This is a genomic window from Streptomyces sp. NPDC002446 (genome assembly GCF_053595675.1).
In genome coordinates, this window is sequence record NZ_JBSFYC010000005.1 from 1 (window position 1) to 57,671 (window position 57,671).

The 57,671-nt window shown below is 72.9% G+C and carries 47 protein-coding genes and 1 pseudogene; 12 read left to right on the forward strand and 36 right to left on the reverse strand.

Annotated features, from left to right (window positions below; translation table 11 throughout):
* Positions 1-113: 113 nt before the first annotated feature.
* The gene (locus ACWD6P_RS04675; protein WP_451442554.1) at positions 114-1,040 is read right to left on the reverse strand and encodes a LysR family transcriptional regulator; all 927 of its coding nucleotides are present in this window, start codon (positions 1,038-1,040) and stop codon (positions 114-116) included.
* 224 nt (positions 1,041-1,264) lie between these two features.
* On the opposite strand from ACWD6P_RS04675, the gene ACWD6P_RS04680 reads away from it, so the two are divergent.
* The 3 genes from ACWD6P_RS04680 to amaB are packed head-to-tail and all read left to right on the forward strand — an operon-like array spanning position 1,265 to position 5,541.
* On the forward strand, positions 1,265-2,461 hold the full coding sequence (locus tag ACWD6P_RS04680) for an NAD(P)/FAD-dependent oxidoreductase (RefSeq protein WP_451442555.1): 1,197 nt from the start codon (positions 1,265-1,267) through the stop codon (positions 2,459-2,461).
* Between the two features lie 36 nt (positions 2,462-2,497).
* A complete protein-coding gene (gene hglS, locus ACWD6P_RS04685; RefSeq protein ID WP_451442556.1) occupies positions 2,498-3,943 on the forward strand; it encodes a 2-oxoadipate dioxygenase/decarboxylase in 1,446 nt (481 codons plus the stop codon).
* A gap of 38 nt (positions 3,944-3,981) precedes the next feature.
* On the forward strand, positions 3,982-5,541 hold the full coding sequence (gene amaB / locus ACWD6P_RS04690) for an L-piperidine-6-carboxylate dehydrogenase (RefSeq protein ID WP_451442557.1): 1,560 nt from the start codon (positions 3,982-3,984) through the stop codon (positions 5,539-5,541).
* Between the two features lie 42 nt (positions 5,542-5,583).
* Here the strand turns inward: amaB and ACWD6P_RS04695 are convergent, their stop codons facing one another.
* Positions 5,584-6,336, reverse strand: a complete 753-nt coding sequence (locus ACWD6P_RS04695; protein WP_451442558.1) for a hypothetical protein — start codon at positions 6,334-6,336, stop codon at positions 5,584-5,586.
* 2 nt (positions 6,337-6,338) lie between these two features.
* Positions 6,339-6,983 carry an RNA polymerase sigma factor gene (locus tag ACWD6P_RS04700; RefSeq protein ID WP_451442559.1) on the reverse strand — a complete coding sequence of 215 codons (645 nt, stop codon included), beginning with the start codon at positions 6,981-6,983 and terminating at the stop codon, positions 6,339-6,341.
* Positions 6,984-7,371: 388 nt separating this feature from the next.
* On the opposite strand from ACWD6P_RS04700, the gene ACWD6P_RS04705 reads away from it, so the two are divergent.
* Positions 7,372-8,190, forward strand: coding sequence for an SAM-dependent methyltransferase (locus ACWD6P_RS04705; RefSeq protein ID WP_451442560.1), 819 nt, complete (start codon positions 7,372-7,374; stop codon positions 8,188-8,190).
* A gap of 65 nt (positions 8,191-8,255) precedes the next feature.
* On the opposite strand, the gene ACWD6P_RS04710 is transcribed toward ACWD6P_RS04705, so the two are convergent.
* From ACWD6P_RS04710 to ACWD6P_RS04750, 9 genes are all read right to left on the reverse strand, one after another.
* Entirely contained in the window at positions 8,256-8,690 is a 435-nt protein-coding gene (locus ACWD6P_RS04710; protein WP_451442561.1) for a PTS-dependent dihydroxyacetone kinase phosphotransferase subunit DhaM, read from the reverse strand.
* Complete coding sequence (dhaL, locus tag ACWD6P_RS04715; protein WP_451442562.1) at positions 8,687-9,298, reverse strand: dihydroxyacetone kinase subunit DhaL; 612 nt, start codon at positions 9,296-9,298, stop codon at positions 8,687-8,689. Before dhaL ends, ACWD6P_RS04710 begins: the two co-directional genes overlap by 4 nt.
* Positions 9,299-9,431: 133 nt before the next feature.
* The gene (gene dhaK / locus ACWD6P_RS04720) at positions 9,432-10,424 is read right to left on the reverse strand and encodes a dihydroxyacetone kinase subunit DhaK (protein WP_451442563.1); all 993 of its coding nucleotides are present in this window, start codon (positions 10,422-10,424) and stop codon (positions 9,432-9,434) included.
* A 641-nt stretch (positions 10,425-11,065) separates the two neighbouring features.
* A complete protein-coding gene (locus tag ACWD6P_RS04725; protein WP_451442564.1) occupies positions 11,066-11,623 on the reverse strand; it encodes a DUF3291 domain-containing protein in 558 nt (185 codons plus the stop codon).
* Between the two features lie 340 nt (positions 11,624-11,963).
* Positions 11,964-12,200 carry a hypothetical protein gene (locus ACWD6P_RS04730; protein WP_451442565.1) on the reverse strand — a complete coding sequence of 79 codons (237 nt, stop codon included), beginning with the start codon at positions 12,198-12,200 and terminating at the stop codon, positions 11,964-11,966.
* A gap of 182 nt (positions 12,201-12,382) precedes the next feature.
* Complete coding sequence (locus ACWD6P_RS04735) at positions 12,383-14,269, reverse strand: NACHT domain-containing protein (RefSeq protein WP_451442566.1); 1,887 nt, start codon at positions 14,267-14,269, stop codon at positions 12,383-12,385.
* Positions 14,256-14,594 (reverse strand): NACHT N-terminal Helical domain 1-containing protein, encoded by a 339-nt coding sequence (locus tag ACWD6P_RS04740; protein ID WP_451442567.1) that lies wholly within the window; start codon positions 14,592-14,594, stop codon positions 14,256-14,258. Before ACWD6P_RS04740 ends, ACWD6P_RS04735 begins: the two co-directional genes overlap by 14 nt.
* Entirely contained in the window at positions 14,591-14,785 is a 195-nt protein-coding gene (locus ACWD6P_RS04745) for an NACHT N-terminal Helical domain 1-containing protein (RefSeq protein WP_451442568.1), read from the reverse strand. Before ACWD6P_RS04745 ends, ACWD6P_RS04740 begins: the two co-directional genes overlap by 4 nt.
* A 491-nt stretch (positions 14,786-15,276) precedes the next feature.
* The gene (locus ACWD6P_RS04750; protein ID WP_451442569.1) at positions 15,277-17,241 is read right to left on the reverse strand and encodes a BTAD domain-containing putative transcriptional regulator; all 1,965 of its coding nucleotides are present in this window, start codon (positions 17,239-17,241) and stop codon (positions 15,277-15,279) included.
* A gap of 338 nt (positions 17,242-17,579) precedes the next feature.
* Between ACWD6P_RS04750 and ACWD6P_RS04755 the strand changes: the two genes are divergently transcribed.
* The 3 genes from ACWD6P_RS04755 to ACWD6P_RS04765 all read left to right on the forward strand — a co-directional run bounded on the left by ACWD6P_RS04755 (position 17,580) and on the right by ACWD6P_RS04765 (position 21,092).
* Positions 17,580-18,089 (forward strand): stress protein, encoded by a 510-nt coding sequence (locus ACWD6P_RS04755; protein ID WP_451442570.1) that lies wholly within the window; start codon positions 17,580-17,582, stop codon positions 18,087-18,089.
* Positions 18,090-18,379: 290 nt separating this feature from the next.
* Entirely contained in the window at positions 18,380-18,535 is a 156-nt protein-coding gene (locus ACWD6P_RS04760; RefSeq protein WP_451442571.1) for a hypothetical protein, read from the forward strand.
* Between the two features lie 100 nt (positions 18,536-18,635).
* Positions 18,636-21,092: a hypothetical protein gene (locus ACWD6P_RS04765; RefSeq protein ID WP_451442572.1), complete on the forward strand. Its 2,457-nt coding sequence runs from the start codon at positions 18,636-18,638 to the stop codon at positions 21,090-21,092.
* A gap of 382 nt (positions 21,093-21,474) precedes the next feature.
* On the opposite strand, the gene ACWD6P_RS04770 is transcribed toward ACWD6P_RS04765, so the two are convergent.
* Entirely contained in the window at positions 21,475-22,107 is a 633-nt protein-coding gene (locus ACWD6P_RS04770) for a GNAT family N-acetyltransferase (RefSeq protein ID WP_451442573.1), read from the reverse strand.
* A 201-nt stretch (positions 22,108-22,308) separates the two neighbouring features.
* On the opposite strand from ACWD6P_RS04770, the gene ACWD6P_RS04775 reads away from it, so the two are divergent.
* Together ACWD6P_RS04775 and ACWD6P_RS04780 are read left to right on the forward strand one after the other, a co-directional pair.
* Positions 22,309-23,415 carry a PP2C family protein-serine/threonine phosphatase gene (locus tag ACWD6P_RS04775; protein ID WP_451442574.1) on the forward strand — a complete coding sequence of 369 codons (1,107 nt, stop codon included), beginning with the start codon at positions 22,309-22,311 and terminating at the stop codon, positions 23,413-23,415.
* A 140-nt stretch (positions 23,416-23,555) separates the two neighbouring features.
* Positions 23,556-23,984, forward strand: coding sequence for an SRPBCC family protein (locus ACWD6P_RS04780; protein ID WP_451442575.1), 429 nt, complete (start codon positions 23,556-23,558; stop codon positions 23,982-23,984).
* A 50-nt stretch (positions 23,985-24,034) separates the two neighbouring features.
* On the opposite strand, the gene ACWD6P_RS04785 is transcribed toward ACWD6P_RS04780, so the two are convergent.
* On the reverse strand, positions 24,035-26,170 hold the full coding sequence (locus ACWD6P_RS04785; protein WP_451442576.1) for a SpoIIE family protein phosphatase: 2,136 nt from the start codon (positions 26,168-26,170) through the stop codon (positions 24,035-24,037).
* Between the two features lie 615 nt (positions 26,171-26,785).
* Here ACWD6P_RS04785 and ACWD6P_RS04790 point away from each other — a divergent pair.
* A complete protein-coding gene (locus ACWD6P_RS04790; protein ID WP_451442577.1) occupies positions 26,786-28,420 on the forward strand; it encodes an alpha/beta hydrolase in 1,635 nt (544 codons plus the stop codon).
* A gap of 14 nt (positions 28,421-28,434) precedes the next feature.
* Here the strand turns inward: ACWD6P_RS04790 and ku are convergent, their stop codons facing one another.
* From ku to ACWD6P_RS04900, 22 genes and pseudogenes are all read right to left on the reverse strand, one after another.
* Positions 28,435-29,430: a non-homologous end joining protein Ku gene (gene ku, locus ACWD6P_RS04795; RefSeq protein ID WP_451442578.1), complete on the reverse strand. Its 996-nt coding sequence runs from the start codon at positions 29,428-29,430 to the stop codon at positions 28,435-28,437.
* Between the two features lie 228 nt (positions 29,431-29,658).
* Entirely contained in the window at positions 29,659-30,054 is a 396-nt protein-coding gene (locus tag ACWD6P_RS04800) for a DUF7144 family membrane protein (RefSeq protein WP_451442579.1), read from the reverse strand.
* Between the two features lie 624 nt (positions 30,055-30,678).
* Positions 30,679-31,790 (reverse strand): annotated as a pseudogene (locus ACWD6P_RS04805) (cation diffusion facilitator family transporter).
* Positions 31,787-33,592, reverse strand: coding sequence for a complex I subunit 5 family protein (locus ACWD6P_RS04810; RefSeq protein ID WP_451442580.1), 1,806 nt, complete (start codon positions 33,590-33,592; stop codon positions 31,787-31,789). The pseudogene ACWD6P_RS04805 and the gene ACWD6P_RS04810 overlap by 4 nt, the downstream one beginning before the upstream one ends.
* Positions 33,589-33,936 (reverse strand): sodium:proton antiporter, encoded by a 348-nt coding sequence (locus tag ACWD6P_RS04815; protein ID WP_451442581.1) that lies wholly within the window; start codon positions 33,934-33,936, stop codon positions 33,589-33,591. Before ACWD6P_RS04815 ends, ACWD6P_RS04810 begins: the two co-directional genes overlap by 4 nt.
* Positions 33,933-34,691, reverse strand: a complete 759-nt coding sequence (locus ACWD6P_RS04820) for an MnhB domain-containing protein (RefSeq protein ID WP_451442582.1) — start codon at positions 34,689-34,691, stop codon at positions 33,933-33,935. The genes ACWD6P_RS04815 and ACWD6P_RS04820 overlap by 4 nt, the downstream gene beginning before the upstream one ends.
* The gene (locus ACWD6P_RS04825; RefSeq protein WP_451442583.1) at positions 34,688-34,957 is read right to left on the reverse strand and encodes a Na(+)/H(+) antiporter subunit B; all 270 of its coding nucleotides are present in this window, start codon (positions 34,955-34,957) and stop codon (positions 34,688-34,690) included. Before ACWD6P_RS04825 ends, ACWD6P_RS04820 begins: the two co-directional genes overlap by 4 nt.
* The gene (locus tag ACWD6P_RS04830) at positions 34,950-35,441 is read right to left on the reverse strand and encodes a monovalent cation/H+ antiporter complex subunit F (RefSeq protein WP_451442584.1); all 492 of its coding nucleotides are present in this window, start codon (positions 35,439-35,441) and stop codon (positions 34,950-34,952) included. The genes ACWD6P_RS04825 and ACWD6P_RS04830 overlap by 8 nt, the downstream gene beginning before the upstream one ends.
* Positions 35,438-35,614, reverse strand: coding sequence for a hypothetical protein (locus ACWD6P_RS04835; protein ID WP_451442585.1), 177 nt, complete (start codon positions 35,612-35,614; stop codon positions 35,438-35,440). Before ACWD6P_RS04835 ends, ACWD6P_RS04830 begins: the two co-directional genes overlap by 4 nt.
* Positions 35,615-35,736: 122 nt before the next feature.
* Positions 35,737-38,142 carry a phosphoketolase family protein gene (locus ACWD6P_RS04840; RefSeq protein ID WP_451442586.1) on the reverse strand — a complete coding sequence of 802 codons (2,406 nt, stop codon included), beginning with the start codon at positions 38,140-38,142 and terminating at the stop codon, positions 35,737-35,739.
* Positions 38,143-38,178: 36 nt separating this feature from the next.
* Positions 38,179-39,144, reverse strand: a complete 966-nt coding sequence (locus ACWD6P_RS04845; RefSeq protein ID WP_451442587.1) for an LLM class F420-dependent oxidoreductase — start codon at positions 39,142-39,144, stop codon at positions 38,179-38,181.
* 51 nt (positions 39,145-39,195) lie between these two features.
* Entirely contained in the window at positions 39,196-39,375 is a 180-nt protein-coding gene (locus ACWD6P_RS04850; RefSeq protein WP_451442588.1) for a hypothetical protein, read from the reverse strand.
* Positions 39,376-39,438: 63 nt separating this feature from the next.
* A complete protein-coding gene (locus ACWD6P_RS04855; RefSeq protein WP_451442589.1) occupies positions 39,439-43,680 on the reverse strand; it encodes a molybdopterin-dependent oxidoreductase in 4,242 nt (1,413 codons plus the stop codon).
* A 145-nt stretch (positions 43,681-43,825) separates the two neighbouring features.
* A complete protein-coding gene (locus tag ACWD6P_RS04860) occupies positions 43,826-45,046 on the reverse strand; it encodes a type III PLP-dependent enzyme (RefSeq protein WP_451442590.1) in 1,221 nt (406 codons plus the stop codon).
* A complete protein-coding gene (locus ACWD6P_RS04865; RefSeq protein ID WP_451442591.1) occupies positions 45,043-46,869 on the reverse strand; it encodes an IucA/IucC family protein in 1,827 nt (608 codons plus the stop codon). The genes ACWD6P_RS04860 and ACWD6P_RS04865 overlap by 4 nt, the downstream gene beginning before the upstream one ends.
* Positions 46,857-48,182, reverse strand: coding sequence for an MFS transporter (locus ACWD6P_RS04870; RefSeq protein WP_451442592.1), 1,326 nt, complete (start codon positions 48,180-48,182; stop codon positions 46,857-46,859). The genes ACWD6P_RS04865 and ACWD6P_RS04870 overlap by 13 nt, the downstream gene beginning before the upstream one ends.
* 2 nt (positions 48,183-48,184) lie before the next feature.
* Complete coding sequence (locus ACWD6P_RS04875; protein WP_451442593.1) at positions 48,185-50,002, reverse strand: IucA/IucC family protein; 1,818 nt, start codon at positions 50,000-50,002, stop codon at positions 48,185-48,187.
* Complete coding sequence (locus ACWD6P_RS04880; protein WP_451442594.1) at positions 49,999-51,189, reverse strand: ATP-grasp domain-containing protein; 1,191 nt, start codon at positions 51,187-51,189, stop codon at positions 49,999-50,001. The genes ACWD6P_RS04875 and ACWD6P_RS04880 overlap by 4 nt, the downstream gene beginning before the upstream one ends.
* 80 nt (positions 51,190-51,269) lie before the next feature.
* Positions 51,270-52,280, reverse strand: a complete 1,011-nt coding sequence (locus ACWD6P_RS04885) for an ABC transporter substrate-binding protein (protein WP_451442595.1) — start codon at positions 52,278-52,280, stop codon at positions 51,270-51,272.
* A 63-nt stretch (positions 52,281-52,343) separates the two neighbouring features.
* Positions 52,344-53,156, reverse strand: coding sequence for an ABC transporter ATP-binding protein (locus ACWD6P_RS04890; RefSeq protein WP_451442596.1), 813 nt, complete (start codon positions 53,154-53,156; stop codon positions 52,344-52,346).
* The gene (locus tag ACWD6P_RS04895) at positions 53,153-54,211 is read right to left on the reverse strand and encodes a FecCD family ABC transporter permease (protein ID WP_451442597.1); all 1,059 of its coding nucleotides are present in this window, start codon (positions 54,209-54,211) and stop codon (positions 53,153-53,155) included. The genes ACWD6P_RS04890 and ACWD6P_RS04895 overlap by 4 nt, the downstream gene beginning before the upstream one ends.
* Entirely contained in the window at positions 54,208-55,218 is a 1,011-nt protein-coding gene (locus ACWD6P_RS04900; RefSeq protein ID WP_451442695.1) for a FecCD family ABC transporter permease, read from the reverse strand. Before ACWD6P_RS04900 ends, ACWD6P_RS04895 begins: the two co-directional genes overlap by 4 nt.
* A 270-nt stretch (positions 55,219-55,488) precedes the next feature.
* Between ACWD6P_RS04900 and ACWD6P_RS04905 the strand changes: the two genes are divergently transcribed.
* Positions 55,489-56,688, forward strand: coding sequence for an FAD-dependent oxidoreductase (locus ACWD6P_RS04905; RefSeq protein ID WP_451442598.1), 1,200 nt, complete (start codon positions 55,489-55,491; stop codon positions 56,686-56,688).
* Positions 56,689-56,805: 117 nt separating this feature from the next.
* Complete coding sequence (locus tag ACWD6P_RS04910; protein WP_451442599.1) at positions 56,806-57,570, forward strand: VOC family protein; 765 nt, start codon at positions 56,806-56,808, stop codon at positions 57,568-57,570.
* Positions 57,571-57,671: the final 101 nt, after the last annotated feature.

Below are 57,671 nucleotides of genomic sequence, written 5' to 3' on the forward strand. Positions count from 1 at the left end.
CACCGCCATCTGGCACAACTGGACCGCAGGCACACCAGCCAAACGCTCACTGATCGCGTACGACCACTGAAGACATCGGACTCAATCATCTAGGGGATGTGTTCGCCCACCCCCTACGGCGCAGCCCCCTCCCGCAGCGCGTCGATCAGCGCCGCCACCGACGGCCGCCGTCGCGTCGTGGCGCCGACCGCGACCACGATGTGGCGGACGACCGTGTCCCGCAGCGGCACCGGCGTGATGTCCTGGGAGCGCAGCCGCAGCATCAGTTCCGTCAGCGGTGCGACGCCCAGCCCCGCGCCGACCATCGCCAGTGACGTGGCGGTGTCGGTCACCTCGTGCGCCACCCGCGGCTCGAAGCCCGCCCGGCGGCACGCGGCGCGGACCGCCCGGCCGTAGTACGAGCCGGTCGCCGGCAGGATCCAGTCGCAGTCGGCGGTCTCCGCGAGCCACCGCGGCGCGGCGCGCTCGCCCGGGTCCTTGCCGGGCGCGTCCCACGGCGGGCGTCCGCTCGGTACGGCGAGCGAGAACCGTTCGGAGCGCAGCCGTACGAGCTCCACCGCGCCGTCCCGGACGATCGGCGCGTCCGGATAGTCCAGCCCGAGCGCCAGCTCCACCCGCCCGGCGCACACCTCCGCGTACGCCTGGTCCACCTCCACCTCGCGGCTCTCCACCCGCACACCGGGATGCCGGGCACCCAGACGGCGCAGCGCCGGCGGCAGCAGCACTGCGGCCGCCGTACCGAACACCCCCAGCCGCAGCCGTGCCCGCAGCTCGCCGTCACCGCGCTCCAGCGCCGCTACCGCCTCCGCCTGCGCGGCCAGGATCCGTTCGGCGTGGGCGGCCAGGGTGTGCCCGGCGGCCGTCAGCTCCACCCGGCGCCCGGTGCGCCGGACCAGCTCCCGGCCCGTGGCCCGTTCCAGCGCCGCGATGTGCTGGGAGACCGCGCCCGGCGTATAGCCGAGGGCCGCGGCCGCCGCGGTCATCGTGCCGCTCCGGGTCAGCTCCAGCAGCGTCCTGAGCTGGGCCCCTGGCAAATCCATGGCGGCACCCTACCCAGCGGCCCCGCTCCGCCCGTCCGTGTGCCGCCTTGCCAAACCCCCTGGCGCCCAGAACTCTTAACAGATCGCCTCCAGCGACCGTCGATGGACGCGGCACGGCCCGCCCGTCACCATCTGAACCACCGGTGGAGCGCACGCCACCGGCACCGGCGAACCCGACATCCCCATCCCCCTGTCCGGCACCAGCAGACGGGAAGGCGGCCCGGATGGCTCCCACCCCGGCCTCGGCGAAGGCCCAGGTCCCCCTCCCCGAGCAGACCGACGTCGTGATCATCGGCGGCGGTGTCATCGGGGCGAGCGTCGCATTCCACCTGGCCGAGGCGGGCGTCACCGACGTGCTCCTGCTGGAGCGCGACCGGCCCGCGTCCGGCTCGTCCGGCAAACCCATCGGCGGCGTCCGCGCCCAGTTCTCCGACCCGCTCAACATCCGGCTCGGCCTGCGCAGCCTCGACGCCTGGCGGGAGTTCGCCCGGCGGCCCGGCGCCGAGATCGGACTGGACCGCGTCGGCTATCTCTTCCTCCTCGGCGACCAACGCGAACTGGACCTCTTCACCGAGGGCGTGGCGACCCAGAACGCCCACGGCGTCCCCAGCCGCATCATCACCCCGGGCGGCGCCCGGGAACTGTGCCCGTACATCGACCCCGGCAGCATCGTCGCCGCCGCCTTCTCACCCACCGACGGCCACGCCCTGCCCCGGTCCGCGGTCACCGGCTACCTGCGCGCCGCCCGCCGGCTCGGCGTGACCGTCCGCACCCACTGCCCGGCCACCGCCCTCGACACCGCCGACGGCGCCCTCCAGGCGGTCCGCACCCCGCACGGCACCGTCCGCACCCCCACCGTCATCTGCTGCGCGGGCGCCTGGTCCGGCGCCATCGGCGCGATGGCGGGCGTCGACCTCCCCGTCACCCCGCTGCGCCGGCAGATCGCCTTCACTGGACCGCTGCGCCCCGCACCGCCCCGCATCCCCTTCACCCTCGACTTCGACTCCACCCTCTACTTCCACAACGACGGCGCCGGCGGTCTGCTCATGGGCCTGTCCGACCCCGGCCAACAGCCCGGATTCCCCTGCGAGTTCAGCCGCGAATGGCTCGCCCCGTTCCGTACCGCGGCGGCCCGCCGGGCACCGGAACTCGCCCGCCTCCCGGTCGTCGACGGCTGGGCCGGCCTCTACGAGATGACCCCGGACCGCAACGCGCTGATCGGCGAGGCCCGCAGCCCCGGCCGCTTCCTGTACGCCACCGGCTTCTCCGGCCACGGCTTCCTGCAGGCCCCCGCCGTCGGGGAGCTCCTGCGCGACCTCTACCTGGGCCGGGAGCCGTTCCTCGACATCGGCCCGCTCTCCGCCAGCCGCTTCCACGACGGCACGCGCCCACAAGCCCGCCCCGAGGCCCACATCATCTGACCCCGCCCGCCACCTCACCCCGCCACGGAGCCGCATATGGTCCCCACCTGGAAACTGCGCGCCGCGTTCGCCCGCCGGCTGTCCGCCATGTACGGCACCGAAGTCCCCGCGTACACCACGCTGCTGGAGGTCACCGGGCAGGTCAACGAGGAGGTCGCGGCCCGGGATCCGGACGCGGGCCGGCTCGGCGGCATCAGCCGGGTCACCGCGGAACGCCACGGCGCGATCCGCGTCGGCACCGCCCGCGAGCTCCGCCAGGTCGCCCGGATCTTCGCCGCGTTCGGTATGCATCCGGTGGGCTTCTACGACCTGCGGGACGGCGACGAGGGCGCCGTACCCGTCGTCTCCACCGCCTTTAGGCCCCTCGCCGCCGAGGAGCTGGAACGCAACCCGTTCCGGGTCTTCACCTCGCTGCTGACCACCGCCGACCGCCGCTTCTTCGACCCCGGCCTGGCATCCCGGCTCGACACCTTCCTCGCCCGCCGGCAGCTCTTCCCGCCGGAGCTGCTCGCCCTCGCCGAGCGTGCCGAAGCCGACGCCGGACTCCCCAAGGACCAGGCCGAACGCTTCCTGGCCCATGCCGTCGCCGCGTTCGAGCTCTCCCCGGAGCCCGTCGACCGCGCCTGGTACGCCGAGCTGGAGCGGGTCTCCGCCGTCGCCGCCGACATCGGCGGGGTGACGGCCACCCACATCAACCACCTCACCCCGCGCGTCCTGGACATCGACGCCCTCTACCGGCGGATGGGGGAGCGCGGCATCACCATGATCGACCGGATCCAGGGACCCCCGCGCTGGGAGGGCCCCGACGTCCTGCTGCGCCAGACCTCCTTCCGGGCGCTGGCCGAACCCCGCACGTTCCGCGAGGCCGACGGCTCCCTCACCGACGGTTCGCTGCGGGTCCGCTTCGGCGAGGTCGAGGCCCGCGGCATCGCCCTGACCCGCGCCGGCCGGGCCCGCTACGACCACCTCATGGCGGAGACGGACCGTCGCACGGCGCACAGCCCGGGCGCCGACCGCCAGGAGGTGGCCCGCGCCCTGTGGCGCCAGGGCTTCCCCACCACCGAACACCAACTCGCCGTCACACACCAGGCGTTCTTCACCTACCGCCCGGCGCCCGGCCGGCCCCTCGACGGCCGGCGCCCGCCCGCCGACCTCGCCGGCCTGCTCGCCCACGGCTGGCTCACCGCCCACCCCCTCGTCTACGAGGACTTCCTGCCCCGCTCCGCCGCCGGCATCTTCCGCTCCAACCTGACCGAGGAGGGCACCCGCGACGCGGAGCTGGCCGGGGATCCCTTCGATGCACACCGCCTCGCCGAAGCGATCGGCCGGCCGGTGCACGACCCGTTCGCGCTCTGCGCCGAGCAGCAGGACCACTCCCTGCGGCAGGCGCTGTTCACCCTCCAGGCGAGCGCGGCGCTGCGGGCACTGGACGACGGGGAACTCATCGACACCGACCCTGCAGGCACCGCACCGGCCCGCTGACCACCGTCCACCTCACCCACCCTCCCCAGGAGTCCCGCATGCCCGCCACTCCCTCCGCCGGCCACCGCCTCCCCGACATCGCCGCCCTGCGGACCCGCGCGGCAGCCGCGCTGCGCCGCTGCGGCGTGGACCTCGACACGTACGCGGCCCGGGCGGCCGACACCGTCCTCGCCCGTACGCCGCTGACCGGCCACACCCTCGCCCACCTCCCCGCCACCACCCCCGAGCAGACCGACGAGGCGATCGGCGAGGCGCACCGTACGTTCCAGGACTGGCGCACCGTGCCCGCCCCGCGGCGCGGCGCGCTCGTCAAGCGGCTCGGCGAACTCCTCACCGCACACCGCGAAGACCTCGCCGACCTGGTCACCCTCGAAGCCGGCAAGATCCGCTCCGAGGCGCTCGGCGAAGTGCAGGAGATGATCGACATCTGCGACTTCGCCGTGGGCCTGTCCCGGCAGCTCTACGGCCGGACCATCGCCGGCGAACGGCCCGGCCACCGGCTGTCCGAGAGCTGGCACCCGCTCGGCGTGGTGGGTGTCATCTCGGCCTTCAACTTCCCCGTCGCCGTCTGGTCCTGGAACACCGCCGTCGCCCTGGTCTGCGGCGACACCGTCGTCTGGAAGCCGTCGGAGCTGACCCCGCTCACCGCGCTCGCCTGCGACGGGCTGCTCGCCCGCGCGGCCGCCGACACCGGCGCGCCGGCCGGGGTGCACCGGCTGCTGCTCGGCGCGCGGGCCTGCGGCGAGCAGCTGGTCGACGACCCGCGGGTGGCGCTGGTCAGCGCGACCGGCTCGGTGCGGATGGGACGGCAGGTCGCGCCCCGGGTGGCCGCCCGCTTCGGCCGCTGTCTGCTCGAACTCGGCGGCAACAACGCCGCCGTGGTCACCCCGTCTGCGGACCTCGACCTCACGGTCCGCGGCGTCGTCTTCTCCGCCGCGGGCACCGCGGGCCAGCGCTGTACGACGCTGCGCCGGCTGATCGTCCACGAGGACGTCGCCGACCGCCTCGTCGAGCGGATCGTGCACGCCTACGGACAGCTGCCGCTGGGCGACCCGTTCGACCCGGCCACCCTCGTCGGCCCGCTCATCACCACCACCGCCCACACGGCGATGGCCGAGGCGCTGGCCGAGGCGCAGCGCTGCGGCGGCAAGCTGCTGGCCGGCGGCGAGCGGTGCTTCCAGGCCGAGGCGCCGGACGCCGCCTATGTCCGGCCGGCGCTCGTCCGGATGCCCGAGCAGACCGAGATCGTCCGCACCGAGACCTTCGCGCCCATCCTGTACGTACTGACCTACCGCACCCTCGACGAGGCGATCGCGCTGCACAACGGCGTCCCGCAGGGGCTGTCCTCCAGCATCTTCACCCGCGACCAGCGCGAGGCCGAACGCTTCCTCGCCGCGGACGGGTCCGACTGCGGTATCGCCAACGTCAACATCGGCACGTCCGGGGCGGAGATCGGCGGCGCGTTCGGCGGCGAGAAGGAGACCGGCGGCGGCCGCGAATCGGGCTCCGACGCCTGGCGTGCCTATATGCGGCGCGCCACCAACACCGTCAACTACTCCGCCGATCTGCCGCTCGCACAGGGCGTCAGCTTCCTGTGAGCGCCGCACCGGACGGCCCGGCCCTGACCCGTCGGGCTGGTCCTAGGTGGCCCGGCCGAGGTCCCGGACGAGGGTGGGGGACGGACGGGGGATCTCGCCGAAGTCCTCGTCGTCGCTGTCGACGACGAGCCGGTTGATCACGTTCTCCAGGGCCGTCGGCAGGGCGGGGGCGAGCCCGCTGTGCCACTGGACCAGGAGGTTGTGCCGGGCCGCGTCCGGCAGCAGTTGCTTCTCGTCGAATGCGGCCACGGGCGGGCGCTCCTCGTCGGGGGTGTGCGCGGCCTGCTCGCGCCAGTACGCGGCGTCGCGGTACTCGCCGTTGCGGCGGTGGGAGAGGTACAGACAGTAGGCCGCGGTCCGGCTGCCGGCGCCGGCGCCGAAGTGCCACCAGAAGTGCGCCGCGTCGCAGCGTCCGGTGATGTGCAGCAGACAGGCGAAGACCAGCGCGCCTTCGGGGTCGATGTGGTGGTCGTTGACCAGCCGCTCCAGGCTGGACGCCGCGGCCGCGGCGTTGACCACCAGGGCGCAGGCCAGCTGGAGTTCGTGTGTGGCCTCGTCGCGGGCGCTGGGGTAGCCGCTGGGCGCGCCCCGGTCGGTGCGCACCGGCAGCACCGTCGCCCGTGGCCCGTCCGCCCCCGCGCGCAGGGCGACGGTCCGCGGGCCGGGGCCGCGGGGCGGGCCCGCGTCCGCGAGGTCACAGAAGCCGGCCAGGCCGTCGATTCCGGACACCGCGGCGGCGGCGCTCAGCAGCGTCTCGACGGTCTCCCGGCGCCCGGCCGGGCGGTGCTGCGGCATGGTCAGTTCCCCCTGGTGTTCCCCTGGTCGATGCCGAGCGCCGCGGCGAGCTTGCGCTTGCCGCGGCTCGCATAGGAGCGGACGGTGACCTCGTCGACCCCGAGCAGCCCTCCGATCTGCGCATCGCTGTAGCCGATGACATGCCGCAGCACGATCACGTCGCACTGCCGCTCCGGCAGCCGGGCGATGGCCGAGTAGAGCCCCAACTGGCTTTCCAGCATGGCGAATTGCTGCTGGCACTCGCGCAGCAGCGCCTGTGCGACGACGGCGAAGGCGGCGGTCTCGGTGAGCGCGGTGGGCTGCTCGTGGTCGTAGAGCCACTCCACCACGCGCTCCTTGAGGACCGACCAGGCGTAGGCCTCGACCGACGCCTGCCGTAGCGCGTGCGGCCACAGCCGGCCGAGCTGCTCGTACGCCGCCAGCGTGACCTCGCGGGCCGCGGCCTCGCTGCCCGTATGCAGATAGGCGTACGTCAGCCACTTACGGGCGTGCGTCGCCAGGAACGCCTCGAAGGTGATCGACAGCCGCCGGTCGGACGGGCCCGGCGCGCGGGCCGTGGGTGGGCAGCGGGAGAGCGCGGCTAACTCCCTGGTGCAGGCGTGCGCCGGGGCGCACGCTGGTAGCAGCCGGTCCCGGTCTCCGCTCACGAGGCGTCCTCGTTCCGTTCGCCGCGGACCGCTGACGGGGGCGCCGAAGCACCGGCGACAGCGGGAGGACGGTTTGCCCTCACCCTCCAATGAACAGGAAAACGGGCCCGTTTGTGGCATGGGATACGCAAAAATCTTCCGCTGCGTATTCATATGACTACGCGTGACAATGGCATGTGACGAACCGTGACAGTGACGGTGCGAATCGTCACGCCCCGTGTGGGGCACGCGCCGCGCATGATCCGGGGTGGATCGGGCAGTGCTCCCACAGCCGCGTGCCCGGAGGCGTGCCGTATACATCGGGGGCGCACAGCGCTGGAGAGTGCGCCCCCTGGTCGCCGGGACGGTGCCGGGCGGGACGCCGTACCGGGGGAGGCAGCGGACAGAAATGAGCACAAACGAGCCCGTGGTGGATCTACAGCTGGACCGCGCCCACTCGTCCCGGATCTACGACTACTTCCTGGGCGGCAAGACCAACTTCCTGGCCGACCGGATGGCCGCCGGCCAAGTCCTGGGCGTGTTCCCCGCCGCGCTGATCGCCGCCCGCATCAACCGCGAGTTCATGCACCGCGCCACCCGCTGCGCGGCCCGATCCGGACTGCGGCAGTTCCTCGACATCGGCACCGGCATCCCCACCCCGCCGAACCTCCACGACGTCGCCCAGGGCGTCGCCCCCGACGCCCGCGTGGTCTACACCGACAACGACCCGATCGTCCTCGCGCACGCCGCGGCCCTCCTGCTCAGCGCCCCCGAGGGCCGCACGGCCTACCTCCAGGCCGACGTCACCGACCCCGAGGGCATCCTCACCGCACCGCGCCTGCTCGACACCCTCGACCTGAGCCGTCCGGTCGCGCTCAGCCTCAACGCCCTGATGCACTTCGTCCCCGACGACGGCCACGACCGCGCCCACACCGTCGTCGAAACCCTCAAGTCCGCACTCCCCAGCGGCTCGATGCTGGCCATGACCCATGCGACGGCGGACTTCAGCCCCGAGGCGATGCGGAAGATCCTTGAGATCTACGCCGACGCCGGAACCGTCGTGCAGTTCCGCCCGCACGCCGCGTTCCTCCGCTTCTTCGACGGCTGGGAGCTGCTGGACCCCGGCGTCACCCTCTCCCACCAGTGGCGCCCCGACCGCCCCGAGGACGCCACCCATGTCACCGATGCGGAGGCCTCCTGCTACGCGGCCGTCGCCCGCAAGCCGTGAATCGGCGGGGCCTGCCCGCAAGCCGTGAATCGGGCGGGGCCTGCCCGCAGGAGGCCCCCGCCGCCTCACTCCTTCCGGTATCCGTACGCCTCCGCGGCCGCCGCCGCGACCGCGCCCAGATCGGCCCCCGCCGAGGCGGTGACCACCGCGGCCACCGCGCCCTCCACGAACGGCGCGTCCACCAGCCGTGCGCCCTCGGGGAGTTCATCGCCCTCCGCGATCAGCGCCTTGACGGTCAGCACCGCGCTGCCCAGGTCCACCAGGATCGCCACCCCCGCACCGCGGTCCACCCGCCGCGCCGCCTCGCAGATCAGCTCCGAGCTGGTGCCCAGTCCGCCGTCCGGCGTACCGCCCGCGGCCGCCACCGGCGCCTTGGCACCGCCGCCGGCCAGCCCGACCGCCAGCGTCGCCACGGACTCGGCGACCGGCCCGCTGTGCGACACCAGCACCACACCGACCAGCGGGCTCCCGCCGTCCCCGGCCGCGTTCACCGCGCTCACTCCGCCACCTCCGCGAGCGCCGCGAACAGCAGCGCCGACGAGGTCGCCCCCGGATCCTGATGCCCGATGCTGCGCTCGCCCAGATAGCTCGCCCTGCCCTTCCTGGCCTGCAGCGGCACGGTCGCCAGGGCGCCCTCCCCGGCCGCCTCCGCCGCCGCGTCGAACGAGGTCGCCAGCGCCGCCACCGCCGGCACCAGCGCATCGAGCATCGTCTTGTCACCCGGCGCCGATCCGCCGAGCTGCCCCACCGCCTCCACCCCGGCGCTCAGCCCCGCCCGCAGCTCCTCCGCCGACACCTGAGCCGCCTCGCCGAGCGCCTTCCCCGTACGCCGCAGCAGCGTCCCGTACAGCGGCCCGGACGCACCGCCGACACTGGAGATCAACTGCCGCCCGGCGGCGATCAGCACCGCCCCGGGCGTCGCCGGCGGCTCGCCCTCCGCCACCGCCTTCACCACGGCCGCGAACCCCCGCTGCATGTTCCTGCCGTGGTCGGCGTCACCGATCGCCGAGTCCAGCTCGGTGAGCCGGTCGGCCTCCCGGTCGATGACGGTGGCCGCCGCCGTCATCCAGCGTACGAAGAACGCGGCATCCAGGGCCGTTTCGGACACGGTCTACTCTCCTAGGTCGTTCCGTCGGTCGTTCCGTCGGTCGTGCCATCAGTCGTTGTGCGGTCACCGGGCAGGCGCACGGACCTCACCGGAGCCGGGCCCGGCGGGGTCAGGGTGCGGGCGGCGCGGTGCCTCACCGGCCCCAGCGGAGCGCCGCCGTCTGCACCGGCGCGTCCCACAGCCGCAGCAACTCCCCATCCACCTGACCCAGCGTCACCGAGCAGCCCGCCATGTCCAGCGACGTCACATAGTTCCCGACGAGCGTACGGGCCACCGCCACCCCCCGCTCGTCCAGCACCCGGCGCACCTCCGCGTTGAAGCCGTACAGCTCCAGCAGCGGCGTCGCGCCCATGCCGTTGACCAGCACCAGCACCGGCAGCCGCGGCTGAAGATCCTCCAGAATCGCCTCCACCGCGAAGTCCGCGATCTCGTGCGAGGTCATCATCGCGCGCCGCTCCCGCCCCGGCTCGCCGTGGATCCCCACCCCCAACTCCAGCTCACCGGCGGGCAGATCGAACGTCGGACTCCCCTTCGCCGGCGTCGTGCACGCACTCAGCGCCACCCCGAGGCTGCGCGAGGACTGAACGACCTGCCGGGCGACCGCCTCCACCCGCTCCAGCGGCATCCCCTCCTCGGCCGCCGCCCCGGCGATCTTCTCCACGAACAGCGTCGCACCCGTCCCGCGCCGCCCCGCCGTGAACGTCGAGTCCCGCACCGCGACATCGTCGTCCACCAACACGGAGGCGACCTGCACCCCTTCGTCCTCCGCCAGCTCCTGCGCCATCTCGAAGTTGAGCACGTCCCCCGTGTAGTTCTTCACCACGAACAACACACCGCGCCCGCTGTCCACGGCCGCCGCCGCACGCACCATCTGATCCGGCACGGGCGAGGTGAACACCTCCCCGGGGCACGCCGCATCCAGCATCCCGGGCCCGACGAACCCCCCGTGCAGCGGCTCATGCCCGCTGCCACCCCCCGACACCAGCGCCACCTTCTCCGCCACCGGCGCATCCCGCCGCACGATCACCCGGTTCTCGGCATCCACCACCAGCTCCGGATGCGCCGCGGCCATCCCCCGCAGCGCGTCGGCGACGACGGTCTCCGCGACGTTGATCAACATCTTCATGGGTGCCTCCAGGTGAGATGGGTGGTCGATTGGCGATCGATTGGCGGTCATGCCTCTGACCGGCATTTCCCCAGGTCAGAGCGGTTCCCGACAGTTTCTGATCTTGGCGGTCTATAGCGGTCTATGGCGGTCTGTGGCGGTCGTATGCGGGGTCCGGCGGGGTTGACGCTGACTTCATGCTGACTCTCCTGATGGCGTATCAGGCCTGTTCTGGACGTCACGGAGGTGACGGGCTCGCCGGTCCAAGTATCGGACCCCGAGCCGACGACGGCCCTGCTATCCGCGGGTGTCGTCGTGCCCTGAGCGGTGTCATCTTGTGTCGCCACCTTGCGTCGCCTCCAGGAAGCCCAGTGATGACCACGGAATCCGCAACCACCGCGGAGAGCCCAGTAGCGAGGACCGCCCAAACTCAGGCAAAGCCGCCCGTCCGCTTCGCGCGGATGCATGCCGAGGTTGTGCTTGCCGCACAGAGGCCATGCCTGCCCGTGACGGGGAGTCGGAGCCGTTTGGCTTTGTGCACGAGAACCGGGTTCTCGTGCACAAAGCCAGGCCGTTGCTGTTCGCCGTCATTCAGTCGAGCCTGCTTGAACGGTACGGGCGATTGACAGCGAATCCAGCCGTTCAGGCTTCCTTCTTCCTTGTCAGTGAACCTGATCGCTCTTCGGCCCGATGTCTTTGGTCCTGGTCGGAGTTTCGTCCGGGGCGAATGAGTGGTGGAAGGTGAAGGCGTGCGGCGCCGAGCCGTGGTCGTGGAGGTTCTCCAGCCTGGAAACCCCGTCCTGCCAGGTGGGTATCACGTCGTCGGCGACCCACCAGCACACGTAATTCGGGTGCTCTGCCCTCTCGAACCAGTCGTAACGCCTGGTCAGCGCCTCACGGTGCATAGCGGTGTAGACGGCGTCGACGGCGGGGCGCAGGTCGGTCCAGAGTGAGAGTGTCGTGGCCAGGGCGGTGGTTTCCACCGTACGGCCCTTGCCGTACCAGGTCGGTACGGCGAATTCTCCCCATGCACCCCAGTCCGCCCCGAAGAGCATGCCCCGGACACCGTCTGCCGCTTCAGCATGCGCGAGGTATCCGGGGTGCTGACTGATCTCCCGGTAGACGGCCTCACCAATTTCGTAGAACTCGTTCGTGAGAGGTGCGGGATCGGCGAGAGGCGACTTCAGGGCGCCGAATGTGTACAGAGCAAGATGGGGCATGCGTCTCTCCTTGGTTGAGGGTGCCTCGTGTGGGCCCGGTTCGGCGGCTTACGCATGGGGGCGAGGGTTCGTGGGGCATGACCGACTCATCCCGTCGCGGGTGGCCCGGCCTGAAGGAATTCCTGTGCGACCGTGGGCGATCGCCGAAGACGAGGTGAAGGTAGCTGCCTCTGCGGGCCATGTCGAAGTTGCGTTTTCCCTGTCCAAGTGGCCTCTTGCACAGGTCCTTGCGGGCACTGGGGCGGTGGCGCTGCCTGCCGCCGTGGAAGTCCGCATCGGCCCAGCAAATACCGAGAAGCAGCATCGACAACCCGACGACCTGACGACCCGACGACCCCGCTCAAGCCGGTGTGCCGGGGCGACGCCAGCGGCGTTGAAGCATCTCCGGATGCCGACGGTGCGGGCCCTTCGGCGCCAGCGGGTTGGTGTGCAGCGACGACTTCACATGCCCGAGGAACGAACGGCGCCGGTCCACCCCAGACGGCAGCCGGGACTTGTCGAGCTCCTTGCCGAGCTTCTTACCGATCTCCCCGTTCGCACCGAGGGAGGACTGGTGCGGGTAGAAGCCCTTCAGCAAGCCGCCGCGCTCGACAGCGCGGAGCAGCCGTAGGGGCCCTTACCTCTACCTCCCGCACCACCTCCACCGGACAGGCGCGCAGGTTCTGCCACGAGGTTTTGAACCTGCCCCGTACAGGACGCGGGGCTCGCCCCGGGGGCACGCGCACGCCATCGGCGGGAATCCGTGGTGCGGACGGCCCATCAGGATGTGGTCAGGCACGCTTGCACAATTTTCGTGGATGGCGGCAGAGCCTCGGATCCCACGAAGACGGATTCCTCGGAGAGCCGAATGGTGCGCAGCGACCTGACCTTCTTGAGACTGCTCACATCGATACTGGCCAGCGGGCTTTCGAAGGTGATGGTATGGAGATTCGGGAAGTATGCCAGCCACTCCCAGGTGGCGCCCGAGTCGGCCTCCACCCACAAATGAGTGAGGCGGGACCGGACGCAGGCAGTTTGGAACTCCTCAGGAGTGATCGTGCCTGTTATCCGGATGCGAGAACGGCCACCGAACCGTCGGAGCGCATGCAATTCCTGCGCATTCGAGACGCAGAAGTAGAGATCTTCCTCTCCTAGGTGAGCAATGACTTCCTCGGCGAATCGATCGCACTCGAAACGACTCCAGACCCTGGCCAGTTCCGAACGGACACGGAGGTCTGAGAGGTCGCGGTATTGCGCCAGTACGGAGATCGCGGCGTCGGTGGCAAGACGGGTGGCGCAAAGCACCGTGAAGTAGGCCTCGTCTTCGGAGAGCCCCTGCGGCCCGGGAAGCAGGTCCAGAACGACCGGGCCCACATCAGCCAGAGCGCGCGCCTGATCCGCCGATCGAGGCGGAATAAGCGACGCGGCTCGCTGCTCCACCTCCATTCGCACACCCGGACTCAGTTCTGTCGCATGTTCCAAACAAGCCGCTGCCAGCAGATGGAGGCGCCTGCTGTCCTTCTCGGATGTGTCGCCCCGTTCTATGAGACCGGTCAGCAGCCGCGTTCGCTCCATGGTCCGAGCGTGGGCAACGGACATCCGGATGACGTCTTCCCATTGGTCGAGATGCGCGTGCGCGATGAGGAAGTCGAAGTCAAGACCTTCCACAGCAGCCTTGGCACCCAGGTAGTCCTGAAAAGTGCGGTGAATGAAATCCATCGAACCTGCACTGGGCTCACGCAGGAGACCACTTCGGATCAGCAGGTGGTGATAGATCTCCTCAGCCGTTCCCTGATCGGCGATCTTCGGCATCGCAGGTAGTGCGTGCTCCAGCAGCTCGATGGCGTCGGCCCGGTCCATCTCGGAACGACCGTTTCGGATCATCCAGTAGGCCAGTTTCTGGATCAACTGGATGTGATGTTCCTCGCCGATGCGGATGGTGCCCGGCTTGTAGATTCCTCGCTCACGGTCACGCCGGGACAGCAACATGGAGAGGGCGGCGTCATAGACCTCCTTCCGGCCGTCTGGGAGGTAGCCACGACGGTCCTGGTGAAGGGCGCAGATCAGGGCGTACATCAGGGGGTTGGTGGCGAGCCGGCCCAGGTCTTGCTTGGCTCGTACAGATTGCAGGAGGTCTGCGGCATAGCGGTCACCAATGCCCGCGGCCTTGTGCCACCGCTTGATGAACTCGGCGACGTTCTCCCGGCTCATCGGGGCAAGGTCGAGTTCTGCGAAGTCGTCACCGACCAACCAGTCCTGGCGTACGGCCGAAGGCCGAGAAGTCACCAGCCACCGGTTGTGCGGGTAGGAACTGACCAGCTCCTGTAGCCAACGCCGAGCCTCCTGGCGTTCGCTTTCCGGGATTTCGTCGATCCCGTCGACCAGGATCAACCCACGCTTTGACCTCAACACCCTGTCGAACCACCCCGTGGGCTGGAGGCTGGCGATGGGACAGTCAACGGCAGCCAGGAACCCGTCGGGTGTGGGGAGTTTGGCGCCGCCTCGGGTCAGTGTGCGCAGCGGCAGTACAAAGGGCACCAGGCCGTAGAGGTACAGCAGACGTTCGTCGAGAGCCTTCCGCGCCGTGGATACCGCCAGCCACTGTACGAGCGTCGTCTTCCCTGATCCCGCCACGCCCCGGAGCAGCACTCGGTCACGACCGGCCAAGATGTGATCGGCGGCTGTGTTCGATCAGCGTACGAGCCACAAAAGTTGATCTCTGGGTGAAGAACTGCAGGATGTGCAGGCACGCGGTATCGAGGACGCTCGCATGAAGTGTCACCGCGTCGATGGACAAACCGATAGTGGCCGAGGGGCTCTGCGACCGCAAACGCCGGGAGAGCGCAAGGTGCCCGAGCTGCACGGCTTGCACGTCGTCCATATCGATGTAGCCGAGCGACCTCAGCGAGTCCGCTACGGCATGTGCCACAGCACGCTGTTCGTATGCTGGCAAACGTTCCTCGACGCCGGTGGACTGGGCGGCGCGGTTCACCAGTTCCTCGGCGATCTTGTGCAGATCTTCGTCCGACAGGGCTCGTTCTCGCCCTTGAACGAAACGAGCTTCGAGACGCGCAGCGGCCTGTCGACCAAACCAGCACCGGGGCCGTCAGCTACGAAGAGTCTCTTGATGAGCGGCGCCACAACGCTTGAGGCGAGGCGAGCGCCAATGGCAGCGGCTTCCATTTACTCCCCAGTTGGTGTGAGGACGGCAGCCAACCGTCGGCCCGGCAGCAGCTTAGGAGATGCAGCGATGGGTTGCCCGAGAAACAGTCCAAGCGGGTGGCCAACCATTAACCGCTGCCATGGCACTTGGTTCCCAGACCTGACGACCGATGCCGCGGTAGAGACGCGTTCAGCGTCTGCCGTGCCGCTTACCGTTCTGCCGCAGCGCGCCGGGCAGCACTGTCTCCCCTGAGGGTTGCCCGATGCGGGACAACCACTCAGCGAGCGGAGATCAGTTAGCGGCCAGGTGGTCTGCCAGGTTCAGGGCGTCGGTGGCCACGCTCAGCGCAGCGTGGAGGCCGGTGACCTCGAATGGGTGGGATGGACGACGGCAGTCCAGCCGCTGGCGCGGGGCCCGGCGGAAGCTGCCCGGTACACGCGGCGGCAGGGCGGAGTCAGACGTCTCGTCCTCGTCGAGTCCTCTCGGCGACAGCGGCCCGACCCGCGGGCCGTCACGGGGCTCCCTCGGCCGAACACTGGCCGAGTGTGAGCTGCTTGGCGTAGATACGTACCAACTCGGCCCACGTATAGCGGCCTTGGGGCTGCTCCTCCAGCAGGTGGGCGTCGCACAGCTCGGCGAGGTAGCGGCAGGTGCGCTCGATGTCCTGCCCGGCCAGCGCCGCGGCGGTCCGAACCCCCACCTGGCGTCCGGGGTGCAGCCCCAGCAGCCGGAAGAGCCGGGCGGCGCCGGTCGACAGCGCACGGTAGCTGAGGTAGAGCGTGGCTTCCACGGTCAGATCGGCCTCGTGCGCGGACAGTTCCTGGAGCCGGCGGCGCTCGTCGGCGAGCTTCTGGGTCCAGTACTCCAGCGGCCATTCCGGGTGGGCCATCAGCCGGGCCCCGGCGATCCGCAGGGCCAACGGCAGCCTGTCGCACCGCTCGACGAGCGACCGGGCCGCCTCGCGGTCCGCCTCGACGCGCTGCCGCCCCAGCGCATTGGTCAGCAGCTGCAGGGCGTCGGCCGGGGTGAGCGCCCCCACCGTCACCAGGGCGGCCCCGTCCCGGACCACCAGCCCGCTCAGCCTCCGCCGGCTGGTCACCACCGCCAGACAGCCCGGCGTCGCCGGCAGGAGGGGGCGGGCCTGGTCGGCCGTGCCGGCGTTGTCCAGCAGGACGAGCATCCGCCGTCCGGCGAGCTGCGCCCGGTAGAGCGCCGCCCGCTCCTCCACGGATTCGGGGATCCGCGCCTCGGGGACCCCCAGGGCCAGCAGGAACGCGGACAGCGCGGTGCCCGGCCGCATCGGCGGGCGCTCGAACCCCCGCAGGTCCACGAAGAGCTGACCGTCGGGGAACTCCGCGGTGAGCCGGTGCGCCCACCGCACCGCCAGCGTCGTCTTGCCGACCCCGCCCCCGCCCGCGAGCACCACACACGTGGGCCGCGGTACCCGGTCCAGGTGCTGGTCCAGCACCGCGAGCTCCCGTACGCGCCCGCAGAAGTCCCCGATTCCCGGGGGAAGCTGGGCGATGTGTGGCGGGTCGGCCGGCTGCCGGGCGGCGGCGTACGGGACGGCCGGCCGGTGGCCGGGGACGTACGGATCGGTCGGGCGGTGGCCGGGGACGTACGGCTCGGTCGGGCGGTGGTCGGGGACGTACGGATCGGTCGGGCGGTGGCCGGGGACATCCGGCGCGGGCGGCCGGTGGCGGGAGGCGTACGGTGCGGTCGGCCGGCGATCGGATCCGTACGGTGCGGTCGGCCGGCGGTCGGAGCCGTATGGTGCGGCCGTACGGCCCCCGCCGAGCACCGCCAGATAGGCCTCGCTCAGCGCCGGGCCGGGGTCGATCCCCAGCTGGTCCTTCAGCTGCCGGCGGGCTCGGTGGTAGTGATCGAGGGCCTCCGCCTGCCGGCCGCTCGCCTGCAGGGCACGCATCAACAGCGCCGTCAGCTCCTCGTCCAGCGGACGCTCGGCGATCCACGTGGTCAGCTCCGTGACCAGCTCGCCGTACCGGCCGAGCAGCAGCAGCTGCGCGCCGAGCTCCCGTAGCGCGGCCACCCGCGCCTGGTCCAGACCGGCCCCCAGCGTCCGGCGCACCCGCTCGCCCGGCACATCCGCCAGCGCCCCGCCCCGCCACAGCCCCAGCGCCCGGCGCAGCATCGCGACGGCCGCCTGCGGTCCGGCCCCCCGGGCGCCGTCTACCAGGCGGTGGAACAGGTGGACGTCCACCGCGCCCGGACCGGCGAGCAGCGCGTATCCCTGCCCGCGGGTGGCGACTTCGGCGTGCCCGTCCAGCAGCCGCCGCAGCCGGTGCACATGGTTGTGGACCACGCCCCGCGCACGGGCCGGCGGCTCCGCGTCCCAGGCCAGGTCGATCAGCCGGTTCACCGGGACCGCCTGATTGACCTCACTGATCAGCACCGCGGCCACCGTACGGAGGCGACCCGCCCCGAGGGGCAGTGGCCGGCCGTCGTCGGTCGCCATCTCCACCGGCCCTAGAAGCCGCAACTGAACCATCGTGCCCTCTGGTGCGTACAGCCGATCGGGCGCGCCATGGCTCGCCCTCGTAAAGGTAAGGACGTGGAAATCCCAGGCGGGTTGCCGCCTTTGCCCACGCTCTCACTATATGGACGTGACCCGTGAGTACGGGCCCGGCCGGACGCGGAAAGCGGCCCTCGTGAGCGCCTTGTGAGCCGGTCGTGAGCGGCACCGCCGAACCTCTTCCTGTGCCGGCCGCGACGGCGACTCCGTCCTGCCGCCCCGAACCGGCTCTCCGTTCCCCCGCGGTACGGAGCAACCTCCCCCACTCATGAAGGAGAACCATGTCCACCTCAGGTGTCCTGAAGAAGAGCCTGGCAGCGGTGGCCCTGTGTGCCGCGCTCACCGCGACCGGCGCCGCCTTCCCGGCGACGGCGTCGGCCGCCCCGGTCGCCGCCGCCGCGCCCGCGGGCGATTCCCCGGTCGACATCGGCGCCAACGCCAACCTGAACTTCAACGTCGATGTGCTCGGCATAGCCAACAAGATCGAGTCGTCGATCAAGACGGCCCAGAACCGCGAAGGCTTCGTCAAGAACCTGATGGAGTCGGCGTTCTACGCCAGCGGCGGCCAGTACAACGTCATGGTGCACAACCTCAGCCAGCCCTACGAGGAGCACGTCAACGGCGTCAAGGCATACGGCTCCGCCACCTACGACGGCGTGATCTACGGCATCTGGGTCTTCGAGGACGGCGAGTTCACGAACCAGGGCGACGGCGGCTACATCAACTGGGCCTTCAAGGGCTGGTGGGAACGCCCCAACAACGGCGGCTATGTGAAGTTCTTCCGCAACTGACGATCCTGTGACACAACGGTCCTGACTGCTGACTGCTGACTGCTGACTGCTGACTGACTGGCTGCCTGTCAGGGCCGTTGACGGCTCGGCGAAGGCTCCGGCGGGCCGTCCCCCCCCGGCCCGGGGCTCCCCTCCCCGGGCCGGGGGTTCGCCTTCGTCGCACGGCGTCCCGGGGGCGGGCGAGACCGGCGAGAAGGGCCCATCACCCACACGGGTGACGTTGCGCGTAGGGGCGTCCGGGCGGGCAAGCCATCACCCAAGCCCAACTCTCCTCGCAACGGGGGTTGTTCATGCGCCGTCTCGCCGTCGTCGTCCTCGGTACCGTCCTGCTCCTGGGCGTTTCCGCCACCCCGGCCCAAGCCGACGAAACCGCCTGCCTGGGCGGCAACGTCTCGGCGCTCGGTATCCAGGCAGACGGCCTCGCCTGCCTCGTGCTTCCCCTCTAGCCGTAGTGGCGGCCCCTGCCGTCGGTGCGCGGGGCGGGATTGTCAGACCCTCGTGCCAAGCTCTTCAGGTCATCGTCGAGTTGACCAAGGTGCCGCACAAATGACCTCCATCGAAGAGCACACACCGCTCGCACTGGCCTTCCGGCTGGCCGACCCCTCGCTCAGCGGCGCGCTGCTGGCGCGGCTGCGGCACGAGGCCCTTCCGCTGCTGAGAAGGGCGCCGGAGCTGCCCGCCCACACGGTGGAGGCGATCGTCGCCGCAGGGGACCGTGAGCTGCGTACGGCGCTGGCGCGCAACAGGGAGCCGGGCGGCTGCAGCCGGGCGGCCCGGCTGCGGCTCGCCGCGTCCGGCGATCCGCAGATCGGCCACGCCCTCTACCGCACCGGGTACGCGCTCCAAGACCCCGGTCTCCAGGCCGCGGTGCTGGCCGCCGCCGACCCGGCCGAACCGGACTGGTCCGCGCCGGGCGGACTGGTCGAGACGCTGCTCGGCCTGACGGAACCGCGGAGCACCACGCCGCCCCTCCCGCTGCTGGCGCCCGCCCTCAAGGGACCGTTCCCGCACGTCGTGGCCGCGGCCCTGCCCGTGCTCGCGCCGTACCTTCCGCTCACCGCGGTGCTGGAAGCCTGCGGTTCCCTGCTCGCGCACGCCGGTGCCCAGGCGCTGACGGAGCTCGCCGGCAAGGTCGAGGACGCGTGCCACCCGGGCCTCGCGGAGCTGCTGCGCGAGGCCGCCGCCGCACCGGACCCGGCAGCAGTGCTCCACGACCGGCAGACACCGGGGGAGTGGGCGGACCCGGCGGCCCTCGACGTCCTGCTGCGGCTCCGCCAGGGCCGCACGGAGGACGACGACCGGATGCCGGTGCACATACGGCTGGACTGGGACGCGGTGCGAGGCGAGCACCGGCGACGGCAGTTCAGCGAGGGTGCCCTGGCCGCCCTGAGCCAATGGCCGGACTGCCCCGAGGACCTGGTGCTGGAGGCCTTCCGCACCGACCCGTGGAAGACCGCGGCCAAGGCGGCACGCCTGCCGATCGAGGCGCTCGCCGGAGGAGCGGCCGACGGGCGGCGGTTCGACGCCGCCTCGTTCGCCAGGCGTGGCATCGAGGAGTGGGCGTGGCCCGTCGAACGGGTCCTGGCGGAGGTCGGGCCCGCCCGCTCGCTGCTCGCCGAGCTGCCGTACGACCAGGAACCCGTCCGCGCGGCCGTCACACAGCTGCTGGCCCCGCTCGGCACCGACCACACCGCCTGGCTGACCCTGTACAAGCGCCTGCCGCGGTTCCAGGGCTCCGCCGCCGCGCTCATCGCCAACGTGTGCGCCTCCGGGAGCCGGCGCACCACCACCTGGCCCCGCCCGCAGGACGTGACCTTCTCGGCGGTCGAGCCCACCGAGCCCCGCGCGGTGTTCCTCAGGCTTCTCGGCTGTGTGGCCGAGGAGGTGCAGCTGGCGCTCGTACCCCACCTCGACCGGCGCATGCTGCAGCAGCTGCTGGTCTTCGGCAGCCCCACGCAGCGGGTCCAGGACGAGGCCGTCGCGGTGCACGGCCCGGTCATGGCCGAGGCCCAGATAGCCGGTTCCGGTCTGTGGGACAGGGTGCCGGCGCTGCTGGACCGGGACGACCCGCGGGTCAACGCGAGGCTGTTCGAGACCGTGTGGCTCACGCGGGAGCAGCGCGCACGGATCCTCGCGGGCGTCGGCCGCGACGGTACGCGGGTGCCGCTGGACGACCGGATCCCGGCGCTCCTGAAGGAGTGTCACCTCGGCGAGAACCGCGAGTGGATCACGGCGGGTATCGCCTCCGGTGACCCGGAGGTCGTGGACATCGTCCTGGCGCGGATCCGGCTGTACACCGAGGCGGGCCGGCTGCGGGTGGTCATCGCCCTGTGGGAACGGCAGGGCCCGGACGCGGTCCGCGAGATCCTGCGCCCCGCCCGCTTCACCGGGCACAAGCACCCCTGGCCCCAGCGCACCCAGCACGTCGTGCACCAGGCCCTGGACGCCCCCGAGGGGCTCAAGGACCTGCGCGTACGGCTGGCCGCCGAGGAAGAACCCGCCCATGTCGCCGCCTACCTGCGCAACGGCACCGCCGACACGGTGGGCATCAGGACGGAACGCATCCGCAACGTCGTCCAGGAGGGCGGCGAGCTCCCGTGGGCCGAGCTGGTGCGCGCCAACGCCGACACACCCCTTCCGGACGGCCTGCTGGCCGCGCTCACGGAACGGTCGGACTGCCCGCGGGAGCTCTACCTGGAGCTGCTGCGGCGCACCGCCCTCCTGGACGAACTCCGGCCCTGGGGGCTGCGGTCGCCCCTCCGGGAGGGGACGATCACGACGGCCGACCTGCTGCGGCACCTGCCCGTGGCCGAGGACCTGCTGTACTTCGCGACCGACGCGCCACCAGAAGCCTGGGCCCGTGGCCTGGTCGAAGCGCGAAAGCTGACCCGGCAGCACCTCGGCACCGATGTGGAGGCATGGGCGGTGGCCCTGCGCCTGCTGCCCGGATTCCAGGGGACGCTGCCGGAGCTCCTCGCCACGGCGGCGGCCGTCGTCGGCTGACGCCTCGGACTTCCCGGCGGGCGCCGTGGCCGGGCCGATCACCGGACTGCGGCTGATCGGCGGCCGCCGCACCCGGTACCTGCGGTGAGCCGCCCCGGCCCGGCAGCCGATGTGCGCTGCACGGGGCCGGGGTTGCCGTGGCCGTGAGTACCTAGGGGGCGGGCGAACAGATCCCGTAGGGGACGCGAGCGCCCCCTGCGGGGCCACAACGGGGCGGGGGCGGGGGATATTCCCGTGGAGGCCCGACCCCAAGGCCCGGCCCCAAGGCCCGGCCCCAAGGCCCGACCCCAAGGCCCGACCCCAAGGCCCGACCCCAAGGTCCGGCCTAATGCCCGGCCCCAGGCGCGGACCTAGGCCCAGTCCTTAAGGCCAAGGCCCGGCCCTAAGGCCGGTAGATGCACGCCGCCAGTGGTGCGTGTGTCTTCCAGCCCAGTGTTTCGTAGAGCGCGCGGCCCTCGTCGGTTGCGCCGAGGATGCCGAGGGTCGCGTCCTCGGCCACGGCGTGGTCGGCGAGGGTGCGCATCACCAGGCTGCCCAGGCCGCGACGGCGGTGTGTCTCCTGGGTGATGACGCGGTCGACGACCGTGGCCCTCCCGAGGACCGCCATCTGCCCCTGGGCGGCCAACTCGCCCTCTGCGTCGTGTACTTCGAGGTGTACGACGCCGCCGCGGGTCTCGACGGACACGGTGTAGCCCTCGGGCGTCACCGGGGCCGTGGCCGTCAGGTCCGCCGCCATCAGATGGCCCGCCTCGGCCTTGTCCACCACCCAGCCCGCGGGGAGCCAGCGGCCGATGCGGTCCGGATCCATGGGCACCTTGAGCCAGGTGTGCGGCACGGTCACCGAAGCGGCCGCCTCCCGTACCGCCGACTCCTCGGCGTCGGACAGGACATGGCGGCCCACCTGGTCGGGCTTGCCGACCTCGATGTAGCACCCCCAGGGCTGCTCGGCCGGCGGCGGGGTGGCGCGGGACACGGCCCAGCCGGCCGCCCAGGTCCTGGTGAGTTCCGGAACCATCTCAGACCCTCCATGGTGGGGAAGTAACGGGGAAGTAATGGGCATTCGTAAGTAATGGGCATTCATTCATTGCAGGTATTACGAGGGCTGTACGTTACGTCGTGGCGGGCGGCCGCGGCATCCGGTTTTCCGTGCGCGCCCCGAGCGGTGCTGATCACCGGCTGCGGGGCGCGGGGGCCGCCGCAGGTGTAGAGAGGAGTTATGAGCGTCCGGCGCGGAGTCACTCGGCTCGTCGGGTCCTGGCGGCCGAAGCACGGGCTGCTGGCCGTGCCGCTGGCGATCATCGTGGCGGTGACGGTGATCGACATCCATTCGCCGACGACCATCCACCTGGGCCCGTTCCTGGTCGCCGCGCCCGCGATCACCGCTTCCTTCGCCGGGCCCGGTCTCACCGGCGCGGTCGGGGGCCTCGCCGTGGCGGCCCAGGTCGTCATCGGCCACCTGCACGGCGGCCTGACGACGCCGAACCACCAGGCGCAGATCGCCGCCCTGATCGTGATCTCCGTGTTCGTCACGGTCTTCCGGTACGTGCGCGACCGGCGCGAGCGGCGGCTCAGCCAGGTGCAGTCGGTGGCGGCCGCGGCGCAGCACGTCCTGATGCGGCCGCTGCCCCAGCGGATCGGGCCGCTGCGGATGGCCTCCGTGTACCTCGCGGCCGAGGCCGAGGCCCAGATCGGCGGTGATCTGTACGCGGCGGTGCCGGCCCCCGGGGCGACCCGCCTGGTCATCGGTGACGTACGGGGCAAGGGCCTGTCCGCCATCGGGGAGGCGGCCGTGCTGATCGGGGCCTTCCAGGGCTCCGCCTACCGGAACCTCTCCCTGCCCGGCATCGTGGCGCACCTGGGGAACTCCGTGCACTGGAACACGGCCCACCACGCCGACGGCGACCCCGAATCCGAGGAGTCGTTCGTGACCGCGCTGGTCATGGACGTCCACCACGACTGCCCCGCCCTCTCCGTCGTCAACTGCGGACATCCGCCGCCGCTGCTGCTGCGCGACGACCGGGTCCATTCACTGGAGGTCCGCGAGCCCGCCCTCCCGCTGGGGCTGAGCGCCGCCTCGGAGGACGAGTACGAGGTCGAGACCTTCGGGTTCGACGTCGGCGATCTCCTCCTGCTGTACACCGACGGGGTAGTCGAGGCCCGGGACCGGGACAACGCCTTCTACCCGCTGGTCGAACGGGTCGCCTCCTGGCGCGTGACCGAGCCGTCGGCCCTCGTACGCCGCCTCCACCACGACCTGCTCAAGTACGCCGGAGGGAACCTGGGCGACGACGTCGCCGTCATCGCGATCGCGCGGTCTCCCTGAGCCGGGGCCCCGCCGGGCGGCGCACCGGACGGGCCGCGGCCGGCGCTGCCGCGGCGCCCGGGCCGGTTCGCTTCCGGCCCTGGCCCGGAGCACCCTGGAGAGGTGACCGCGTAGCCATCAGCCGAGCAGTGAGGTGCCTGATGAGCACACTCGAAGAACACATCGACATCAGCGTTCCGCTCCGTACGGCCTGGGATTGCCTTCATCGCGCGGAGACCTATCCGCGGTTCCTGGACGGCGTGCGCGAGGCGCGAACCGAGGGCGAACTGACGCATCTCGACGTGGATGCGGGCGGTCGGGCGCAGGCGCTCGACATCGAGATCACCGACCGTGACAAGGAGAACGTGATCGCGTGGCAGACCCGCAGCGGCCCCGAGCTGGCGGGTACCTTCTCGCTGCTGCCGATCGACGGGGAGCACACCAGGCTCCAGGCCCGGTTCGAGTACGAGCCCGGCGCCGTCACCGAGGCGTTCGGCGGGCCGAAGGGGTTCGCCCAGGCCGCCGCGATCGAGCGGGGCGTACGGAGCGACCTCCGGCAGTTCAAGGAGTTGGTGGAGCAGGGGCGTTGACGCCTCGGTGACGGGGCGTCAGCGTCAGGTGTTCGGGGCGGGGCGGGGCGTCAGGGCCGGTCGCCGGCGCCGTCGGGTCCCGGCGGCTGCGCGGCCAGGAGCAGCAGGGCCACGTCGTCCTGCCGGTCCGCGTCGTTCTGCCGGGTCCGCAGCAGGGCGTCGGCGAGGCGGTCGGGGCTGCCCTGGAGCGGCGCGTCGTCGAGGCGCCCGGCGAGTTCGGCGACGGAGCGTTCCAGGTCAACCCCCGGTGTCTCGATCAGACCGTCGGTGTAGAGGGCGAGCACGGACCGGGGAGGAAGTTCGACCTCGGTCGCCTCGTACCGGGCATCGGGGTCGATGCCCAGCAGCAGTCCCGGGGGCACCCGCAGCACGGTGGTCTTGCGGTCGGGGTGCCGCAGGAGCGGGGGCGGATGACCGGCGCTGGCCAGGCACGCCCGCTGCGTACGCAGGTCGATGTGGACGTACAGGCAGCTGGTGAACAGGTCCGGGTCCAGGTCGGTCAGCAGGCGGTTCGTACGGGCCAGCACCTCGCCCGGTGAGGCGCCGGCGGTCGCATGGGCGTGGACGGCCGTGCGGGCCTGTCCCATGAGGGCGGCGGCCGCCGCGTTGTGGCCCTGGACGTCGCCGATGACGGCGGCGACGCTGCCCTCGTCGAGGCGGATCAGATCGTAGAAGTCGCCGCCGATGTCCATACCGCGGGTCGACGGCAGATAGCGGGCGGCGACGGCGAGCCCGGGTACCGGGGGAAGGCTGTGTGGCAGCAGCCCTGCCTGGAGGTCGTGGGCCAGCTGATGCTTGGTGTCGTAGAGCCGGGCACGGTCCAGCGCCTGGGCGATCAGCCCGGCCAGCGAGGTCAGGACCTGGCGTTCTTCGAGGCTGAAGGTGCGGGGGCGGGTGTAGGACAGGATGCAGCAGCCGACCGGGCGGCCGGAGACGATCAGCGGCAGCACGGCCCGCGCCGCCTTGCCCGTCAGCTGCGGCAGTCCGGGGTAGAGGCCCTCGATCTCCTCGGGGGAGGAGAAGAAGCTGGGCTCCCCGGTGGCGAGGGCGTGCACGGCCGGGCTGTTGGCGGCGCTGAGGGCGACGCCTTCGAAGTGGGCGATGGCGTCGGCGGTGTAGCCCCGGTGTCCGATGGTCCGCAGCCGGCCGCCCTCCGCCGCGTACATGATCATGCCTTGGGCGCCGAAGGCCGGCACGATCTGGTCGGCGACGAGGCCCACGACGTCCTGGACGCCCACCGCCTCGGTGAGCGCGGCGGACAGATGCAGCACGTGGTAGATCTGCCCGGCGCGTACCGGCACCGCCACGTCGCCCTGTGCGGGACCTGCGGCCGCCATCGGGTCGTCCACCTCGTCGGCGGGGCTGATCCATACGCTCAGGCCCCTGGCGTCCGGGAACAGCCGGAAGGTGAGCCACTGGTCCGGGGGGCGGCGGGCGGTGAAGGACACCGGCCGGCGGCTGATCACCGCGGCGCGGTAGCGGTCCTCGAAGACCGGGTCGCGCAGCCACGGCAGGACGTCCCAGGGGCGCGCCCCGGTCAGCCGGCTCGCGGCCTCGCCGAGCAGCTCCACCGCGCCGGTCGTCACGAGGGTGATGCAGCCGTCCAGGTCGAGGGCGCAGCAGCCGCCTGGCAGGCGTTCGAGGTAGTCGACCGCTGCCAGCGCCTCCTGCGGGCCGGCGGTCCGTACGGGCGGGGGCGACAGCACGCGCGGCCCTCCGGACGGCCGCACCCGGCCGGGCTGCTCCGCCAGCACGGCCGCCAGGCGCCGGCACGCGCGCTCGACCGCCTCCCGCTCCCTCGCGGACAGCTGCGGCGGATGGCCGGCGGGCCAGAGCAGCAGCAGGGCGCCCAGGCTGCCGGTGCCCTCGCCGACCGGCGCCGCGGCCAGCGAGAACTCGTACGGCACGGCCACCGCCGTACGGGGGAAGTCACGGGCCAGCTGCTGATGGCCGCTCGCCCACACCAGGTGCCCGCGGCGGGTGGCGACGGCGACCGGGATCGGGGCCGCCAGGGCGACCCGGCTCCACGGGTCCAGGAACGGCACCGGGATGCCGCTCATGACGGTCAGCTCCAGCACCGGCTCGTCGGGCGCCAGCACGTACAGGCCCCCGGCGGACGCCCCGGTGTCCCGCATCGCCCGGAGCAGTTCCCGGTCCACCGGACCGGAACCGGTCCCGCCGCTCATCTCGCACCTTCACCGCTGTCGTATCGTGCCGTCCGCCGTCGTGCCGTCCGCCGTCGTGACATCGCCACCGTTCGGGCCCGCCGGTCTTCCCGCGGGACAGTGCCGACGTTACGCCGCCCGCCCTGCCGCGGCATGCGGATGCCCGCCGGCCGGCGCCCGCCCCGTCGAGGCGGCGGCGCTGCCGGACCAGACCCGCGGCCGTCAGGGCGAGGCACGGCCAGGCGAATCGGTCGACGAACCGGTCGACGAAGCGGGCGCAGCGGCACAGCGGGCACAGGGCGAGGGTCGTGCCGGGGTCGTCCGGGGGCTCGGACGGCGGCCGTAATTCCGGCTGCGGGCAGGGGAGTTGATGCCACCACCGTCGGTGAGTCCGTTCCGGGGGCGGGGCAGACCGCGAAGGGCGAGACCGCGGCCGGGCTGAGCGGGTGCGCTCCCGGCGGACCCCGCCGAGAGGAGCTGCCGAGAGGAGCTACGGCGTCCAGGCCTGTCCGACGGGTCAGGGCCGGACAGGCCCTGGGACAGGCCCCGGGGCAGGCCCTTGGACAGGCCCGGCATCCGTGGCAGCTGTACGGCGGCTCGTATGCGGAAGCGCCGCGACGGCCCTAGGCTCGGAATATGCCGGGAACACGCCGTGCGCCGTCTCGTGTGGGAGTAGGGGGAGCACGGTGTGTTCGCCGGCGCGGCGCGGCGGCCCGGCTGCCGGTCGCGGCCGCGGCGGTGGCGCTGCTCGGTGCCCTCGCGGGAACTCCGGCCGCCACGGCCGTCGATGACCCGGATCTGACGCGCTTCTACCAGCAGCGGCTCGCCTGGGAGCCCTGCGGGCAGGACGTGCGCGGCGGTGCGCGGGCGCAGGACGCACCGCGGTCGCCGGGCTATCAGGAACGCCTGGAGTGCGCCCGGCTGAAGGTGCCGCGCGACTACGCCCACCCCGCACGGACCACGATGCAGGTCCAGCTGATCCGGCTGCGCGCCACCGGCCCCGGCGCGCGGCTCGGTTCGCTGGTGCTCAACCCCGGCGGGCCGGGCGCTTCCGGCGTCGAGTACCTGGTCGACAACGGCGAGGCGTTCGCCCGGCTGGGCCAGCGCTACGACATCGTCAGCTTCGACCCGCGCGGCACCGGCCGCACCGAACCCGTCACCTGCGGCGGCACCCTCGCCGCGGCCCCCGCCCGGGGTGCCCAGGACACCCTCGTCGCGAAGGAGAAGCGCATCAACGACGCCTGCGGCCGCCACTCCGGCGGGCTGCTGCCCTGGGTCGGCACCCTGAACGTCGCACGGGACATGGACGTGCTGCGCGCCGCGGTCCACGACGGCAGGCTCAACTACCTGGGGTTCTCCTACGGCACCAAGCTCGGCGCGGTCTATGCCCACCGGTTCCCCGAGAAGGTCGGCCGGATGGTCCTGGACAGCGTCGAGGATCCGACCAAGAACACCTGGCAGACCGCGCTGGCCCAGGCCCGGGGCTTCCAGCGGGCGCTGGACGACTTCGCCGCCGACTGCACCCGGCGGACGGACTGCCCGATGGGCACCGACGGCTCCCACGCGCAGGATCAACTACGCGGCTGGTACCGGCAGTTGAGCGACCGTCCGATGAAGGTCGAGGGGCGGACGGTCGACCAGACGACCTATGTCTACGCGCTGCGGGAGGCCCTCTACAGCAGGGGCGACTGGCCGGCGCTGCGGGAGGCGCTGGCGCGGCTGCGGCGCGGTGACGGCGCCGGGATCCTGCGGCTGAGCGACAGCGGCGGCAGCGAGGCCTCCGGCGCCCGCCGGACCCCGGTGCGGCAGGCCGGCCAGGGGGTGCACCAGGCCGGGCAGGACGAGCTGCCGCCGCAGGACCAGCTGGCCCTGCGGGCGATCTCCTGCCGGGACACCTCGGAGCGCTACGGCGCCGACGACTACCCCCGTGCGGAGCGGGAACTCACCCAGGCCTCCCCGCTCTTCGGCCCGGACATCGCGCCGACCCTGCTGGACTGCTACGACTGGCCCGCCGCGGGCGACGACTCCTCCCGCGAGGTCGCGGCCCCCGGCGCGCCGCCCCTCCTGCTCGTCGCGACCACCAACGACCCGGCGACGCCGTACGAGGGCGCCCTCAACATGGCCCGTGAGCTGCGCAACTCCAGCACGGTGCTGACCTACCGCGGCGAGGGGCACGCCGCCTACCTCTCCGGTGACCCCTGCATCCAGCGGTATGTCGACGCCTTCCTCCTGGACGGCACCATGCCGAAGGCCCATACGTCCTGCGACTGAGCGGCGGGCGCGGCTCAGCCGGCCCGGCGGCCGCGTGCGGTCGCGGTCTTCTTCGCCGGGGCCGTCTTCTTGGCGGCGGCCTTCTTGCCCGCGGTCCGCGCGGTGGCGGCGGTCTTCTCGGCGGCGGCGGTCTTCTTCGCGGCCGGCTTCTTCGCCGCGCTCTGCTTCGCCGTGCTCCGCTTCGCCGCGGCCTGCTTCGCGGCGGGCCCGGAGTCCTCCTCCTCGCCGCGCGACCGCCTGGCCGCGCGGACGCTGTCCTGCAGGGCCGCCATCAGGTCCATCACCTGGCCAGCGGGCTGCTCCGCACCGGCCTCGAACTCCGGCTCGCGGTGCGCCAGCTTGGCCGCCACGATCTCGTCCAGCGCCTCGCGGTAGTGGTCGTGCACATCGTCGTCGGACAGCTCGCCGTAGGAGTCCATCAGCGCCTCGGCGGCCGCCACCTCCTTGGCGGCGATCTTCTCCTGCCGCTCGGGCAGCACGCCCTCCATCGGGCGGATCTGGTGCGGCCACAGCAGCATCTGCATCACCAGCGCGCCCCCCATCGGGCGGATCATGGCCAGCGACTCCCGCCCGTGCAGCGCGATCTTGCCGAGCCCGACGCGTTCGTGCCGCTCCATCGCCTCGCGCAGCAGCACGTACGGCTTGGCCGCGGCGGGACTGTCGACGCCCAGGTAGTAGCCCTTGCCCAGCTGCAGCGGGTCGATGTCACCGCCGGCGACGAAGGCCAGGATCGTCAGCGTCTTCGCGGTCGGCAGCGGCAGCGCTTCCAGGTCCTCGTCGCTGAGCGGTACGACGGTCTCGCCGTCGCCGGGCCGGTAGCCGCGGCCGATCTCGTCCGGGGGGATCTCGCTGCCCTCCAGCGAGCACACGGGCTGGTTGCGCACCCGGCCGCCGTCCGCCGTATGGATGCGTACGAAGCTGACCGACGCGGAGCTGTCCGTGGCGTTGTACGCGGCGACCGGGATCGTGACCAGGCCGAAGCTGATGGCGAACTTCGCCGTGGGACGCATGGGGGCCGCCTTCATCGGTGCCGTTCGGCTCCATGCTAGACGGGGCGGACTAACCGTACATCCCGGGATGGATCAGGCATGCAGGTCAGGGCGTACAGGTCAGGAAGATCCCGGTACCCGCGGGGTGCATTGCCCCACTGCGGGCACCGGGACCCGGGATCACGGCCGGGGGTGCCGGGTTCAGGCCGCTCAGGTCACGTGCTCAGGTCACGTGCTCAGGTCACGTGATCAGGTCACCTGATGCCGGTGGTTTCCCACGCACAGCGCCCAGATGATGAAGATGTCGACGGCGATCACCACGATGGCCCAGAACGGGTAGAGGGGGATCCACAGGAAGTTCGCGAGAGCCCCGAGACCTGCCAGGATGACGCCGATGACGCGGGCCCATGTCGCGCCGGTCGACAGCAGCGCGATGCCCGCGAGAAGGATGATGATGCCCAGGATGAGGTGGATCCAGCCCCAGCCCGTGAGGTTGAACGAGAACACGTAGTTCCGCGTCGTGACGAAGACGGTGTCCCTGGCTATGGCCGAGATGCCTTCCAGGAAGGCCATCGCACCACCGAAGATCATCAGCACTGCGGCGAATGCCGTCCAGCCGCCGACGTAGTTTTTCTGAGGGGCCATGGTCCACTCCTCACTTGAGAAACCTGGCCGCCGGCATGCAACCCGCCGGTGGTCATGCCCTGATTCCACGCTTCCACAGCCCCCGGCCATCCGCATGTCAGGGACGTGCTCGGGGGTGACGGTGCAGCAGGGCGGGAACTCGCCGTGTTCGTCGTGGACGTAGTGAACGCTCAGGTCACGAGCTCACACCGGTGGCCGCGCGGTGCCCGGCGCCGGGACGGGGCCGGGCGCGGGTCCCGGCTCCGGCCCCGGCGTCGGCGGCGCCGGACGGGGCGGCAGCGGGTCCGGCTCGGGACGCGGGACCGGCGGGGGCACCGGGTCGGGGCCGGGTGCGGGGACCGGGCCGGGCCCCGGACCTGGCGTGGGTCCTGGCGGTCCGGGGCCCGGACCCGGAGTGGGCGGCACCGGATCCCGGTGCGGGTGCTCCTGCCGGGTACTGGCTCGTTGCGGCATGCGGTTCTCCTTGCCGATCCCGCGCCGGCCATGCAACGGCATGGGCGCGGATTCCCCGGCGCGGCCTGTCCGTCCACTGTGCGCCGGGCCGGCTGACGCGGCGACAGCCCAGGCGTACGAAACGGGCGGCGCCGCCGTCCGGTGCGACCGCGCACGGGCGGCCGCCGCCGCTCACTCCTTCCGCCCCCGCTCCGTCCCGTCCTCCTCGTGCGCGGGCTCGGCGCCCACCGCCTCGTCCAGCAGCGCACGCTCCCGCCGGGCCCGCTCACGGTCCTTGCGCGAGGCCTCCGTGACGTCCAGGAAGATCTGGTCGGCGATCGGCCAGCGCTCCCGCATGTCCCTCTTGACCCGCACCAGCACCTCCTCGACCTCCTCGCTGTCCAGCCCGCCGACGAGGTCGCCCCGGGCCGCGGCCAGCATCGACCGGGTGCCCAGCCGCATCGTCAGCAGCCCGGTCACCGCGTCGATCTCCGGCTGCCCGTCGAGGAACTGATGCATCGCCCGCCGCAGCGCCGGATCGGCGGCCGCGCCGATGATCTGCACCCGCGACTCCCTGGCCAGCTGGTAGGCGACGAACATCAGCAGTACGCCGATGAGCAGCGAGGCCGCGGCCTCCCAGCGCACATCGCCGGTGACGAGATGCAGCCCCATGCCCGCCATCGCGACCAGCACGCCGAAGCAGGCGGTGGAGTCCTCGGCCAGCACCGTGCGCAGCGCGGGCTCGTCGGCCGCGCGGATCGCCGCCCGCATACCGCGGCCGGCCGCCCGCGCCTGGGTACGGACCTGGAGCAGGGCGCGCAGCAGCGACGAGCCCTCGGCGATCAGCGCGACGGCGAGTACGGCGAGTCCGACGACCTAGCCCGTATGGGTTTCCGAACCCCCGAGCGCAGCGCCTCGATGCCCTGGAAGAAGGAGAAGCAGCCGCCCATGACGAAGATGCCGACGGCGGCGAGCAGGGACCAGAAGTACCGCTCCTTCCCGTAGCCGAAGGGGTGCTTGGTGTCGGGCGCCCGGGTGCTGCGCTTGAGCGAGGCGAGCAGGAACAGCTCGTTGAGGCTGTCGGCGACCGAGTGCGCGGCCTCGGACAGCAGCGCGGGAGAGCCGGCGAAGAGTCCGGCGAGCAGCTTGGCCAGGGCGATCACCAGGTTGGCGCCGAGCGCCACGAAGACCGTGACCGCGGTCCTGACGTCCGCCCTGCTGCTGTCGTCGGCCGGCACGCGGCGCCTCCCCGTGGTCGGTTCGGACGGCCGAGGCGAGCGTAGCCGCCCCGGGCGCGCGGTCACACGACCAGTGCCGCCAGCAGGGTGACGCCCGCCAGGAACCAGGCGACGTAGTCACCGACATGACCGGAGTGCAGCCGGCGCAACGCGGTGGTCCAGCCGGCCGGTTCCGCGCGCACCGGCCGCCGGACGGCCCGCAGCGCCAGCGCGGCGGCCAGGGCCGTGGCGAGCAGGCCGTACAGCACGCCGGGCGGCGACCAGTGCGGCGGGGCGGTGGCCCGGGGCTCCGTCGCCCGGCCGTGCAGGACGGCCGTGAGGTAGCCGGTGTGGTCGGTGAAGGCGTCGGCGGCCCGGCCGGCGCCGGTGCGCAGGTCCGGCACCAGGCCCACCGCGAGCGCGCCGGCGAGCAGCGCCGCCGGTACGACCAGCATCGTGTCCGGGACCCGGGAGAGCCGCCCGCCCCGGGTCTCCGGCTCCTCCTCCTTGCCGGTCATCTCCGCGGCGCGGCCGGGCGGGCGGGCACCGAGGCCGAGGAACACCCGGGCGCCGGCCCGGAGCACCGCGCCCCCGGTCACCGCCGAGACCGCCACGAAGACCGCCGTCGCCCAGCCGCCCACCGCCTCTTCGGTGACGGCCTTGCCCAGGGCGGTGCCGAACGGCGGCAGCCCCGCGAGCGCCAGTCCGCCGCACCCGAACAGCACACCCACCCAGGGCAGTTCCCGCCCCTTGCCGTGCAGCTCGTGCTCGTCGACGCTGCCGTGGCGGTCCAGCAGGATCCCCGTGCAGGCGAACAGCGCGGCCTTCACCCCGGCATGGGCGAGTACGTACAGGACCACCCCGCCGACGCCCTCCGGGGTGAGTACCGCAAGGCCCGTCAGGAACAGCCCGGTGTGCGCGACCGTCGAGTACGCCAGCAGCCGCTTGAGGTGCCGCTGCAGCCAGCACAGCACCGCGCCCGTCACGGCCGTCAGCACACCGAGGACCAGCAGCGCCCGCTCGGCGTCGGGCGCCGGGACGCCGCCGGGGCCGGCGAAGACGGTCCAGTAGACGCGGGCCGTGCCGTACAGACCCAGCTCGACCATCACCCCCGACAACAGCAGGCACACCGGAGTGGGGGCGACCGCGTGCGCGTCGGCCAGCCAGAAGTGGAACGGCACCGCGGCGGCCTTGACGAGCAGTCCGGCGACGACGAGGACGAAGGCGGCGATCAGCAGCGCGTCCGGTCCGCCGCCGGGGTGCCCGTCGAGTGCGCCGCCGATCTGCGCGAGGCCCAGCTCGCCGGTACGGGCGTAGAGCAGGCCGATGCCCAGCAAGGTCGCATAGCCGCCGAGCGAGTTGACCACGCCGAAGACCAGGGCGCCCTGGACGGCACGGGCCTCCTCGACGCGGTAGCCGGTCAGCGCATAGGCGACGACGCCCATCAGCTCGAAGAAGACGAAGGCGTTGAAGAGGTCGCCGGTGAGCGCGAAGCCGCACATGCCCGCCTGGAAGAGCAGCACCAGGGCGGGGAAGGAGCCGGCATGGCGGCGCGGCGGTTCGTCGAAGTACCGCCATGCGTAGGCCAGGGCGGCCAGCACCAGCAGCGAGACCAGTGCGGCCAGCCCCAGGCCGATCCGGTCGCCGACCAGCACGATGCCCACGCTCACCCCGCTGTGCGGCTGCCAGCCGCCCAGCCACTCGACGGCCGGCCCGGTCGTGGCCGACGCCGCCGCAGCGGCCAGCGCGAGCGCCGTGGTCACCGCGGCGAAGAGGCAGCCGAGCCCCTCGGCGGCGTACCGCGGCAGCCGGCGGCCCGCCCCGACCAGCACCGCCGCGCCGAACAGGGGAGTGGCCACGATCAGCGGCAGCAGCCGTGCGACGGTCACCCCCGCAGCTCCGACAGCTCGTCCGGATCCACCGTCCGGTGCCGCTTGGCGACCTGGATGACCAGGGAGAGCAGCAGCGCGGTGACGGTCGCCCCGATGACGATGTCGGTGAGGGCGAGGGCCTGCACGACGGGATCGACGACGGGCCGCGAGCCCGGGGCGATGTCGGAGAAGACGGGGGCGGTGCCGCCGTCCCGGTAGCCGACGGCGAGCAGCAGGACGTAGGTCGCGGACTGGCAGACGGACAGGCAGCCCACGGCGTGGATGAGGTTGCGGCTGGTGGCCAGTCCGTAACAGCCGATCAGAAACAGCCAGCCGGCGATCAGATACGGCAGCACGCTCATGTCCCGCCCTCCGTGTCCTTCTCCCCCTGCCCGCTCGCGATCTCCACGGCCTGGTCCAGGAAGCGGGCCAGCAGCACCACCACCCCGGCCGCCACCTCCACGCCGATCGCGGCGTTGAGCAGCGGCACGGTGCCGCCGGAGGAGAGCGTGTTGAACGTGCCCAGGGGCAGGAAGTTGGCCAGAAAGGCCGCGCCGGTCAGCAGCGCGGCCGAGCCCACCAGGAGGTAGGCGGCCTCGCCCGCCGCGTCCGCCACCTCGTACATGCCGACCGGCCGGATCCGCTCCAGCGCCCGGTAGTCCACGGCGATGTAGAGCAGGTGCAGCGAGGTCGCCACCACCACCCCGCCCTGGAAGCCGCCGCCGGGGCTGAGCTGGCCGTGCGCGACGACGTACAGGCCGATGAGCAGGGTGACGGGCAGCGCGAGCAGGGCGTAGCGGCGCACCGGCGGAGCGACGTCGGCGGGTTCGGGCGGCTGCCGGTTCTCATCCCGTGTCTGGCGGAGCAGGACGGCGGTGCCCAGGACGGAGGCGAAGAGGATGGACTCCTCGCCGAGGGTGTCGAAGGCCCGCTGGTCGAAGTTGACCGAGGAGACGGTGTTGGCGGTGTGCCGGCCGAGCGCGGCCCGCACGGCCCGGTCGCCGTACGGGTGCCAGGGCCCGCCGAACGCCGGCAGCCGCCGGCAGGCCAGTACGAAGAGCACGGCCGCGCCCAGGCCGCCCGCGGCCAGCACCCACAGCCGCAGCGTCCGGGTCATTCGTGCTCCTCGCGGCGCTCGCTGCGGGCCTTGCGGCGCACCTTGCGCACGGACAGCAGCACCATCAGCGGCGTCAGCGCGGAGCCGACCGCCAGCTGGGACAGCGCGACATCGGGGGCCTGGAGCACCAGGAAGACGGTGGCCAGTGCCAGGCCGAGCAGCGACAGCACAAAGGACTGGCGTACCGGGTCGCGGACGAGGACGGCGCCGCTGCCGGCGGCGGCCACCAGCAGCAGGGCCAGCAGCACCAAAGGCTTGTCAGCCATCGGACATCCCCTCGGCGGGCGCGGTCAGCCCGTGCCCCGAGGTGACCGCACAGGTCACCGCACGGGCCGCCACCCGGCTGCCCAGCATCAGCAGCGCGCCGATGACCAGCAGTTTCAGCAGTGCCCTGCCGGGGCCCGTGGCGGCGCACAGGGGCAGTACGACGGCCGGCACCGCGAGGTAGTTCAGCGCCGTCACCGCGAGCACCGAGCGCGGCCGCGGGGGACGGGCCGCCAACTCGTCGGCGAGCAGCCGCACATAGAGGAGGGTGCCGGCGGGCCCCAGCACCGCGAGCACCAGCGCCGTGTCGACGTAGGCCGGACGGTGGAAGCCCTGGGCGAGCAGCAGGAAGACCAGTCCGAGCAGCGTGGCCGCCAGGTTCTGCGCGGGCACCCGCCGCCGCACCGGGCCGGTGGCCGCGCCGAAGGCGGCCGGGGCGACACCGCACAGCAGCAGTGCCCAGCCCGCGGCGGTCCACCCGTTCACCGGCCGCCGGCCGCGCGCCGCGCCCCGAGGGCCGCCGCGGCCGCGATCAGCCCGGCGCCCGCGCCGACCGCCCACTCCAGCGTGTCGACGGGCCCGATCAGCACCATCCACAGCCCGGTCAACGCCGCCCACCAGCCGATGAGTTCGCCGCCGGCCGCCAGTCGTCGAGCCATCCGCGCACGCACCTCCTGCCGACCGGGTACCGGGTCCACAGGCTCACATGCGAGCGCGGGAGGGCCCCGTCACCGCGCCGCGGGTTACTCCGTCGGGGTGGGCGGCGCGGCGGCGGGCGCCGTCAGCCGGTCCAGGTCCAGTCGGCGACCTCGGGCAGATCGGTGCCGTGCTCCCGGATCCAGGCGTGGTGGCGGGTACGGGCGTCCGCCATCTCCTGGCGCAGCGCGTGCGCGCGGACCCCGAGGCCGGGCACCCGGTCCACCACGTCCATCACCAGCCGGTACCGGTCGAGGTCGTTGCGGACGACCATGTCGAAGGGCGTGGTGGTGGTGCCCTCCTCCTTGTAGCCGCGGACGTGCAGGTTGCGGTGGCCGGTCCGGCGGTAGCAGAGCCGGTGGATCAGCCAGGGGTAGCCGTGGTAGGCGAAGACGACCGGTTTGTCGGGGGTGAACAGGGCGTCGTACTCGAAGTCCGGCATGCCGTGCGGATGTTCCCCGGCCGGCAGCAGCCGGGCCATGTCGACGACATTGACCACCCGCACCGCCAGCTGGGGCAGATGCCGGCGCAGCAGTCCGGCGGCGGCCAGCGTCTCCAGCGTGGGCACGTCTCCCGCACAGGCCAGCACCACCTCCGGGCCGCTGCCGCTCTCGGTGCCCGCCCAGTCCCAGACGCCGGCGCCGCGCGCGCAGTGCGCCCGCGCCTCGTCGAGGGTGAGCCAGTCGAAGCACGGCTGTTTGCCGGCCACGATCACATTGACGTAGTCACGGCTGCGCAGCGCATGGTCGGCCACTGACAGCAGGGTGTTGGCGTCCGGCGGAAGGTAGACCCGCACGACCTCCGGGCTCTTGTTGAGGACATGGTCGACGAAGCCGGGGTCCTGGTGGGAGAAGCCGTTGTGGTCCTGCCGCCACACATGCGAGGTGAGCAGGTAGTTCAGCGAGGCGACGGGGCGGCGCCAGGGCAACCGGCGGGTGGTCCGCAGCCATTTGACGTGCTGGTTGACCATCGAGTCGACGATATGGGCGAACGCCTCGTAGCTGGAGAAGAGCCCGTGCCGCCCGGTGAGCAGATAGCCCTCCAGCCATCCCTGGCACAGGTGCTCCGAGAGCACCTCCATGACCCGGCCGTCGCGCGCGAGATGCTCGTCGGTGCCGAGCGTCTCGCCCTGCCAGGCCTTGCCGGTGACGTCGTAGAGCGCCTCCAGCCGGTTCGACGCGGTCTCGTCGGGGCCCATGACCCGGAAGTCGCGGCGCTCGGCGGTGGCCTCCATCACCGCCGCCAGCAGCCCGCCCAGCACCCGGGTCGGCTCGTGCAGCGCACCGCCGCGCCGGTCGACCTCCACCGCGAACCGCTCCAGCGGCGGGACGGGCAGCTCCCGCAGCAGCAGCCCCCCGTTCGCGTGCGGTGAGGCACCCAGCCGGCGCGCGCCCTCGGGCACACCGGCGAGTACGTCGGGCCGCGGCCGGCCCTCGGCGTCGAACAGCTCCTCGGGCCGGTACGAGCGCAGCCAGTCCTCCAGCTGCCGCAGATGGTCCGGGTCGTCGCGGACGCCGGCCAGCGGGACCTGGTGCGCGCGCCAGGTGCCCTCCACGGGCTGCCCGTCGACCTCGTGCGGGCCGGTCCAGCCCTTGGGCGTACGCAGCACGATCATCGGCCAGCGGGGGCGTTCGGTGACGCCGTCGCTGCGGGCCCGGCGCTGGATGTCGCAGATCCGGTCCAGCGCGTGGTCCATGGCGGCGGCGAGGTCCTGGTGCACCGCCGCGGGGTCGTCGCCGGTGACGTGGAGCGGCTCATGGCCGTAGCCGCGCAGCAGCGCGTCGAGTTCGTCCTGGGGCAGCCGGGCCAGCACCGCCGGGTTGGCGATCTTGTAGCCGTTGAGGTGCAGTACGGGCAGGACGGCGCCGTCGTGCACCGGGTCGAGGAACTTCGTGGCGTGCCAGGACGCGGCCAGCGGCCCGGTCTCCGCCTCCCCGTCGCCGACCACACAGGCGACCAGCAGCCCCGGGTTGTCGAACGCGGCGCCATAGGCATGGGTGAGGGAGTAGCCCAGCTCACCGCCCTCATGGATCGATCCGGGCGTCTCCGGCGCGACATGGCTGGGGATCCCGCCGGGGAACGAGAACTGCCGGAACAGCCGCGCCATGCCCGCCGCGTCCCGGCCGACGTCGGGGTACGTCTCGGAGTACGTGCCGTCCAGCCAGGAGTTGGCCACCACCGCGGGCCCGCCGTGCCCCGGGCCCCATACGCACAGCGCGTCCAGCCCGCGGGCCTTGATGACGCGGTTGAGGTGGGTGTGCACCAGGTTCAGCCCGGGCGAGGTGCCCCAGTGGCCCAGCAGCCGCGGCTTGATGTGTTTGGGGCGCAGCGGCTCCGTCAGCAGCGGATTGGCCATCAGATAGATCTGCCCGACGGACAGGTAGTTGGCCGCTCGCCAGTGGGCGTCGAGGATCCGCAGCTCATCGGCGTCGAGCGGGCCCGGCGCCGGGTCCGCCGCCGCGGCCGTCGCCGGGGGGTGCGCGTCGTGCATCTCATCTCCTCACCGAGGCGGCGTGCGACGGGGTGTTCACAGTGCGCGCAGCGCGGGCAGCAGCGTGGACTCGGCCCAGTCCAGGAACGGCTCCTGATGGCCGCCGCCGATCTGGACCAGCGCGACCTCGGTGAAGCCCGCGTCCACGTACGGGCGCACCGCGTCGACGAACCGGCCGACGTCGGCACCGCACGGGACGGCCGCGGCGACGTCCTCCGGCCGGACGAACCGGGTCGCGCCGTCGAACCCGGCCGGCCCCGGCAGCTCGGCGTTGACCCGCCAGCCGCCCAGCATCCAGCGGAACTGCTCGTGCGCCCGGCGGATCGCGGCCTGCTGGTCGGGGTCGTAGCAGACGGGCAGCTGGCCGACCCGCGGCTTGCCCACTCCGCCGTGCCTGTCGAAGGCCGCCAGCAGCTCGCCCTCGGGCTCGGTGGCGATCACCAGGTCACCCAGCCGGCCGGCGATCTCGCACGAGCGCTCACCCGATACGGCCACCCCGATGGGCGGCGGTGGCTCGGGCAGATCCCACAGCCGGGCGTGCACCACGTCGAAGTGGTCGCCGTGGTGGGTGACCTCCCCGCCGGCGAAGAGCGCCCGGATGATCCCGATCGCCTCGGCGAGCCTCGCCAGCCGTACCGGCGCGGCCGGCCATCCCGCGCCGACCACATGCTCGTTGAGGTTCTCGCCGGAGCCGAGCCCCAGCCGGAACCGGCCGCCGGACAGCAGCTGCATGGTCGCCGCCTTCTGGGCGACGACGGCGGGGTGGTAGCGGGTCGTCGGGCAGGTCACATAGGTCATCAGCGGAATGCGGTCGGTCGCCTGCGCGGCGGCGCCCAGCACGCTCCAGGCGTACGGGGAGTGCCCCTGGGACGCCAGCCACGGAGAGTAGTGGTCGGAGGTCACCGAGAAGTCGAAGCCGGCCCGTTCGGCGGCCACCACATGGCCGACCAGGGCCCGGGGCCCGGCCTGCTCGGTCATCATCGTGTATCCGACGTGCACCATTCCCTCCACATTGCGGGGGTGACGCGGTACGGGCAACCGGGCCCGGCCGGTTCAGTCGGGCGGCTCGGGGGCCGGGTGCTCGTCCGGCTCGGCACCGGGCGGCTCGCCCGGGTGCGGGCCCGGCTCGTCCGGCTCCGGCTCTGCGGGAACCGGGTCGCGCGGCACCGGATCGGGTTCGCTCGGCACGGGGCCGGGACCGTCGGGTGTCGGTTCCGTGGTCATCGCAGTCATGGCGTTCTCCTTCCTCTCCATCCTGCGTCCAATGCCCCCGGCCGGCCCGCTCGAGGAAAAACGTCAGTAGACGTCCCGGACGTAGCGCTTCTCGGCAGCGAGCTGTTTGACGTAGGCGGCGGCCGCGTCCTGCGTCAGGCCGCCGTGCGCCACGGCGATCTCGCGCAGGGCGCGGTCCACGTCCTTGGCCATCCGGGACGCGTCGCCGCACACATAGAAGTGGGCGCCGTCCTGCAGCCAGGCCCACAGCTGGGCGCCGTGCTCACGCATCCGGTCCTGTACGTAGACCTTGGCGCGCTGATCGCGGGAGAAGGCGGTGTCCAGCCGGGTGAGCAGCCCCTCCGCGCGCAGCAGGCCGAGTTCGTCCTCGTAGTAGAAGTCCGTGGCGCGGCGCTGCTCGCCGAAGAACAGCCAGTTGGGCGCCTGGTGGCCACGGGCGCGCCGCTCGCCCAGGAAACCGAGGAAGGGCGCGACGCCGGTGCCAGGACCCACCATGATCATCGGCGTGGCCGGGTCGGCCGGCGGCCGGAAGTGCGGGGCGCCGCGGACGAAGACCGGCACCGGGCTGCCGGGCGGGGCGTCGGCGAGGAAGGCGGAGGCGACGCCCTTGCGCGGGCGGCCGTGGCGGTTCTCGTAGCGGACGACGGAGACCGTCAGCTCGATCAGACCGGGGTCGGTCAGCGGGCTCGACGATATGGAGTACAGCCGGGGGCGCAGCCGGGGCAGCACCGCGGCCCACTCGGCGGCATCGGCCCGGACCGGGTGTTCGGCGACCACGTCGACGGCCTGCCGGCTCCAGGCCCACTGCGCGAACTCGCCCTTGTTGTCGGGCCGCAGCAGCTTCTTGAGCACCCGGTCCCCGGTGCGCTCGGCGATCAGCCGCAGCAGGCCCGGCGAGATCCGGGTGATGTCCAGATGGCGGTGGAGCGCCTCGCCGAGCGGCGCCGCGCCCAGACCCGGGACGTCGACGGTGGCGGCGGGGTCGAGACCGGTGACGGCCAGCCACTCCGCCACCAGCTCGGGGCAGTTCAGCGGCTGCACCCCCAGCGCGTCGCCCACTCCGTACTCCAGCGGCCCGCCCTCGGCGTCACGGGTGTCGAAGGTGAACCGGCGCACCTCCTTGGTGGCCCCGGCCCGGCTCAGCAGCTGATTGCCGACGAGCCGGGCGGTGGCCGGTGCGTCCTTGGAGGGGCGGCCGGAAGACGGCGGCCCGACGGCGGCCCGGGACCGCGCCTCCTGCGCGACGGCGGTGCCGGCCCCCGTCCCTTCCCCCGGCTCCGCCCCGCCCTCCAGGGCCCTGAGCACCTGCTCGACCCACTGCTCCGCGGGCTGCTCGTAGTCCGGTTCGCAGTCCGTGCGCGGCACCAGCCGTACCGCGCCCAGCTCCTCCAGACGCGCATCGAGCCGGCGCCCGTGGCCGCAGAAGTCGTCGTACGAGGAGTCGCCCAGCGCCAGGACGGAGTAGCGCACACCGTCCAGCCGGGGCGTGTCCGGCGCGTTGAGCGTCTCCCAGAACCCCGAACCGTTGTCGGGTGCGTCACCGTCGCCGAAGGTGCTGGTGACGAGGAGCAGATCGGCGCCGCGCGGCAGGGTGGCCGGCGCGCTCTCCGCCATGCTCAGCAGCGTCGCATCCCGCCCGCTGCCCTTCAGCCGCCGGGCCGTGTCGGCGGCGACCTCCTGTGCGTTGCCGGTCTGCGAGGCCCACAGCACAAGGACGGTACGCGCCGACGCGGCACCGGCCGCCTCGGCGGGGGCGTCCACCGTCGCCGCCACGCCCGGCGTGCCGTCCTGCGTCGGCCGGCCGTCGGCGGCCCGCGAGAACATCCCGGCCAGCACACCGTTCACCCACAGCGCGGTCTCCGGGCAAAAGGGCGCCTGCGCGGGCAGCACGGGCGTGCCGGGGGCGGGCGCCGAACGCAGTCCGGCGAGGAAGCCGGACAGATAGCGGCGCTCGTGGTCGGCCAGGACCGGCGGCGCGGCATCGGGGATCTGGAACACCTCGGACAGCAGCGCCAGCGCGCCCTCCGTCCCGCCGCCGAACCCCGCACCGGGCCCGGACGCCCCCTCCGTACGCGCCCCGCCCGCCCCGTCCTGCGCGGGCACGCGCTCACCGGCGACCCTGGCCAGCGAGACCGCACACACCTTGAACTCGGGCTGGAAGGAGACCGGGTCGACCGCGTCATGGGTCACCGCGTTGACGCTGAGGTACTCGCCGAACAGATCGTTCCAGTGGAACGGTGCGAAGCAGTTCCCGGGCCGCACCCGGTCGGTCACCACGGCCGGCAGCACCGCCCGCCCGCGCCGCGAGGCGACCTCCACCGCATCGCCCTCCACGACGCCCAGCGCCTCGGCGTCCCGCGGATGGATCTCCACGAACGGCCCCGGGTTGAGCTTGTTCAGCTTGGCGACCTTGCCGGTCTTGGTCAGGGTGTGCCACTGGTGCTGCAGCCGCCCGGTGTTGAGGACGAAGGGGAAGTCGTCGTCCGGCAGCTCGGCCGCGGGCAGGTGCGGCCGGGCGAAGAAGGCGGCGCGGCCGCTGGGGGTGGGGAAGGACAGCCGGGGCCGCGAGCCGTCCGGCCGCACGACGAGCTCCTGGCTCACCCCGTCGTTGAGGTAGCGCACCGGATTGCGGTCGGGCCCGTCGGCGGCCGCGCTGGGCCACTGCACGGGGGTCTCCCGCAGCCGCTCGTATGACACTCCGCGCAGGTCATACCCCGTCTGCGGGTTCCAGGCCCGCTTGATCTCCTCGAAGATCTCCTCCGCGCTCTGATAGCCGAAGGCGTCCTCGTACCCCATCTCGCAGGCGATCCGCGCGATGATCCGCCAGTCCGGCCAGGCCTCGCCCGGCGGATCGGCCGCCGGCCGCACCAGCGTCAGATTGCGCTCCGAATTGACCATGACGCCCTCGGACTCGCCCCACATCGCGGCCGGCAGCACCACATCGGCGTACGCGTTGGTCTCGGTCTCCTCGAAGACGTCCTGGGCCACGACGAACTCCGCGGCCTCCAGCCCCTCGATGACCGTCCGGCGGTTGGCGACCGAGGCGACGGGGTTGGTGCAGATGATCCAGCAGGCCTTGATCTCTCCGTCCGCCATTGCCCGGAACATCTCGACCGTCCCCTGGCCGCCCCCGTCGGCCCGCAGCGTCCCCGGGGCGAGGTCCCACAGCTCCTCGACGAAGGCGCGGTCCTCGGCCACCAGCGCCGAGCGCTGTCCGGGCAGCCCCGGCCCCATGTAGCCCATCTCGCGGCCGCCCATCGCATTGGGCTGGCCGGTCAGGGAGAACGGGCCGGCGCCCGGCCGGCAGATCGCGCCGGTCGCCAGATGCAGGTTGATCAGCGCGTTGGTGTTCCAGGTGCCGTGCGTGCTCTGGTTCAGCCCCATCGTCCAGCAGCTCATCCAGGCGCCCGCCGCGCCGATCCACTCGGCGGCCCGGCGCAGGTCCGCCTCCGGGATCCCGGTGGTCTCCGCCACCGCGGCGGGCCCGTAGTCCGCGAGGAAGCCCGCCATCGCCTCCCAGCCCTCGGTGTGCTCGGCGATGAACGCCTCGTCGAGGTCGCCGTTGTCCGCGAGCAGCCGGAGCAGCCCGTTCAGCAGCGCCAGATCCGTCCCCGGCGCGACCTGCAGGAACAGGTCCGCCTTGGCCGCGGTCGCGGTGCGCCGCGGATCGACCACGATCAGCTTGGCGCCCGCCTTGACCCGCTCCATCATCCGCAGGAAGAGGATCGGATGGCAGTCGGCCATGTTGGAGCCGATGACGAGGAACACCTCGGCGTGCTCGAAGTCCTGATACGAGCCGGGCGGGCCGTCCGCGCCCAGCGACAGCTTGTAACCGCTGCCCGCGCTCGCCATGCACAGCCGCGAATTGGACTCGATGTGCCGGGTGCGGACGAAGCCCTTGGCGAGCTTGTTCGCCAGGTACTGCGCCTCCAGCGTCATCTGACCGGAGACGTACAGGGCGAGCGCGTCCGGGCCGTGCTCGTCGACGATCGCGCGCAGCCGGCCGGCGGTCTGCCTGATCGCGGTGTCCATCGCCGTGGCCGCCGGCTCGTCGCCGCGGTCCGCGCGCACCAGGGCGCTCGACAGCCGCCCCGGAGCGGCCAGCAGCTCGGCGCTGGTCGCGCCCTTGGTGCACAGCCGGCCGGCGTTCGCCGGGTGCGCCTTGTCACCGGCGGCCTTACGGACCGTGCGGCGCCCGTCGCGGTCCGTCGCGACGTCCAGGACGATTCCGCAGCCGACACCGCAGTACGAGCACGCCGTCCGCACCTGCGTGAGGTGCTCTACCAGCGGTTCCGGTGCGGTCACGGACGGTCCCTTCGTGGGTCGGAAGCTGGTCCGACCCTACGAGCGCCTCGTTAACCGGGTGTCACATCGAGCGATCAACGGTCGTTACGGCGGCCACACAGCGCCGCACGGAGCCCCGTGAGATGCGGCCGTCCTTCCGCCGTCCTCAGCCGTCCTCCGCCGTGCCCAGGAAGTGGAAGCCGGGCCGCGGGTGCATCAGGAAGTCGTGGTGCGAGATGTTCCAGGCGTACGCCCCGGCCACGCCGAACACGACCCGGTCCCCGGCCCGCAGCCCCGCCGCCGGAACGTTGCGGGCGAGGACGTCCTTGGGGGTGCACAGCTGGCCGGTGAGCGTGACGCGGTCGCCGCGCGCCGCGGAGCGGGGCCAGGGGTGCGGCCAGGGCTCCTCGGTGGGCAGGACCGTACAGGGCTGGTCGTGGCCCTTGGTCGCGGGGGTGCGCAGATGGTGGGTGCCGCCGCGGACCACCGCGAACTCCTCGCCGTGGCTGTGCTTGACGTCCAGCACCTCGGTGGCGTACCAGCCGCAGTACGCGGTGAGGGCGCGGCCCGGCTCGATGCGCAGCGTGAGGTCCGGGTGCGCGGCGGCGAGGTGGGCCAGGCCCGCCCCGTACGCCGGCCAGTCGAAGCGGCGCTCCGGCGCGGCGTAGTCGACGGCCATGCCGCCGCCGAGGGTCACCTCGCGCAGCGGGACGCGGTGGCGCGCGGCCAGCCCGGCCGCCCAGGTCACGATGGCCTCGGAGACGGCCAGCTGCTCGGGCGCCTCCAGGCCGCTGGCCAGGTGGGCGTGGACGCCGACGAGTTCGAGGTGCGGATACGTGCCGTCGGTGAGCAGCGCGACGACCTCGTCGGCCTGGGCCGGGTCCAGCCCGAAGGGGGTGGGGCGGCCGCCCATGGCGAGCGAACTGCCGTCCAGGCTGCCGTCGTCGACGGGCAGGTTGAAGCGGGCCAGCACCGCGATGCGGCGCTGCGGCGCGTGCGCGGCGGCGAGGCCGGCGAGCATATGGAGCTCGTACACGCTCTCCACGTGGAAGCGCTGTACGCCGAGTGCGAGCGCCCGGGTGATCTCCTTCGGGGTCTTGCCCGGTCCGCCGAAGGCCAGCGGCGCACCGGGCACGGCCTTGCCGACGTGCGCCAGTTCACCGCCCGAGGAGACCTCGTAGCCGTCGACGTAGGGGCGCAGCGCGGCGAGTATCTCCGGCTCCGGGTTGGCCTTGGCCGCGTAGTAGAGCTCCACGCGCTCGGGCAGCGCGGCCCGTACCGCGGTCATGTGGGCGCGCAGCGCCGTCATGTCGTAGACGTATGCGGGGAGTTCCTCGGCGGGCAGGGCCAGGACGCGTGCGCGGACGGCGGGGGTGGGAGGGGTCATCGTGCGCTCCAGGGGGTGGTGTCGTCGGTGCGCCCGGCGCCGGACAGGACGGCCTCGGCGAGCGGCGAGGGCAGCCGGACGTAGCCGGCCTCGCGGTCGGCCTTGCGCTCCCAGCGGGTGAGCAGATTGGCCTTGGCCGGCAGCGGCACGCCGGCGAGCAGGGCGGCCAGCCGGGGCGGGCAGCCGTGGCGGTCCGCGTGGGTCTGGAGGGTGCGGCGGACCTGCGCCCACAGCTCCGTCTCGGTGTCCGGGTGCAGATCGGCGAGCGCGGCGAGCATCTCGGCGACGTGGTTGACCAGCAGGCAGTACACGACGCGGTCCCAGCCGCGCTGGGCGTCGTAGGTCATCGGTCCCGCGATCCGCTCGGGGAGCGAGGCCAGCAGCTCGGTGTGGTGCTCGGGGACGAGCTTGGTGCCCTCCAGGTCGCGGAAGAGGACCTGGGCGGGCATCCCGTCGCCGTCGACGCAGACCAGGACGTTCTGCAGATGCGGCTCCAGCACCAGGCCGTGGTCGAAGTAGGCGGCGAGCACCGGCGGGAGCAGGAGGTCCAGGTAGGCGGCCCACCACTCCAGCGCGGCCTGCGGCCCGGTGCCGGCCAGGAGCCGGGAGACATGGGCCGGGCCGGTGGCGTACTCGTCGGCGACGGCGGCGGCCAGCAGCGGGGTGGTGCCGGGCAGCAGGTGCTGGGACAGGCCCTCGCGGACGATGACGCCGAACCCTTCGAGCAGCTCGGTGTCCGGGCGGCCGTCGGCGCCGGGCAGCGCCAGGCTGCGGTAGGCGGGCTCGCGGAGCACCGCGCTGCCGGGGAAGCGGGTGGCGAGATCGTCGAGCACCGGCGCCAGCAGGCGGGTCAGCGCCACCGCGCCGGACAGCTCGTAACTGGCGTTCTTGCGCAGGCAGTTGGTGATCCGGACGTTCAGGCTGAACTTGAGGAAGGCCGCGCCGTCGTAGAGCGTGCGCACCGACGCGGTGGCCGCGAAGGGCTGCTCGCCGGTGCCCAGTACGCGGATGTCGCCGCGGTCCTGGGCCTCCTTGAGGCCGGGGTGGCCGCGCAGCAGCTCGTACTGCCAGGGGTGTACGGGCAGCAGCCGGTAGCCGTCCGGGACGCCGGGGTGCAGGGCGTCCAGCGGGGCGGTGGCAGCCGCCTCGACGGCCTCCTCGGCGATCAGCTCCGCGCGCACGGCGAGCAGCAGCAGCGGGAAGGCGGCGCCGGTCTCCGGCGCGTAGGACTGCCAGGCGACGGGGTCGCCGGTGCGGGCCTTGGGGGTCGGGTGGAAGCGGTGGCCGAGGATCAGCGACTGCTCGGAGGCGACATACGCCGACTGCCAGTCGGCAGGAGCTGTCTGCCAGTCGGCACGGGCTGCCTGCCAGTCAGCCGGGGCTGTCTGCCAGTCGGCCGGGGCTGCCTCGTGCCGGTCGTCGCGGGCGGCCAGCGCGGCCGAGACGGCCTGGTGGCTGGAGGCGATCTGGTCCAGGAACTCCTCGTTGTGCACGCCGGTCCGCAGTGACAGCTCGGCGTGTACGTACTCGGCCAGCCGGCGCCAGCCGACCTCGGCCCAGCCGTCGGCGGTCTGCTCGGTCACCGGGCCGGTGAACCGGTGCGCGCCGAGCAGCGACGTACGGCGCAGTGCGACCCGCAGCAGCACCCCGCGGCGCGGCAGTCTGAGCAGCAGCCGCCCGTTGTCGACGGCGGTTTGGTGCTCGGGCCCGGACACCTCGCGCAGCAGGCAGTTGAGCAGGGTGTGCGCCACGGCCCGGTCGGCGGTGGGCAGCCCGGCGGGTGTGGCCGGGGCGGTGCCGGGCGAGTTGGTCAGCGAGGGCATCGAAGGCTCCTGCGGGTCCGGAGAGTACGGGGGAGGAGGCGCGGCAGCAGGCCGGGCGCGCCGGTGGCGAGGACGGCGGCCAGCGCTGCCGCGGTCCCGGTCAGGACCGGCGCGGCGGGGCCGAACCAGTCGTTGCCGGCCGCGGCGGCCACTCCGGCGGCGACCGCACCGGCCTTGGAGAAGAACTCGATCGAGCCGAACAGCCCGCCGGGGGCACGGCCCTTGGCGCAGTCGGCGGCCAGTACGGACAGACAGACCAGGCCCATGGTGAGCCCGGCGCCGAGCACCAGCCGTACCGCGACGAAGGCGGGGAGCGAGTCGGCGATGCCGTGCCCGGCCAGGCCCAGCGCGATACAGCCGAAGCCGAGCACGATGCCGAGCCGGGGGCGGCGGTGGAAGAGGGAGTGCACCGCGATCGCCGCGGCCAGGTAGCACATGTGCGGCAGGGCGAACAGGACCCCGGACACCATCGGTCCGGTGCCCGGTATGCGCTCCTTGATGAGGGCGATCAGGTACGGGAAGGAGATGACGGTGGAGAAGACGAAGGTGAACTCCAGGGCGTACAGGGCCCGCAGGGAGGCGGCCGGGGCGCACTCGGCCGGGTCGCCCGCGGCGGCCTCGGCCGGCGCGGCCGCCTCGTCCTCCGCCGCGGCCCCGGCCTGCGGGGATCCGGTGGCCCGGGTCCGCGGTGGCTCGGGCAGCGCCGCCAGCATCACGGCGGCGGTCAGCGGCAGCAGCGCCATCAGCGCGTACTGGCGGTGCGGCGAGAGCCAGGGCGTCAGCGCGCCGACGACGATCGGTGCGCACACCAGTGCCGCCCGGGCGCTGCCCTGCATCAGGGTCAGGGCCCGGGACAGGGCGTGGCCTTCGAGTGCCGCCCCCAGGTAGCCGTTCGAGGCCGCGAAGGTTCCTCCCAGGATCCCCTGGAGCACCAGTGCGGCGGCGAAGGTCCCCAGCGAATCGGCCCAGCCGGCCAGCAGGAACGCCGCGGCGAGCCCCAGCTGTGCCCGCAGCAGCAGCCGTTTGCGGCCGTACCGGTCGGCGAGCCGTCCCCACAGCGGTGCGCCGACGGCACCGAAGATGGTGGGCACGACGTACAGCAGTCCGGCCCAGCGGGCGGCGCCGTCGCCCAGCTCGGGGAGGATCTCGGTGAGGTACGGCGGCAGGCCCAGCGCGGCGAACGACGCCACGAAGTAGCAGCCGGCCACCGCGTACACCTGGCGGCGGGCGAGGCCCGGACCGACCTTGGTCTCGACCGCGGCCGCGTCGTCCCGGCGGGTGGCGACGGATCTCGTCGGGCTTGTCCGGCTCATCGTCATGTCACCGCAGACCGGAGGTAGTTGGGGCCGGTGGTGTAGTGCTTGTTGATGTCGGCCGCGCCCGAGCGCTCCTTGGACAGCAGGGTTCCGGCGCTGACCATGGCCTTGACCGGCAGCTGCCCGGCGTCCAGCACATACGAGCGCAGCACGGCGCCCGGTTCGCCGGGTGCGGTGCCCAGCCGTTCGACGGCCTCGGCGAGCCGGTCGCGGACCAGGGCCAGCAGCCGGTCGAGCGGGGCCCGCCCGTGCCGCGCCAGCCCGAAGGCGTAGGAGCCCGCGCAGAGGTGGACGGTGATGGTGGTGAACAGGTCCAGCACCGGCTGGTCGTGCGCGGCGAAGATCCGGGCATCGGCGAAGTCCGCGGGGGCCGGGGCGTCCGCGCCCAGGGCGTCCCGCAGCCGCTCGGTGTTGATCCGCGGCCCGTCGTTGTCCTTGAACAGCAGCCGCAGCCGGGTGCCGTGCGCCCCCTCGTCGAGTACCAGCGAGATGTTCTGCTGGTGTGACTCCAGGCCGATGCCGTACCCGAACAGGGTGGTCTGCCAGTCGAAGAGCAGGGTCAGGCAGGCGTCCAGGAGGGCCAGCGGGTCGCCGCCGTAGTAGCGGTCGGCGAGCAGGTCGATCACCAGCCGTCCGCCGGGCGCCGGGGCGAGCAGTGCGGCCATCGGCACCACGGCGCTGTCCTCCAGGCCCGCCGGGTAGCGCCGGCACAGCACGGCCAGCAGCTCATGGCCGGCGTGCGCGTACACCGTCTCGTCGGCCTGCAGGACCGACTCCGCGAACCGCGGCTCGCGGGCGAGCACCTTCGCCAGCAGCCGCTGGCCCGCGGCGCCGTCGATGAGCGTGGGCGGCTTGATGGTGCGGCGGTTGCGCATCCCGAGCGTCGAGGTGGCCAGTGGCAGCTTCAGATGCAGCCGGGGGTCGGCGGCCACGGCCACGGTCCGCATCGACAACGTCGGCACCACGCCGAGCAGTGCGCGCTCGGAGAGCACCGCATCGCGCTCCAGGCCGGTCGCGCAGAGCGCTTCGTTCAGCGGGTCGCCGAGCGTCAACGGGTGGACCGGCAGGGCGAGATGGCTGCCGGTGAGGTGCGGAAGGCCCAGCTCTGCGGGCGTCGGCCAGCAGCGGGGCAGGGTCGCCTCCCCGCCGGGCACGGTGACCGCGCGGCGCGGCACGGCGAGCCAGCGCAGTGCGAAGCGCGGCCGGAACTCCGGTGCGTAGGAACGGAGTTGGGACTCCTCAAGGCCCAGACGGCCGCGCGCGGTCGGGTACACGGGGTGGTCGAGCCGGGCCGCGAGGGTGTCGTACGCCAGCCCCCCGTCCAGTCCCCGCCAGGCATCGGAGTCCGGGCCGTGACGTTTCGTCAGTACGGCCTCGGCCTCCTCCCGGGTCCGGGTGTGCAGCCGCATCGTCGCCAGCGTCTGCCGGCACTCCTCGGCGAACGCCTCGAAGCCCGGGCGGTCGGCCGGGTCGGCCAGCTCGCCCAGCGCGGTCAGGACCGCGTCGGCCGAGGTCAGCCGGGCGCCGTCGGACTCGCGGACGAGCAGCGGCAGCCGGGCCGTGTACGCGCTCTGGTAGCCGTCCGGCTCCAGCGGCAGCAGCAGGGCACCGGCGGCCTCGCCGGCGGGCAGCCGCAGCCACGGTCCGTCCGGCCGCTCCAGCACGGTGCCGCGGGTGCGCAGCCCGACGACGTCCTCGCGCAGCAGCGCGCCGAGCACCCGCAGCAGCAGCTCGGACTCCTCGGCTGCCCCGGTGCGCGCCTCGCCGGTCCGCGCCTCGCCGGTGCGGTCCGCGAGGGTGTCGGGGGCGACGGTCACGACGAGATCTCCCAGCGCTCCGTGGCGAGGAAGTCGTCCGCCAGCCGGTCCACGGCCGCCCGGTCGGCGCCGGTGACCCGCAGCACGCCCAGGTAGTCGCGGTTGGTGGCGTACAGCGGGTGCGCACTGCCGACTTCGCGCAGCGGCCGGTAGCTCAGCCGTACGCTGTCGCTCTCGCGGTCCGTGGCGGCCGGTGCGCCGGTGAGCGTCCCGGCCCGGTCGGCCAGGGCGTAGTCCACCCGGCCCGCACCGTCGCGCCGGGCACCGAGGTCGGCGGGCAGCGGCTCGCCCAGATGCGTACGCAGGATGTGCTCGAAGAGCGGGATGTCCAGGAGCTGCGCGAGCAGCAGGTCGCACTGGTCGCCGATGACGCGGTAGTTCACCTCGATGAGCCGGGCTCGTCCCTCGTGCACCACGAACTCGGTGTGACAGGCCCCGAAGCCGACGCCCAGCGCGTCGAGCTGGGCCAGCACCTGGGCGACGACGGGCTCGGGGTGGGCGGCGACGAAGTCGAGCCGCTCCTCGATGAAGGCCGGGGGCGGGGAGACGACGGTGTGGAATCCGCCCAGCACATGGCGCACCCGCCCGTCGCCGAGCGTCTCCAGGGTGTAGAGCTCACCGGGCAGGAACTCCTCGGCGACCAGGGCGGCACCGGGCCGCCGCGCCTGGATCTCCTTGGCGCGCGCCACCAGTTCCTCGGCGTCACCGACCAGCACCACGTCCTCGCTGGCCACGCCTTCGCGGGGCTTGAGGACACAAGGGTAGGGCAGGCCGGCGTCGGCCAGCGCGGAGGGGTCCTGGTCCGGCGCCAGCTCGGCGGTCCGTACGGTGTCGACGCCGGCCGCGGCGAGATGGCGGCGCATCTCGGCCTTGTTCTTGGCGCGCAGCGCGGCCCGCCAGTCCTTGCCGGGCAGCCCGAAGTGGTCGGCGACCAGCGCCGCCTGGGTCTGCAGATGGTCGCTGTTGGTGAAGACCGCGTCGGCCGGGTGGTGGGCGGTGATCCGGCTGATGACGGCGCGGAAGTCACGGACGTCGCACTCCAGGACCTCGGTCCCGGGGTAGGTGCGCCGGTGTGCTTCGGGCTGGTCCGTCAGGACCGTGACATCGAGACCGAGGCGGGCGGCGGCGGGCAGGAAGCCGTCGGTGACCGAGTCGGTGGGGTTGAGGGCGAGCAGATACATCCGCATGAGCGGACCCCTTCGGGACAAAGGCGGTGCGGGGACGTCGGAGCGGGGGCGGGCCGGGGACGGGGCCCGCCCCCCGCGGTTCAGCTCTTGGGCAGCGGCACGCCGGCGGCCTTGGCCACGTCGGCGAGCATCCGCTCGGCTGCCTGGATGCCGATGCCGGACATCCAGGTCTCGTCCGGCACGTCGAAGACCTTGTCCTTCTTGACGGCCGGCAGGTCCTTCCAGACCGGGTTGGAGGTGACGTCCTTCTGCTGGGTCTTGTCCGGCGTGTCCGCGACGGTCACGAACACCAGGTCGGCGTCGGCCTTGTCGATCTGCTCCGGGCTGACGTCGAGCATCGTCTTCAACGGGTCGGTGGAGCTCTGCGACTTCGGCCGGGCCAGGCCGATGTCGTCGAGGACGACACCGCTGAAGGAGGACTTCTGGTAGAGGCGGGTCGGGCCGGCGACGAAGCGGACGACCGAGGCCGACGGCATCTTGCCGTACTTCTTCTTGATGGCCTCGCCCAGCGCCCCGGCCCTGGCCTCGTACTCCTTGAGCCGCTTGTCGGCCTGCTTCTCCAGGCCCAGGGCCTTGGCGTGGACCTTCAGATTGGCCTTCCAGGGGCCGCCGGTGGTCTCGGTGAAGACGGTCGGCGCGATGTCCTTGAGCTTGTCGTAGATCTTCTCGTGCCGGACCTTGGAGGACAGGATCAGATCGGGCTTCAGCGAGATGATCTTCTCGAGGTTCGGCTCCAGCAGCGGACCGACGTCCTTGACGCCGTCGATCTTGCCCTTGAGGTAGTTGGGGAAGCCGCCCTCGGTCTTCATGTGCGGGGAGACCGCGCCCACGGGCTTGATGCCCAGCATGGTGACGTCGTCGAGCTCACCGGTGTCCAGGACGACCACGCGCCGGGGCTTGGCGGGGATCTTCACATCGCCGCCCATGACGCTCTTGACGGTGCGCGGGAAGCCGGCGCCGGCGCTGCTCTTCGCCGAGTCGTCGTCGGCGGACTTGCCGCCGCAGGCGGTGAGGGCGGCGGTGCCCAGGACGACGGCGAGCGGGGCGGCCAGTGCGCGTGCGAGACCGCGGGAAGTGGTTCTGGAGAACATTGGGGTTGGACTTCCTTGGAGGGGAGCGGAGAGCGGAAACGCCCGTGGGGGAGGGCGGTCGGGTCAGGCGGAGACGGCGGTGTGCCGCTGCGCGCTGCCCTTGGGGACGACCAGCGGGGTGCCGGTCTCGGGGTCGGGGATGACCCGGCAGTCGACGTCGAACACGGCCTTGACCAGCTTCGCGTCGAGTACGTCCGCCGGGGCGCCGGCCGCCGCCAGCCGCCCGTCCTTGAGGACCACGAGGTGGTCCGCGTAACGGGCGGCCTGCCCGAGGTCGTGCAGCACCATCACCACGGTGCGGCCCGCCTCGGCGTGCAGCGCGGCGACCAGATCGAGGACGTCGAGCTGGTGCCGCAGGTCCAGGAAGGTGGTGGGCTCGTCGAGCAGCAGCAGGTCGGTGTCCTGCGCCAGCGCCAGCGCGATCCAGGCGCGCTGCCGCTGCCCGCCGGAGAGCCGGTCGACGGGCTGGTCGCGCAGCACGTCCGTGCCGGTGCGCCGCAGCGCCTCCTCCACCGCCTGCTGATCGGCCGCCGACCAGGCGCTCAGCAGCCGCTGGTGCGGGTACCGGCCGAGCCGTACCAGCGCCTCGACGGTGATCGCGTCGGGCGTGACGGGCTGCTGGGGAAGCAGACCCATCCGCAGCGCCAGCGCGCGGGCCGGCATCCGGTGGATGTCCGCGCCGTCCAGGGTGACGGTGCCGGCGGCCGGGGCGAGCAGCCGGGTCAGACCGCGCAGCAGGGTCGACTTGCCGCAGGCGTTGGGGCCGACGACGGCGGTGACCGCGCCGCCGGGCAGTACCAGGTCGAGGCCGCCGACCACCAGCCGGTCGCCGTAGCGCAGGTCGAGTCCCTGGGTGGAGAGCTGGTTGGCGGTCATCGGACACTCCTGTTGACGGAACTGCTCTGACGGATCATCAGCACCAGCAGCCAGGGCGCGCCCAGAGTGGCGGTGACCACTCCGACCGGCAGCCCGCTGACCGGCAGCAGATACTGCGCCACCAGATCGGAGGCGAGCAGCAGTACGGCACCGGCCAGGCCGGACAGCGCCAGCGTCCCGGCGGTCGGCGGTCCGGCGAGGAACCGCACCATGTGCGGGACGGCCAGGGCCACGAAGGCGACCGGGCCGGCGAGCGCGGCGCCCAGCGAGGCCAGCACGATGGCGACGGTCAGCACCTGCAGCCGGGCGGTGTGGGTGTTCAGGCCGAGCGTGCCGGCCGAGTCGTCGCCCAGATCGAGCACGGCCAGCCGGCGGTGCAGCGCGAAGGCGACGACCAGCGCCAGCGCCACCGCCCCGCCCGCCGACCACACCTCGGTCCAGCTGCGCCCGTACACCGAGCCCGTCGTCCACTGCAGCGCCGAGCCGGCCAGCTCGGCGGGGAAGCGGACGACCATGAAGTTCACCGCGGCGGTCAGCCCGGCCTGTACGGCCAGACCCACCAGCACCAGCCGGGTCACGCTGGTGCCCGAGCGCCAGCCGAACACCCCGAGCAGCACCGCGGCGAGCAGCCCGCCGGCCAGCGCGGCCAGCGGCATCAGCGCCTGCGAGGCCCCGGCGGCCAGCATGGCCACCGCACCGAACGAGGCGCCGCCGGTCACCCCCATCACATCGGGCGAGGCGAGCGGATTGCGGAACAGCCGCTGGAGCAGCGCACCGGCCACCGCCAGTCCCGCCCCCGCGACGATCGCCGCGGCCGTCCGCGGGGCCCGGAACTCCTGGACCACCAGCACCGTTGCCGTGTCTCCGATGCCGAACAGGCCCAGGGCCGCGTCGAGGGGCGGCAGCGGCATCTCGCCGTTGGCCACGGAGACCGTGCTCAGCGCGCAGAGCACCAGCAGGCCCGCGACGGCCAGCAGCGGGGTCCGTCGCCGGGCGGCCCGGCGTACGGCGGACGGGGCGCGGGTGGCCTTTTCGGCCGTCACGACGCCGTTCATCGCGCCACCTTCCGGGCCAGCAGCGCCAGCAGCGGTGCGCCGAGGAACGCGCTGATGATGCCGACCTGGAGCTCGGACGGCCGGATGACGACCCGTCCGAGGATGTCGGCGACGAGCAGCAGCAGCGGCCCGGCGATCAGGCAGCCGGGCACCAGGACCCGGTGGTCGGACGTCCGCAGCAGCTGGCGGACCAGGTGCGGTGCGGCCAGCCCGATGAAGGCCAGCGGGCCGGCCACGGCCACCGCGGACGCCGCGAGCAGGACGACGGCCAGTCCGCCGGCCGTACGGATCCGGGTCACCGGCACGCCCAGCGCCTGCGCCGCATCGTCGCCCAGTGCCAGGGCGTTGAGGGCCGGGGTGAGGGCCAGCGCGATGACCAGGCCGGCCGCCAGGGCCGGCAGCACCGGGTAGAGCACCTCCAGCGGCCGCTCGGCCAGCGAACCTGCCAGCCAGAACCGTGCCTCTTCCAGCGACCGCTTGCTGGCCAGCATGACCGTCGACGTCCAGGAGAGCAGGACGAGCTGGAGGACGGTGCCGCCCAGCGCGAGGCGCACCGGGTCGAGGTCGCCGGCGCGCCGGGCCAGCGCCTGGGCGAACAGGGCGGCCGCCGCGGCGCCCGCGAAGGCGAACCAGAGGTACTCGACGGGCCGGGTCAGATGCAGTGCGTAGATCGCGGTGACCACGGCGAAGCCGGCGCCGGCGTTGATGCCCAGCGTCGTGGGGGAGGCGAGCGGGTTGCGGGTGATGCCCTGGACGACCGCTCCGGCCACTCCGAGCGCCGCGCCCACCGCGAGTGCGACCACGGTCCGCGGCAGCCGGAGCCCCGTCACCACGAGGGCGTCCCGCCCGTGTGCGGCACCCGACAGTGCGTCAAGCACGGTGGAAAGCGGTACGGACCGGGCGCCGACGGCGAGGCTCAGCGCGGCGCAGACGGCCAGCGCGCAGAGCCCGGCCGCGAACAGCGGGACGCGCCGCAGGGCGTGCGCGGCGCGGCGCTCCGGGGGCACCGGGGGCGCGGTGGCGGATGGTTCGGTGGTCGACACGCGTCGTGACATTAGGTTAGGCATGCCTAAACCCGCAACCGCCGATTCGGAAAACGATCAACTACCCGTTTTGTCGGCGATCAATTACCCGGCTGTGCCCAAGACGCTCCTGACCTGGGGTGATTGGCCCGGTTGCGACCCGTCGGGCCGCGGTCGCCAGGGCGTTTCCCTCGGTTGCACGACTCAAAAAGTGTATCCGTTGCACTTTCTTATCCGCTGTGCTTTTCTGGTGGCATGAACCCCACACCTCCCCGAATCGCGATCATCGGCGCCGGCCCCGGCGGGCTGACCTGTGCCCGCGTACTGCAGCGGCACGGCGTAGCGGTCACCGTCTACGAACATGAGGCGTCCGACCGGGCCCGCCCGCAAGGCGGCACACTGGACCTGGAGATGACGACCGGTCAGCAGGCGCTGCACGCGGCGGGTCTGTACGAGCAGTTCGCCGCCGTCGCCCGCCCCGAGGGCCAGGAGATGCGGCTGCTCGACCACACCGCCACGGTGCTCTTCCGGCACGCGCCGGCACCTGGGGGTAGCGCTGGGGGGACCCCCAGGACGGAGTCCGGGGGAGGGGCCGACCGCCCCGAGATCGACCGCGGCCTGCTGCGACGCCTGCTGCTGGACTCCCTGGCACCCGGCACGGTCCGCTGGGGCCACTACCTGCGCACCCTGCACCCGCTCGGCCACGGGCGCCACAAGGCGGAGTTCGACGACGGCCACACCGAGGCCTTCGACCTGGTCATCGGCGCCGACGGCGCCTGGTCCCGGGTGCGGCCGCTGCTCTCCGACGCCACCCCGCACTACTCCGGCGTCACCTTCGTCGAGTTCGGGCTCGACGACGCCGACGCCCGCCACCCGGACATCGCCCGGCTCGTCGGCAACGGCAGCATGATGGCGTCCCACGCCGACCGGGCGCTGATCGCCCAGCGCAACAGCCACGCCCATATCCGCTGCTACGCCGCCTTCCGCGGATCCGAGGACTGGGCGTCGGCGGCCGGGGTGAGCCTGGCGGACACCGAGGCGGTGCGCGCCGTACTCCTCGACGCGTTCGCGGGGTGGGACGAGCGGCTGCTGGCGCTGCTGCGGGAGAACGACGGCGGGTTCGTCAACCGGCCGCTGTTCGCGCTGCCGGTGCCGCACACCTGGCCGCACACCGAGGGGTTGACGCTGCTCGGCGACGCCGCGCATCTGATGACGCCGTTCTCCGGCATGGGCGCCAACCTCGCCATGCTCGACGGCTGCGAACTCGCCCAGGCCGTCGCCGCCCACGGCGACGACCTCGACGCGGCGGTACGCGCCTACGAGGCGGCCATGCTGCCCCGCTCCGCACGGGCCGCCGAGGCGGCCGCCCGCGGCCTGGCCAACGCCATCGCCCCCGACGCCCCGCAGGGATCGCTGCGCCATCTGCGCCGGATGGCCGGGCAGCGGGGGGACTGACCTCCGGTTGCGGCTCCGTCGCGCCCGTCGCACGATCGGCAGCGTACGGACAGCGGCCGGCTGCGCACGGGCGCGACCGCGGCCCGGCCACGGCCCGGCGCGGAGGGACGGAACACCGTGAAGATCACTGAGCCCGCACCCGGCGCCCCGTGCTGGGTGGAGCTGGGCACCTCGGACGTGGACGCCGCCAAGGTGTACTACCGTCAGGTCTTCGGCTGGCGCGCCGAGACCGACCCGCGCGCCGAGGCCGGCGGATACACGGTGCTGTACCTGGGCGCCGCCCCGGTCGCCGCGCTGGCCCCGCTGTCGGTCCCCGGCCAGCCGACCGCCTGGACCGTGTCGTTCGCGACACGGGACGCCGATGCGCTGGCCGCCACGGTCACCCGGGCCGGCGGGCGGCAGGTCAAGGCCCCCGCGGACGTCTTCGACCTCGGCCGTTTCGCCGTGCTGGCCGACCCGGAGGGCGCCGTCTTCGAGGTGTGGCAGGCCCGGTCGTTCGCCGGTGCCGCGGTGCTCAGCGCGCCGGGCTCGCTCGGCTGGGTCGAGCTCGCCACCCGGGACGAGGAGGCGGCCAAGGCCTTCTACACGGGCGTCTTCGGCTGGACCGTCGGCACGCACGAGGACTACCCGCAGTGGGGCCTCGACGGCGCCGACTTCGGCGGTATGAGCGCGCTGGACGAGTTCTACCCGGAGGACGTCAGGGCGCACTGGCTGCCGTACTTCGCGGTCGCCGACGTCGACGAGACGGCCGCCCGGGCCGCCGAGTCCGGGGGCATGCTGCTGGTGCCGCCGACGGACGTCCCCGACGGGCCGCGGATCGCCGTGATCCGCGACCCGCAAGGCGCCTCCTTCGGTATCCACCGCGTCGGCACCGAGGGCTGACCCCTTCTGCCGTCACCCCTCGTACTGTCACACGAACGGCGGCCTGTTCGTCGTTTCACCCCATTCCGGGGGTTTTTTGAGCGTAATGTCCACTTCGCGCC

Coding starts and splice junctions, on each gene's coding strand:
- ACWD6P_RS04760 (WP_451442571.1), top strand. CDS start 18,380: ATGCGCCGTCTCGCCGTCGTCGTCCTCGGTACCGTCCTGCTCCTGGGC.
- ACWD6P_RS04885 (WP_451442595.1), bottom strand. CDS start 52,280: ATGTTCTCCAGAACCACTTCCCGCGGTCTCGCACGCGCACTGGCCGCC.
- ACWD6P_RS04865 (WP_451442591.1), bottom strand. CDS start 46,869: ATGCCCTCGCTGACCAACTCGCCCGGCACCGCCCCGGCCACACCCGCC.
- ACWD6P_RS04765 (WP_451442572.1), top strand. CDS start 18,636: ATGACCTCCATCGAAGAGCACACACCGCTCGCACTGGCCTTCCGGCTG.
- ACWD6P_RS04675 (WP_451442554.1), bottom strand. CDS start 1,040: ATGGATTTGCCAGGGGCCCAGCTCAGGACGCTGCTGGAGCTGACCCGG.
- ACWD6P_RS04825 (WP_451442583.1), bottom strand. CDS start 34,957: ATGGCTGACAAGCCTTTGGTGCTGCTGGCCCTGCTGCTGGTGGCCGCC.
- ku (WP_451442578.1), bottom strand. CDS start 29,430: ATGCGTCCCACGGCGAAGTTCGCCATCAGCTTCGGCCTGGTCACGATC.
- ACWD6P_RS04770 (WP_451442573.1), bottom strand. CDS start 22,107: ATGGTTCCGGAACTCACCAGGACCTGGGCGGCCGGCTGGGCCGTGTCC.
- ACWD6P_RS04890 (WP_451442596.1), bottom strand. CDS start 53,156: ATGACCGCCAACCAGCTCTCCACCCAGGGACTCGACCTGCGCTACGGC.
- ACWD6P_RS04820 (WP_451442582.1), bottom strand. CDS start 34,691: ATGACCCGGACGCTGCGGCTGTGGGTGCTGGCCGCGGGCGGCCTGGGC.
- ACWD6P_RS04785 (WP_451442576.1), bottom strand. CDS start 26,170: ATGAGCGGCGGGACCGGTTCCGGTCCGGTGGACCGGGAACTGCTCCGG.
- ACWD6P_RS04835 (WP_451442585.1), bottom strand. CDS start 35,614: ATGGCTCGACGACTGGCGGCCGGCGGCGAACTCATCGGCTGGTGGGCG.
- ACWD6P_RS04880 (WP_451442594.1), bottom strand. CDS start 51,189: ATGCGGATGTATCTGCTCGCCCTCAACCCCACCGACTCGGTCACCGAC.
- ACWD6P_RS04780 (WP_451442575.1), top strand. CDS start 23,556: ATGAGCACACTCGAAGAACACATCGACATCAGCGTTCCGCTCCGTACG.
- ACWD6P_RS04905 (WP_451442598.1), top strand. CDS start 55,489: ATGAACCCCACACCTCCCCGAATCGCGATCATCGGCGCCGGCCCCGGC.
- ACWD6P_RS04705 (WP_451442560.1), top strand. CDS start 7,372: ATGAGCACAAACGAGCCCGTGGTGGATCTACAGCTGGACCGCGCCCAC.
- ACWD6P_RS04800 (WP_451442579.1), bottom strand. CDS start 30,054: ATGGCCCCTCAGAAAAACTACGTCGGCGGCTGGACGGCATTCGCCGCA.
- ACWD6P_RS04790 (WP_451442577.1), top strand. CDS start 26,786: ATGCCGGGAACACGCCGTGCGCCGTCTCGTGTGGGAGTAGGGGGAGCA.
- hglS (WP_451442556.1), top strand. CDS start 2,498: ATGGTCCCCACCTGGAAACTGCGCGCCGCGTTCGCCCGCCGGCTGTCC.
- ACWD6P_RS04680 (WP_451442555.1), top strand. CDS start 1,265: ATGGCTCCCACCCCGGCCTCGGCGAAGGCCCAGGTCCCCCTCCCCGAG.
- ACWD6P_RS04840 (WP_451442586.1), bottom strand. CDS start 38,142: ATGCACGACGCGCACCCCCCGGCGACGGCCGCGGCGGCGGACCCGGCG.
- ACWD6P_RS04815 (WP_451442581.1), bottom strand. CDS start 33,936: ATGAGCGTGCTGCCGTATCTGATCGCCGGCTGGCTGTTTCTGATCGGC.
- ACWD6P_RS04725 (WP_451442564.1), bottom strand. CDS start 11,623: ATGCCCCATCTTGCTCTGTACACATTCGGCGCCCTGAAGTCGCCTCTC.
- ACWD6P_RS04895 (WP_451442597.1), bottom strand. CDS start 54,211: ATGAACGGCGTCGTGACGGCCGAAAAGGCCACCCGCGCCCCGTCCGCC.
- ACWD6P_RS04775 (WP_451442574.1), top strand. CDS start 22,309: ATGAGCGTCCGGCGCGGAGTCACTCGGCTCGTCGGGTCCTGGCGGCCG.
- amaB (WP_451442557.1), top strand. CDS start 3,982: ATGCCCGCCACTCCCTCCGCCGGCCACCGCCTCCCCGACATCGCCGCC.
- ACWD6P_RS04695 (WP_451442558.1), bottom strand. CDS start 6,336: ATGCCGCAGCACCGCCCGGCCGGGCGCCGGGAGACCGTCGAGACGCTG.
- dhaK (WP_451442563.1), bottom strand. CDS start 10,424: ATGAAGATGTTGATCAACGTCGCGGAGACCGTCGTCGCCGACGCGCTG.
- ACWD6P_RS04755 (WP_451442570.1), top strand. CDS start 17,580: ATGTCCACCTCAGGTGTCCTGAAGAAGAGCCTGGCAGCGGTGGCCCTG.
- ACWD6P_RS04750 (WP_451442569.1), bottom strand. CDS start 17,241: ATGGCGACCGACGACGGCCGGCCACTGCCCCTCGGGGCGGGTCGCCTC.
- ACWD6P_RS04745 (WP_451442568.1), bottom strand. CDS start 14,785: ATGGAAGCCGCTGCCATTGGCGCTCGCCTCGCCTCAAGCGTTGTGGCG.
- ACWD6P_RS04850 (WP_451442588.1), bottom strand. CDS start 39,375: ATGACTGCGATGACCACGGAACCGACACCCGACGGTCCCGGCCCCGTG.
- ACWD6P_RS04870 (WP_451442592.1), bottom strand. CDS start 48,182: ATGAGCCGGACAAGCCCGACGAGATCCGTCGCCACCCGCCGGGACGAC.
- ACWD6P_RS04845 (WP_451442587.1), bottom strand. CDS start 39,144: ATGGTGCACGTCGGATACACGATGATGACCGAGCAGGCCGGGCCCCGG.
- ACWD6P_RS04860 (WP_451442590.1), bottom strand. CDS start 45,046: ATGACCCCTCCCACCCCCGCCGTCCGCGCACGCGTCCTGGCCCTGCCC.